The sequence below is a fragment of the Aurantimonas litoralis genome (assembly GCF_026153195.1).
Classification (GTDB): Bacteria; Pseudomonadota; Alphaproteobacteria; order Rhizobiales; family Rhizobiaceae; genus Aurantimonas; species Aurantimonas coralicida.
Window position 1 is genome coordinate 514,782 of the sequence record NZ_JAPFBM010000002.1, and the last position, 55,588, is coordinate 570,369.

Genomic DNA, 55,588 nt, shown 5'->3' on the forward strand with positions numbered 1-55,588 from the left:
GCTGTTCGTCTGCGGCATGAACGCGATCCGCTCGCCCATGGCCGAGGCGCTGGCGCGGTCGCTGCTTCCCCAGTCGGTTTATGTCGCCTCCGCCGGCGTGCGCGACGGCCAGCGTGATCCGTTCGTCGACAGCGTCCTGGCAGAAAAGGGGCTCAGCCTCGGCGACCGGCGGCCGCAGCGGCTGGAGGATCTCGAGGACAGCTATTTCGACCTGATCGTCACCATGGCGCCGGAAGCCCACCACGCCGTCCTCGACGCCACCGGCACGGCCTCGGTGGATGTCGAGTTCTGGCCGATGCCCGACCCGTCCGTCGCCACCGGCAGCCGCGAGCAGATCCTGGAAGCCTATCGCGCCGTGTGCAGCCGCATCGACGACCACATCCGCAAGCGCCTGCTGCAGGATCAGGCGACGCCGCCCGCACCGAAAGACTGACGCGGACCGCGGCCGAACGCTGGAACCGCCCTGCCCTATTCGGCCAGAGCGGCGATCTCGGCCTTCAGTTCGTCGAGCCCGACGCCCTTTTCCGACGACGTCGACAGAATCCGCGGAAACGCCGCCGGGTGCCGCTTGATGCCGAGCGCCGTCGCCTCGATCAGCTTCGGCACGCCCGTCGCCTTGATCTTGTCGGTCTTGGTCAGGACGATCTGGTAGGAGACGGCGGCCTTGTCGAGCAGGCCCATGACCTCCTCGTCATTCTTCTTGATCCCGTGCCGGGCATCGATCAGCAGGAAGACCCGCTTCAGGCTGGCACGGCCGCGCAGATACGAGAAGACCAGCTTGGTCCAGGCGTCGACATGGTCCTTCGGGGCCTTGGCATAGCCGTAGCCCGGCATGTCGACCACCGCGATCGGCGGCAGCTCGGCGGTCTCGCCGCCATAGCCGTCCGGCACGAAGAAGTTCAGCTCCTGCGTCCGGCCCGGCGTGTTCGACGTGCGCGCCAGGCCCTTCTGGGCGAGAAGCGCATTGATCAGCGACGACTTGCCGACATTGGAGCGACCGGCGAAGGCGATCTCCGGCGGGCCTTCCGGCGGCAGGAACTTCATTGCCGGGACACCGCGCACGAAGACCCAAGGCTGGCCGAAGAAATGCGCGGCGGCCGGCGGCGGCGGCGTGTTGGCGTCGTCGGTCATGTCCTGATCCATCGTCATTTCGCCTTTTCCAGCGCGTCTGTGTCGCCGCCCCGGATCGCACCGAGATTGCGGCTGATCCTGTCGGCCGGCCAGTTCCACCACGCGATTTCCAGGAGGCGCCGGACGGCGTCGTCGGGAAATCGCACACGGATCGTTCGGGCCGGATTGCCGCCGACCACCGCATAGGCCGGAACGTCCTTCGTAACCACCGCATGGGCCGCGATCACCGCACCGTCGCCGACGGTGACGCCCGGCATGATGGTCGCCTTCTCGCCGATCCACACATCGTTGCCGATCCGCGTATCGCCCTTCACCCCGTCGAGGATGGTCTGGAAATCAAAACCGTTGTCCCAGCCCTTGCCGAAGATCTGGAAGGGATAGGTCGAGATTCCGCCCATCGCGTGATTGGCGCCGTTCATCACGAAGGACACGCCGCAGGCGATGGCGCAGAACCGGCCGATGACCAGCCGGTCGCCGATGAACGGATAGAGATGGCCGACGCAGGCCTCGACGAAGCGCTCCGGACCGTCAGGGTCGTCGTAATAGGTGTAGTCGCCGATCTCGATCTGCGGATGGTCGACCAGCGGCTTCAGGAAGCCGACACGCGGATGCCCGGCCAAGGGGTGCGGATCGGTCGGGTCGGGTCCGTGCATGCTCGGTCCTTTTTGAGGACGGCACCCCCGAACGGCGTCGTCCCGCGCGGCGCGACCCGAAGGCCGCATCGCACGGGACGTCTGCTCAGCCCTCGGAGGGCTTTTCCTTTCGTCGGAACATCCCGCGCAGATTGTCCCAGAGTTCGATCTTGGTGCCGTTGCGCTTCATGATCACCGACTGCTGGATCACCGAAAGCAGGTTGTTCCAGGTCCAGTAGATCACCAGTCCGGCCGGGAAAGAGGCCAGCATGAAGGTGAAGACCACCGGCATCCAGGTGAAGATCATCTGCTGCGTCGGATCCGGCGGCGTCGGGTTGAGGCGCATCTGGATGAACATCGTGATGCCCATCAGGATCGGCCAGACGCCGACGATCAGGAGCTGCGGCAGATCGACGGGGATCAGGCCGAACAGGTTGAAGATGCTCGTCGGATCGGGCGCGGCCAGATCCTGGATCCAGCCGAAGAACGGCGCGTGCCGCATCTCGATCGTCACATACAGCACCTTGTAGAGCGCGAAGAACACCGGGATCTGGATCAGGATCGGCCAGCAGCCTGCGGCCGGGTTGATCTTCTCCTCCCGGTAGATGCGCATCATCTCCTGCTGCTGCTTCTGCTTGTCGTCCTTGAAGCGCTCGCGCATCTCCATGATCTTCGGCTGCATGTTCTTCATACGCGCCATCGACTTGTACGACTTGTTGGCCAGCGGGAAGAAGATGAGCTTCAGCACGACGGTGACCGCGAGAATCGCGACACCGAAATTGCCGATCATGCTGTAGAACCAGTCCAGCGCGTGGAACATCGGCCGGGTGATGAAATAGAACCAGCCCCAGTCGATCAGCTGGCCGAACTGGCGGATGTTGTAGCGCTCTTCATAGCTGTCGATGTCGCTGACGACCTTGGCGCCGGCGAAGGTGCGCGAGACGTTGGTCGCGGTGGCGCCCGGCTCGACCGTCACCGGGTCGGCGACGTATTCGGTCTGATAATGCGCGCGGCCGTCGGTCATGTAGAGGAAGCGCGACTGGAACGGGCGGCCCGCTTCCGGGACCAGCGTCGTCGCCCAGTACTTGTCGGTGATGCCGAGCCAGCCGCTGGAGGATTTCGGCGGCGTGTAGCGCAGGTCGTCCTCGATGGTGGAGTACGAGATCTCCGACAGGCCGTCGTCGCCGAAGACGCCGATCAGGCCTTCGAACAGGACGTAGACCGAGGCGACTTCCGGCTTCGCATAGCGGGTGACCCGGCCGTAGGACGACAGGGTCAGCGGCGCCGAGCCCTCGTTGCGGATCGTGTCCTCGTAGGTGAACATGAACCGGTCGTCGACGGAGATGGTCCGCTCGAAGGTGACGCCCGCGCCGTTCGTGGCGGTCAGCGTGACCGGGCTGTCGGGCGTCAGGGACTGGCCGCCCTCGGCCTGCCAGACCGTGCTCGGCCCGGGAAGCTCGCCGGCATCGCGGCCGAGATAGCCGAATTCCGCAAAATAGCCCGCCGGCAGCCGCTCCGGCGACAGGAGTACGATCGTCGGGGACGAATCGTCGACGGTCTCGTGGTAGTTCTTCAGGCGCAGATCATCGAGCCGCGCACCGGTCAGGTTAATCGAGCCCGACAGGGCCGGCGTGTCGATGGCGATGCGGTTGCCGGCGGCGATGGCCTGCTCGCGGGTCTCGCCGGTCGTCGGCAGAACGCCCTGATCCGGCACGACGCTTTCGCGCCCCGACGGTGCGGCGACATTGTCCTGCGGCGTTCCGGCGGGCGTCTGCGGCGTCTGCAGCGAGCCGTCGTTCTGCGCGACGTTGGACTGCGCGGCCTCGTTCTCGAGCCGCTGGGCTTCCATGCGCGGGCTGACGACCAGAAACTGCCACCCGACCAGCACCCCGATCGACAGGATCATGGCGATCAGGAAGTTGCGGTTGTTTTGCATCAGTCAGACCCCGATGGACGCTTCGACGGGCGCCGTTCCGTTGTGGCCGGCTCTCGCTGCGGCTGCTTCATCCTGGCGACCCGACGCGACAGCTCGTCCTTGAGCTGCTCGAAAGGCAGCGTCAGCACATCGCGGCGGGCGACGACCACATAGTCGATCCCCGGGGCCATGTCAGCCTGCGCATCGAGACGAATCGCCTCGCGCAACCGCCGCCGGATCCGGTTGCGGACCACGGCATTGCCGACTTTCTTGGTCACAGTGAGCCCGACACGAGGTGGAGCCGCGTCGCCGCGGTCCAGCGCCTCGATGAAGAAGGACGGGCCGTTCAGACGACGGCCCCGGCGCGCGGCGAGAAACTCCGCGCGCTTTGTCATGCGGCCGACAGCCTTCGGCATCTCGCCTGGCCGCGACCTGCTCACGTCTGGTGTCAGGCCGACAGCCGCTTGCGGCCGCGTGCGCGGCGAGCGGCGATGACCTTCTGGCCACCCTTGGTCGCCATGCGCGAGCGGAAACCGTGGCGGCGTTTGCGGACGAGCCGGGACGGCTGATAAGTGCGCTTCATCGTTTCACCCCCGCACCTTGCGGCACGGGCCCTTCATGTGTTCCGGAAACTGGGTTCGCGGTACAAGACGCTGCACGCAACTATCCGTCGCGCGGAACGCTGCCCGCTCGTGTGCGCGGCTTATAGGAAGGAAGAGCGGGAAAAGTCAATCACCGACGCGCAGGTCACGGCGAACGGATCGATTCCGGATTTTGCGCAACATGGCGTGATCTGGCTCCGTTTTGCGCCGCCGCCCTTTCGGTTTACCGCGCCGCGCGCGATGTTGCGGGCCACGCAAAACGGCGGCGCGGGCGACCCCGGCCGCGCCTGCAGAAAAATCGGACGCTGCATGAGACCGCATCTCGACACCAAAACCGGGCCGCCGCCGCTGGTGCGCTATCTTCCCGTCGCGGTGATCGTCGCGGGCCTCGCCTTGGCCTACGCGCTCGAACTGCACCTTTATCTCTCCCTCGACGTCTTCCTCGACAGCCGCGAGCGCCTGCGCGACTTCGTCGCCGGCCATATTGTCCTCGCCTCGCTCGGCTTCGTCACGCTCTATGCCCTGCTCGTTGCCTTCGCCTTCCCGGCGGCCTCGGTGGTGACGATCGCCGGCGGCTTCCTGTTCGGCTGGCTTCTGGGCGGCACCCTGACGGTGATCGGCGCGACGATCGGCGCGACGGCACTCTTCCTGGCCGCCCGGCACGCCTTCGGCGACGTCCTTCGGCGACGGGCCGGCGGCGCCATCCGGCGTTTCGCCGAGGGTTTCCGCGATGACGCCTTCGCCTATCTCCTCGTCCTGCGGCTGACGCCGATCCTGCCCTTCCTGGCGGTCAACGTCGCGCCGGCCTTCTTCGAGGTCTCGCTGCGCACCTATGTCGTCACCACCTTCCTCGGCATCATTCCCGGTGCCATGGTCTATGCCTTTCTCGGCAGCGGCCTGAACCAGACGCTGGTCAATGTAGGCAGCGGCGACGTCGAGATCGCCGACCTCGTGACCATGGAAATGACCATCGGCCTTGCGGGACTGGCGGCACTCGCGATCCTCGGCCTGGTCCTGAAGAAGACCTTCTTTCGCCGGCGCACAACGTCGACGGAAGACAAGAACGGCGAGCGCTGAATGGCCGAGATCCTCACACCCGACATCTGCGTCATCGGCGCCGGCTCCGGCGGCCTGACCACGGCGGCGGCCGCGGCGGCCTTCGGCGTGCCCGTCGTCCTGGTGGAACGCGGCAGGATGGGCGGCGACTGTCTCAATTATGGCTGCGTGCCGTCCAAGGCGCTGATCGCCGCCGGCAAGCACGCCGCCGCGATCCGCGAGGCGCCGGCCTTCGGCGTGTCGGCTGGCGACCCGCTGGTCGATTTTCCGGCGGTCAAGGATCATGTCGACGCCGTCATCGCGGCCATCGCACCGAACGATTCGGTCGAGCGCTTCGAGGGCCTCGGCGTGACCGTCATCAAGGCCGATGCGACCTTCGTCGACCCGAGGACGATCTCGGCGGGCGGCCAGATCATCCGCCCCCGGCGCTTCGTCATCGCCACAGGCTCGTCGGCACTGGTGCCGCCGATCGACGGCATCGGCGCGACGCCGTATCTGACCAACGAGACCATCTTCAGCCTGCGCGAGCGGCCCGACCATCTCCTCATCATCGGCGGCGGACCGATCGGCATGGAGATGGCGCAGGCTCATCGCCGGCTCGGATCGCGGGTGACGGTGGTCGAGGGCAGCAAGGCGCTGGGCCGCGACGATCCCGAACTGACCGAAGTGGCGCTCGCCGCGCTGCGCCGCGACGGCGTGACCATCATGGAGAACACCAAGGTGGTGCGCGCCGAAGGTAATGACGGCGCCATCCGCCTGACCATCGACCCCGCCGATGGCGACCGCCGGACGATCGAGGGCAGCCATCTTCTCCTGGCGGTCGGGCGGTCGCCCAATCTCGACGGGCTCGGGCTGGAAGCGGCCGGCATCGCTTATGACAAGCGCGGCATCACGGTCGGCCCCGATCTGCGCACCAGCAACCGGCGCGCCTATGCTATCGGCGACATCGCCGGCGGGCCGCAATTCACCCATGTGGCGAATTATCACGCCGGCCTCGTCATGCGGGCGCTGCTGTTCCGGCTGCCGGTCCGCACGAACCACGACATCCTGCCCCACGTCACCTTCACCGATCCGGAGGTTGGCCAGGTCGGGCTCACCGAAGCGCAGGCGAAGGAGCGCGGCCTTACCGTCGAGATCCTGCGCTGGCCCTATGCCGAAAACGACCGTGCCCAGGCCGAGCGCGAGACCGAAGGTCTCGTCAAGCTCGTGGTCGGCCGGCGCGGCAAGATCCTGGGCGCCGGCGTTGCCGGCGTCCAGGCCGGCGAGATCACCAATCTCCTGTCGCTGGTGGTCGGCAAAGGCCTGACGGTCGCGGCCCTGCGTGACTTCGTTTCGCCCTACCCCACCTTGTCGGAAATTGGCAAACGGGCGGCCACCGCCTACTATCAGCCCTATACGCGGCGTCCCCTGGTGCGCCGCGCCGTTGCCTTCCTGCAGCGGTTCGGCTGACCGGATCGGCAGGGCGCTCCGGCAGCGGACCGCACGGATGGCTGTGGATGGCAGCGAAAGGACAGACTGCGACTTGCCGCTGACGCCCGACAGACCTGCGGACGGCGCGACGACGCGCGCCAGCGTGCCGACCGTGCGGCACCGCATTTCCAACCGCCTCCTGATCATCACCATGCTGGCCGTCATGCTGGCGGAGGTGCTGATCTTCGTGCCGTCCATCGCCAATTTCCGCGAGGAATGGCTGTCCGACAGGATCGCCACCGTGGCGGTGGCGGGCCTTGCCTCGCGCGGGCGCGACAGCGAGGACGCCGCGCCGCTGAGCCCGGACGAGGAAGCCGGCCTGTTGCGGGCGCTCGACGCCCTGCTCGTCGCCATCATCGAGGGCGACGCCTCGCGGTTGCTGGCCCGCGATCCGCGGCTGGATGCCGTCGACCTGCAGATCGATCTGGGCAATCGCGGCCCTTGGAGCGCGGTCACCGGCGCCTTCGACACCCTTTTCTTCGGGGGCGATCGCATCATGCGGATTTCCGGCCCGGTCGGCGACCGCTCCATGCTGGCCGAGATGGTGATGTCGGAAGCGCCGCTGCGCCGCGACATGCTGGTCTATTCGCGCAACATCCTGCTGCTCTCACTGGCCATCGCCAGCTTTGCCGCGCTCCTGGTCTATGCCGCCATCAGCGTCTATCTGGTGCGGCCGATCCAGGCGATGACGACGGCGATGGTGCGCTTTGCCGAGCAGCCGTCGGACCCGCGGCGGATCCTGCGGCCGAGCGGCCGCGACGACGAGATCGGGGTGGCCGAGGCCGAGCTTGCCGACGTCCAGTCGCGGCTGGCCGAAACCCTGCGCGAACAGCGCCATCTGGCCGATCTCGGCCTCGCCGTCTCCAAGATCAATCACGACCTGCGCAACATTCTCGCTTCGGCCCAGATGATCTCCGACCGCCTGTCCACCGTGAACGATCCGCGCGTCCAGCGGGTCGCCCCGATGCTGCTGCGCAGCCTCGACCGGGCGCTGCACTATACCCAGTCGGTGCTGGCCTATGGCCGCGCCGTCGAGACGGTCCCGGTCAAGCGCCGCATCCGCCTCAGACAGCTCGTCGACGACGTCTTTCAGATGCTGACGATCTCGCCGCAATCGCCGATCGAGCTCGTCAACGCGGTAGACGCCGGCATGGAGCTGGATGCCGATCTCGACCAGCTACACCGCGTCCTCCTCAATCTGTGCCGCAACGCCGCGCAGGCGCTGGAGGCCGAGGACGACGATCTGTCCTCGCTGGTGCGCCGCGTCACCGTGTCGGCCACCGGCGGGCCGGCCGAGGGCATCGTCATCGCCGTGGACGACACCGGCCCCGGACTGCCGACCCGCGCCCGCGACAATCTGTTCCGCGCCTTCCGGGGCTCGGCCCGGACCGGCGGAACCGGCCTCGGCCTCGCCATCGCCGCGGAGATCATCGAGGCCCATGGCGGAACGATTCGCCTGGCCGAGACCAACGCCTCGGGAACCCGGTTCGAGATCGCCCTTCCGGGCACCGCCGCCCCGGCCCGCCCGGCCCCCGGGCGCCCGCCGCGCAATGGAGCGGAAGCACCGACGGCGCCCGACGCGCCCTGAAAGGCCGGCAACTCCCGTCACCCGAGCGTCACGAACGCCGGATAGACAGGCCAATCAGCGACGACGAAAAAATGCGTCGGTGGACGGCTTGCATTCCGCGAACCGAGCCGTTAGGAACCCCCTCAAGAGCGGGCGGCAGACGCGGCCCCTTCTGGATGCGCCCGTAGCTCAGCTGGATAGAGCACCAGACTACGAATCTGGGGGTCAGAGGTTCGAATCCTTTCGGGCGCACCATTTTCTTGAAAATCTGCGAATGCCGAACGCGCCAGCCGCTCCGCCTTCTGCAGTGCTTGCTTCCTCTCCATCATCTGCTTGAACGTCGCCGCATCGCCGGCGATGCCGATCATCGCGTTGTCCACCTCGACGCGCTCGATGACGGACCGCAAATCCGCATCGCGGAACCGACGGCACCAGTGCGGATGTTCTCGCGCCTGGGCCTGGCCCTCACCGCCCAGGACATCGCCTCGATCGATGCGGCGGCGAAGGACGCCGGCGTTCCGGGCCTTGGCTGACCAGGTCGTCCGCCGGCCTCGCCGTCGGGCGAGGCCGGAGGGTGATCGGTTCAGTCCGTCGGGGTCACGATGACCCCGGACTGGCGCAGGGCGCCGATCGCCGTGTCGTCATAGCCCAGTTCCGCAAGCAGTGCGTCGGTGTCGGCGCCCATCGCCGGAGGATCGGAGCGGATGCCGAGATCGTGGCCGGCGATCTGAAACGGCAGCCGCGGCAGCCTGGTCTTTGTCCCGTTGGGCATGGTCGTGGGCAGCAGCCCGCCAGTCGCCTCCAGGTGCGGATCGTCGAACAGATCCGCCGGCTCCGCGATCGGGGCGAAGGGAATGCGCGCCGCCTCGCAGAGCGCGATCGCCCCGGCCGAGTCGAGATTGCGGAAGACCTCCTGGACGATCGGGATCAGCCGGCCACGGGCAGCCACCCGCTGGTTGTTGGTCGCCAGTTCCGGATCGTTGCCCAGATCGTCACGCTGCAGCGCCGCGCAAAAACGCTTCCAGTGGGCGTCGGTGGTGATCCCGACGAACATCTGCTCGCCGTCCTTGAGGGTGAACAGCTCGTAGACCGCCCAGGACGACCGGCGCGCCGGCATCGGCGGGACCGGTTCGTCGATCTGCGAGGCATAGGCTAGGTGCTGGCCGACCAGGAACACGCAGGATTCGAACAGGGCCGAGCCGACGGCGGCGCCCTTGCCGGTCTCGCCCCGCTGCATCAGCGCCGCGAGGATGCCGATCACCGCGAACATGCCGCCGGTGATGTCGACGACCGAGGTGCCCGCCCGCAACGGCTGCCCTGGCGGCCCCGTCATATAGGCGAGGCCGGCCATCATCTGCACGACCTCGTCCAGCGCCAGCCGGTTGTCGTAGGGCCCCTTGAGGAAGCCCTTCAGGCTGGCATTGACGAGGCGCGGATTGAGTTCGGCCACCGTCTCGGCCGACAGGCCCAGCCGGTCCATCGTGCCCGGCGCGAAATTCTCCACCAGGACGTCGGCGCTGCGCACCAGGCGATGGGCGATCTCCTGGCCCTCCGCCGTCTTCAGATCGAGCGCGATCGATCGCTTGTTGCGGTTGAAGAAGCCGAAATAGCCCGTCCCGAACCCCTTCAGGGTCCGGGTCGGGTCGCCCCGCGGGGCCGGCTCGATCTTGATCACGTCGGCCCCGAGATCGGCCAGGATGAGCCCGCAGGTCGGGCCCATCACCGTATGTCCGAAGTCGAGGACGCGGATGCCGGCTAGCGGCAGGCGTGCGGCTGGTTCGCTGGGCAAGGCTCAGGTCCGGAAGGACGGGTCGATCCGGTCCAGCTTGCGCAGCAGGCCCGGCCATTCCAGGACGCCGAACGGGCGGCGCGTCTCGGGCCGGTAGAGCGCGTTGGTCTTTTCGATGATCGCCTCCGGCGGCGTGCCGATCTCGGTATTGGCCGACATCGCCATCACCTGCACCTTGCAGGCCAGTTCGGCCCGGTAGATGTTCGAGAAGGCCTGGGCGACGGACGGCGCCACCGTCAGGAGGCCGTGATTGCGCAGGATGAGCAGGTCGGAATCGCCGAGATCGGCGACGATGGATTCCTGCTCGGCGAGATCGACGGCGACCGACTGGTAGTCGTGATAGCCGATCGTTGCGAAGCGCATCGCCGTCTGGGTCAGCGGCAGCAGGCCGCATTTCATCGTCGAGACCGCCATGCCGGCGGGGGTATGGGTGTGGATGACGCAATGCGCGTCCTCGCGCGCCCGATGAATGGCGCTGTGGATGACGAAGCCGGCACGGTTCGGTTCGTAGTCGAAGTCGGGCTTCTGGACGACATTGCCGTCGAGGTCGATCTTGATCAGGCTCGAGGCCGTGATCTCCTCGTAGAAATAGCCATAGGGATTGATGAGGAAGGTGTCCTCCTCGCCCGGCACGCGCACCGAGATGTGGTTGGCGATCATCTCGTCCATGCCCCACAGGGCGACGAGCCGGTAGGCCGCGGCAAGGTTCACCCGCGCTTCCCATTCCGCTTCGCTGACCTTGTCCTTCATCGACGCGATGTCGGTCGTGTAGTTCTTGGTCTTCAGAACCGCCATCGGGTCTTCGGCGACGATGTTCTTGTCATGCTTGGTCATGGCTCTTCCTCCTAGCGAGGCGGGCGCGCGAGGCTGCACCGCCGCTGCGACAGCCGCCCTCGCTCCCGGGCGGCATGGCATTCGATGCCCCAGTCATGCGCCATTGCCCGTTATCTTTCCATGCACTAGTTTCGCCTGAACGGTAACTTTCGGTGTCCAATGGAATTGCGCGACCTCGCCTTCTTCGAATCCGTCGCGACGCGCGCATCCTATGAAGAGGCCGCCGCCGAGGTCGGCCGGACCAAGCCGGCGCTGACCAAGGCCGTGCGCCGGCTAGAACAGCAGATCGGCGCCAAGCTCTTCGACCGCACCGGCCGCGGCAAGCGGCTGACGCCGGTGGGCGCGATCCTTCTGGAAAAGGCCCGTCACCTGCGCCAGGAAGCCGAGGCGGTCTCGCGGGAGGTCGGCGAAGTGGCGCGCGGCGAAGCCGGCACGCTGCGCATCGGTTCGGGCACGACCATCGTCAACCACGTGCTGCCCCGCGCCTGCCGCATGCTGGCGGCGGTGGCGCCGGGCGTCGACATCGCGCTGACCGTGGGCATGAGCGACGTCCTGCAGGCGCATCTGCGGGCCGGCGAATGCGACCTCGTGATCGCCCCGGTCGATCCGCGGGCCCACAGCGAGTTCGACGCCCGCACCATCTACCGCGACCAGATGGTGGTCGCGGCCAGCCCTTCGCACCGGCTGGCGAAAGGCGGGGCGAGCCTTGCCGATCTCGCCGGCGAGAAATGGGTGTTGCCGTCGCGCTCGGTCGGCACCCGCGCCTGGCTCGACCGGATCTTCGTCCAGAACGGCCTGCCTCCGCCCCAGGCGCGGGTGGAGACCAGCTCGATCTCGGCCCTGCCGGAGATGGTGGCCGAACTCGATCTCCTGACCTTCGTGGGGCGCAATTCGCTGGGAATCCTGACCGAGATCGCCCTGCCGGAGACGACCCTGTCGCGCAGTTTCGCGCTGCTTACCCGGCGATCGGGCAATCTGCCGCCGGTCGCCACCCGCTTTGCCGACATCCTCGCAGGGTTACCCGCCGACTGAGAAGCCGGCCACGGCTCGTCTCATCCCGCAGCCGGGCGCGGATCAGTCGTCGCTGCTGCCGCTACCCGTCGAGAGCCGCAGGCGCATCGAATATTCGAAACGACCGGCAGGATAGGTGTTGGTCGAGACCTCCATTGTCTCGCCATCGGCGGTGATGTACTGGCGCACGATGTGCAGGATCGGCGAACCGGCTGCCACATTCAGCAGTTCGGCATCCTCCTCGCCCGCGGCCTCGGCGCGCATCGTCTGGCGGATTTCGCCGATGGCCAGGCCGTAGGTGTCGGCAACGGTCTGGTAGATCGGCGTCGTCAGCGGCGGCCCGCCGAGTGCGATCGACCTGCGGACCTCGCCGAACCGGCCGGCGACATAGGCGCAGGTGCGGCAGAAGGCGCCCTGGCTGTCGCCGGGCACGGCCCGCGTGCCGCAGAACGCCACCCAGCGCTCGCCGATCCGGCCGCCCATCCGGGCGACGAAGCTCTCATCGGCCGTGATTTCGTCGATCGACCGGACCGAGAACTCCGTCTCGGCCGCATATTGCATCACCTTTTCCACCGACTGGGCGGACATGATGTAGGTCGACTTGGCGTGGCGCTGCTCGACGCGGGTGCCGATGCCCTGGGTCCGGGAGACGAGGCCGAGCGCCGCCAGTCGGCGCAGCGCCTCGCGGATCGTCGACCGGCTGACGCCGTGGAGCACGCAGAGTTCGGCCTCGGTCGGCAGCATGCCGCCGACCGCGTAGCGGCCATCGGCGATGTCGGCGGCCAGCGCCTGCGCGATCCGCAGATAGCGCGGCGGCTGTCCGGCCAGGCCGAGCGGGTCCGTTCCCATCGCCATCCTCATTCCTGCGGCCCGGCTTTGCCATCCGGGCGAAGCGGCATCGTCCATCGGTCGGCGGCGCGCCCTGCCGGCGCGCGCGTCCCGCAAGCCCCTCTTACGTCACGCGACGCGGCAGGCAAAGACGTCGCCGCGCAGCAACCGGTCCAGATTGTCGAGAGCCCGCTCGCACTGGCGGCGCAGGCCAATGGGCGAGCGGCCCGCCATGTGCGGCGTGACGACAAAATTGGGCGCGTCGAGGAGCGCCGCCGGGATCTCGGGCTCCTCCTCGAGCACGTCGACGCCCGCCGCATGGATGCGCCCGTCCTTCAGCGCCGCGGCCAGCGCCTGCGAATCCACCACCGAACCACGGCCGATATTGACCAGGATGCCGTCCGGTCCGAGCGCGTCCAGCACCTCGCGGCCGATGAGATGGCGGGTCTCCTTGCCGCCGGGGATCGCCACGACGAGGAAGTCGCTCTCCTTCGCCAGCGTCAGGACGTCGGGAATGTAGCGATAGGGAACACCGGTCTTCTCGCTGCGGGTGGTGTAGTTGATCGACGCGTTGAAGGCACTGGCGCGCGTTGCGATGGCCTGGCCGATCGCCCCCAGCCCCAGCATGCCGACCCGGGCGCCGTTGAGGGTCGGCCGGTAGCGCTTGCGGGCCTCGTTCCAGCGCCCCTCGCGCGCCGCGCCCATCACCTCCGGCAGCCCCCGCGCCGCGGCCAGCATCAGCATGATCGTATGGTCGGCCACCGTCTCGCCATTGGTCGCCGGCGCGTTGGTCACGGCGATGTCGCGCTCGGTTGCGGCGGCCAGATCGACATTCTCGTAGCCGACGCCGAAACAGGCGATGAGCTTGAGATTCGGCAAGAGATCCATCTGCGCCGCGGTGAAGCCGACAATGCCGCTGGTCACCACCGCGCCGACGGCCTCCCGCTCGGCCTGCGGCATGAAGTCGGCGTCGAACTCGCCGATCCGGTCGCGGAGGTCCCTTGCCTCGCAACCGGCAGCCAGAAATCCGTAGGACGCATCGACCAGCGGCGCGAAGACGAGGGTGCGGACGGGAAGTTTCGTGTCCGGGCTGCCGAGCATGATGGGCGTCTCCAAGGGATCGAGGGGCTCCGGTCGGCTGGACATCCCGACCGCGATTGGTATGATTGATAATAACATCCGTACAAATGGGCAAGCATGCCCCGCAATGCGCGAAGGGTTCGCCTTGTCTGCCATGTCCTCGATGCCGATCGCCGCCGCCATCGCACCGGCCGGATCGTTCCCCGGCCGGCGCTGCCGCCCGCGTTCATCGTGACGGGCGGCCCGCGGTGAAAGGTCTGGCTCCCAATCTCGTCGGCGCGCTGTGGATGCTGGGCAGCGCCCTCGTGCTGACCGTGCAGGGGTCGCTGGTCAAGCATCTCGGCCAGGACCTTCCGGTGGTGATGATCCTGTTCCTGCGGGTGATCCTGATCCTGTCGATCGCCGCGCCGCTCGCCATGCATCGCATTGGCCTGTCCGGTCTGCGCACCCAGCGGCCCGGCGCCCATATCGGCCGCACCGTCTTCGGCCTCGGCATGATGGCCTGCACCTTCTACGCCATCACTGTCCTGCCATTGGCCGATGCCACGGCGCTGTCCTTCACCCGGCCGCTCTGGTCGATGCTGACCTCCTATCTCGCCTTCGGCGAGGTCGTCGGCTGGCTGGGCGGCTTTGCCACCGTGTCCGGCTTCGGCGGGGTGCTCGTCGTGGTGCAACCGCAATCGGGCATCCATCACGGCATGATCATTGCGCTGGCCGGCGCCGCCTCGTCGAGCCTGGCGCTGGTCTTCATCAAGAAGCTGACCCGGACCGAGCCGGTGGCGCGGATCCTGTTCTATTTCTCCGCCATCTGCGCGGTGATCCTGGTGGGCCCGGCGATCCTGTGGTGGCAGACGCCGACGCTGACCCAGCTGGCCTGGCTCTGCCTCATGGCAATCTGCGGCTCGGCCGGCCAGTTGATGTCCTCGCTCGCCGTCAAATACGGCGACATGACCGTCGTCACGCCGATCGATTTCATCCGCGTGCCGGCCGCGGCGGCCATCGGCTTCGTGGTCTTCGGCGAAAGCCCGACCCTGTGGACCTTCGTCGGCACCGCGATCATCTTCGTGGCGACGATCATCGTCCTCAACATCCGCCGTCGCCGCCCGGCGGCGCTGCCCCTCGACGAACCGACCGCCGTCGGCGGGCACAAGACCGGAACGATCCCAGGAGACTGACGATGAAGATCGCCATACTCGACGACTGGCTGGACACGGCCCGCGACCTGGCGCCCTGGGACCAGCTCGACGCCAAGATCACCTTCGTCACCCGCCACATCCGCGAGGCGGATCTCCCACAGGCGTTGGCCGGCTTCGATGCAGTCTGCCTGATGCGCGAGCGCACCGCCCTACCCCGCAGCGTCATCGCGGCACTGCCGGATCTCCGCCTCATCGTGACCGCCGGACGCCGCAACATGCGGATCGATCTCGACGCGGCTGCCGAGCGCGGCATCATCGTCTGCGGCACCGAGAGCCATGGTGGCGGCACGGTGGAACTTACCTGGGCACTGATCCTCGCCCTTGCCCAGCGCATCCCGCAGAACGACGCGGCAATGAAGGCCGGCGGCTGGCAGACCGGGCTCGGCACGCTTCTGGCCGGCCGGCGGCTCGGCGTGGTGGGCCTCGGGCGCCTCGGCAGCCGCGTTGCGGCGATCGCGCCGGCCTTCGGCATGGAGGTCGTCGCCTGGAGCCAGAACCTGACCGATGAAGCGGCCGCGGCCGGCGGCGCCCGCCGCGTCTCCAAGCACGAACTCTTCGCGACCGCGGACGTGGTGACGGTGCATCTGACCCTGTCGGAGCGAACCCGGCACATCGTGGACGCGGCGGCGATCGGCGCGATGCGGCCCTCGGCCTTTCTGGTCAACGCCGCCCGGGCCGGGCTGGTCGAGACGCCGGCGCTGGTCGCCGCGCTCCAGAGCAACCGGATCGCCGGGGCCGCCATCGATGTCTATGACGAAGAGCCGCTGCCGGCGGACGATCCGCTGCGCGGTGTGCCGAACCTCGTCCTGACGCCCCATGTCGGCTATGTCTCGCGCGAGAACATGGGCGTGTTCTACCGGCAGATGGTCGAGAACATCGCCGCCTTCCAGGCCGGAGCGCCCATCCGTCGACTGACGCCGGACGCCCCGTCGCTGGGCTGATCGCGCCGCTTCGCCCGGTTCAGGCGAAAGCCGCCGCGCCGCTCGAAGCCAAAGCGGCGATCTCGGCCTCGTCGAAGCCGGCCTCGGCCAGTGCCGCACGGCCGCCTTCCCCCACCCTCGGCGGGGTGGCGAGCGCGGCATCGCGCTCCGACGGCTTCGCCAGGCCAGGGAGCCGGGTGGCCGGCAGACGGCCGAGGCCGTTCAGTTCGGCCCAGCCGATCGCCTCCATCTCGACGACCTGCGGGTCCTCCATCAGCTCGCGGTAATCGTGCACCTTGGCGTGCAGGATGTCAGCCTCGGACAGTTTCTCCTGCCACCAGCGCGTCGGATGCGCGGCGACATACGGCGCGACCAGCGCGTTGAGGTCGGCCGCATTGGCGACGCGCTGCTGTTCGGACGCAAAGCGCGCATCCTCCAGCCATTCCGGCGTGCCGGTAATGGTCACCAGCTTGGCGAAATGCGCATCGCGCCGGGCATTGAGGCTCAGATAGCCGTCCGCCGTCGGGAAGGTGCCGACCGGCGCCCCGACCGGCTTGACCGCCGCGCCATCGAAGATCTCGGCGACGATCCGCGCCTCCTGAAAGGCCATGGCGCATTCCAGGAGGCTGGTGCGCAGATGCGTGCCCTCGCCCTTGACGGCCTTGCGGTAGAGCGCCGCCGACACGGCCTGGGCGAGATACAGCCCGGTGGAGATGTCGATCGCCAGCATGTTGAGCCGGCGCGGCACGCCGGCGAGATCGCGGTTGATCGACATGAAGCCGGTATAGCCCTGCATCACCGTGTCGGTGGCCGGCAGGTCCCTGTTCGGGCCGGTCTCGCCGAAGCCGGTGACGGTGGCATAGACGACGGACGGGTTGCGGGCCGCCACGCTGGCATAGTCCAGTCCGAGCCGGCTGGTGACGCCGGGCCGGTAATTCTCGATCACCACATCCGCCTGCTCCAAGAGCCGCAGGGCGGTCTCGCGTCCCTCCGGCGCCTTCAGATTGAGGGCCAGCGAGCGCTTGCCGCGATTGAGGACGATCGCCTCGGCGGAAAAGTCGTCCACCCGCTTGCCGAGGCCGCGGCTCCAGTCGCCATAGCCGATGGGCTCGATTTTGGTGACGCTGGCGCCGTTCTGGGCCAGCATCATGCCGCAATAGGGCGCGGCGACGCCCTGCGCGAGCTCGACGACCTTCAGCCCCTCGAATGGCGGGCTCGCCAGGCCGGCGCCGGTCACTTGACGCTCTTCTTGTCGAGGAAGGCGCGCACCGCGTCGCGGTGCTCGTCGGAGGCGTAGCAGATCGACTGGGCCTCCGAGCCGAGCGCGAAGATCTGCTCTGCCGGCAGGTCGAGGGCGCGGTTGAGGATCGATTTCGACAACGCCATGGCGATCATCGAGCCGCGGGTCAGTTCCCCGGCCCAGGCGCGCGCCTCGTCCAGAAGCGCGCCCGCCGCCTGCCGGTCGGCCAGCCCGATGGCCAGCGCTTCCTCCGCCGCGACCGTGCGGGCGGAATAGATCAGCTCCTTGGCGCGCGGCAGGCCGACCCGCCGCGGCAGGAAATACAGGCCGCCGCCATCCGGGATCAGGCCGCGCTTGCGATAGGCCATGGCGAAGCTCGCCTCTGCCGAAACCATGACGAAGTCGCAGGCCAGCGCCAGGTCGCAGCCGAGGCCCGATGCGGGTCCGTTGACCGCCGCTATCGTCGGCTTGTCGATGTTGTTCACCGTCGAGATGGCCCGGTGCGTCGATTTCTGCCGCTTCCAGCCATTGATGCCGACCTGCCCGATCGGGGCGTCGAGCCGCGCCTTCATGCCGGCAATGTCGCCGCCGGCACAGAACGCGCTGCCGGCCCCCGTCAGGACGATGGCCCGGACCTCCTCCTGGACGTTCAGCCGTTCGAGAATGTCGATCAACAGGACGCGCGTCGCGTCGTCGATGGCGTTGCGCTTGTCCGGCCGGTTGAGGGTGACGGTCGCGATGCCGTCCGCCACGTCGCAGAGAATGGCTGCGTTACTGTCCTGCATGGTCGTCGTCCTGATCCGTTGACGCAAACGGCCCCCCGCGGACGGGGGGCCGTGCTTGGTTGGCAATCTGGTCTCGAATTACTGGATCCAGGGCGCCTTTTCCCAGAGCGCCTGCATCTGCTCCTTGGTGGAGCGCATGTGCTCGCCATATTCCTTCGGCGGCAGGAAGTTCAGCGGCAGGTCCTGCTTCTTGGCGGCCGCCTGGAACTCCTCGTCCTGCATCATCTTGTCGACGGCCGTGACCAGCGCGTCGCGGGCTTCGTCGGGAATGCCGGCCGGAGCGGCGAGGCCGCGATCGGAACCGGCGACCACGTCATAGCCCAGCTCCTTGAAGGTCGGCACGTCCGGAAGCTGGTCCCAGCGTTCCGCACGCATCGTCGCCAGCGCCCGCAGCGTGCCGTCGGTCACGTAAGGCGCGGCTTCGCCGATCCCCATCACCGAGGCGGCGACGTGACCGCCTAGCAGCGCCGTGCGGCTCGGCGCTGCGCCCGGGAACGGCACATGGGTGACTTCCAGATCGTTCGGCGTCAGAACCCTCAGCAGCGAAGTATGGGTCGCGCCGCCGAGCGATGAATTGCCGACCGGCATCACGCCCGGATTCTCCTTCACATAGGAGATGAAGTCATCCAGCGTCTTGAACTGGCTGTCCTCGCGCACGACCAGCGTGGTGCCGTCGGAGACGATGTTGGCCACCGGCTCGAAGGAATCGATCGTGTAATCGGGCTCGCGCTCGATGATCGGGTTGATGAAGGACGGGATGTTCAGCATCCCGATCGTGTAGCCATCGGGCTTGGCATTGGCGATCGCGGTGAAGCCCAGCTCGCCGCCGGCGCCCGGCTTGTTCTCCACGACCACGGACACGCCATTGCCGAGATATTTCTCGAGGAACGGCGCCACCGTGCGCGCCATCACATCGGTGCCGCCGCCGGCGGAGTAGCCGACGATGACGGTGATGTCCCGTTCGGGATAACCCTGGGCATGGGCCGCGCCGGCCAGCAGCAGCGTGCCTGCCAGCGCCGCCGCGATCTTGGTACGTAAGCTCATTGTCGTCTCCTCCACTCGGAAAATCGTGCCGTCGATGCGCTCCCGAAAGCGACGGCAGCCGGTGCCGGCTGCCTGTCGCCCTGCATGGACCTCCCGCATCGCGTCGTGGCAACATAGACAAAGCGCACGACAGAACACAATAGGATACAATCATCCGCATGACGGCTCGGTACGCCGATCCCGCCACCGTTGCACGGCCTGTCGCCGGACCCGCATGTCTGCCGCGCCACCCGTCGAACCCGCAGTGAAGGACTGACCAGACGATGCAACAGGACCCGCTGGACCACGCGGCTGCGATGCTCGCCGGCCGCCGGCAACAGGACCCGGATGCGGTGATCGCCGCCGTGGAAGCGGCGGGCACGCGGACCGAGACACCTTGCGGCGCCGGCACGATGGCTTGGCGGGTCTTCGGCGACGGGCCGCCGCTGGCGCTGCTGCACGGCGGGCATGGTTCCTGGCTGCACTGGCTGCTGGCGATCCCGGCCCTGGCGCGGCATCACCGGCTCCTGGTGCCGGATCTGCCGGGCTTCGGGGAATCCGCCGGCCTCGACGACTCTCCGGCGGCCGGTACCGCCGCGGCCGAAGCCGTCGCCGCACCGGTGCTGGCCGGGCTGAACAGGATCTGCGGGGAACGGCCGGTTGCTCTCGCCGGCTTCTCCTTCGGCGGCGTCATCGCGGCGACCATGGCGGCGCAGCTCGGCCCCTCGGCCACCGCCCTGGTGATCGTCGGCGCGCCGGGCCTCGGCCTGCTGCCGACCGGGCCCCTGGCCACGCGGTCGGTCCGCAATCACCCGACCGAGGCGTCGCTCATGGCGGCCCATCGGGACAATCTCGCCGCCATGATGATCCACGATGCCGCGCTGATCGACGATCTGGCGGTTCGCATCCAGGCGCTGAACGTCCCGCGGGCGCGCACGCCCAGCCGTCTCGTCTCCCGCAGCACCGCGCTCGGCGATGCCCTCGCCCGCATCGCCTGCCCGCTGACCGCCATCTACGGCGAGCACGACGTCGTCTCCCCGCAACATGGGGAACGCCTCGCGATCCTGCGCGACATGCTGCCCTCCGCGAGTCAGATCGTGCTGCCGGGTGTCGGGCACTGGGCCCCGTACGAAGCGCCGGAGGCCGTCACCACGCTGATCGCGCGCGCGAGCAGTCCCGGCTGACCGCGGCTGTACGCCGGATCGCCTCTTGTAGACTTCTGTATACCGTCGTAGTCTGGAGCCGGGAAACGGTCGCAGACCGGCGTTCAGCCGGCTGGCCATGGGAGGAGTGTACGGTTGCTCGAGGCCGGCAGAGACATGCGCATGACAACGTCCGGCAACGCCGGCGCGTCCGCGCTGCGGGCCCGCCGGCCTTCGCAGTGGTCCGGACCGTTCCCCCGCCGCAGCGAATGCGGCAGGGGTGTTCCTGTTAGAAGCTCACTTGCCCCAGGGCGTGCGCTCCCAGACCTCTTCCATCTTGGTCAGGGTCTCGGCGAGATGCTCCCGGTGCTCCTTCGGCGGAAGGTAGTTCAGCGGCAGGAGTTGCTTGCGTGCCTCCTCCTGGAACTCCGGATCGGCGACCGCCTGGCGCACGGCCTCGGCCAGCGCCGTGGCCGCATCCTCGGGAATGCCCGCCGGCGCAACGAGGCCGCGATCGGAGCCGGCCACGATGTCATAGCCCAGTTCCTTGAAGGTCGGGGCCTCCGGCACTTCGTCCCAGCGCTCGGACGCCATGGTGCCGAGGATCCGCAGCTTGCCTTCCTGGTGATACGGGCCGGCCTCGCCGAGCCCCATGATCGACGCGGCCACATGCCCGCCCAGAAGCGCGGTGCGGCTCGGCGCGGAGCCCGGGAACGGCACATGGGTCACTTCCAGATCGGCCATGCCGAGGAAGCGCAGCAGCGCCGTATGGGTCGAGCCGCCGATGGCGGAATTGCCGATCGGAAGCGAGCCGGGATTCTCGCGGACATAGGTCACGAGATCGTCCAGCGTCTGGAATTCGGAATCCTCGCGCACGACGATGGTGCCGGGATCGGAAACGACATTGCCCAGGGTTTCGAAGCTGTCGAGGTCGTAGCCGGGCGTGCGCTGGATCAGCGGCGTGACGACGGCCGGCACGTTGATCATGCCGATGCTGTAGCCGTCATTCTCCGCGGTCGCGATGGCGGTGAAGCCGATCTCGCCACCGGCGCCCGGCTTGTTCTCGACGACGATGGAGCCGTCGCCCGGCAGATATTTCTCCAGATAGGGAATGAGGGTGCGCGCCATGACGTCGGTGCCGCCGCCGGGCGAGTAGGCCACATACATGGTGACGTTGCGCTCGGGATATTCGGCCGCGGCGCTGCTAGACGCGCCCATGGCCAGCGCCGACACCGCCAGGCCCGCTGCCGCGATTGCCCTGAATATTCGCATGGTTTCCTCCACTGCTTCTGGTCTGAACTTCCCGGCACCGTGCCGAGAATCGCAATAGCGTGGAATAATCCTATGAAGATGTAAACATTGAAATCACGAAAAATGCGTTTTATGGAAGACAATTCGCCAGACCGCGAAGCACACAACGCGCATGCCAGAGAATTCATGCCGGAATCTAATAACGGATACTTAGGATGACTTACATCAAGGACAGAATTGGCGCGGTGGCCCTGCTGCTGCTGGCGGTCAGCGTGTTCGTCGCCTCGGGTTCGCTGCCCTTCAAGTCGATGATCTTCCCGCGAATGATCAGCACCGTCATGGCCCTGTGCGCGGTCCTGATGCTCCTGCGCACGGTGTCGCTGCGGTCCGGCCGGGCCCCCGCGGCGGCCACCGACCCCAAGCTGAACCAGCCCTTCTTCCGCAATTCGCGGAACTTCCTGATCACCTTCGGGGCGTTCATCGCCTACGTCGTGGCCATCAGCACCCTCGGCTATTCCGTGGCGACGGCCATCCTCATCGTCGCCCTCGCCCTCGCTCTCGGCTTCCGGGACTATCGCCTTCTGGCCGCCGCCACGGTGAGCTTCCTGGTGCTGGTCTACGTGGTCTTCATCCTCGTGTTCGAGCGGCCGCTGCCGCACGGCATGTTCTACTGACACCAGCGGCCATTCGGAGTTCCTGACGTGTTCGAACCGCTCCTTCACGCCCTTCCCTATGTCTTCCAGCCAGCGAATCTCTTCGCCATGGTGGCGGGCGTGGTGCTGGGCATCGCCATCGGCGCCCTGCCCGGCCTGTCCGCGACCATGGGCATCGCCGTTCTCATTCCGCTGACCTTCGGGCTCGATCCGCTGGTCGGGCTCGGCATGATGGCCGGCATCTACAACGGCGCCATGTATGGCGGCGCGATCCCGGCCGTGCTGCTGCGCATTCCCGGCACCCCGGCCTCGATCGTCACCACCTTCGACGGCTACCCCATGGCCCAGAAGGGCGAGGCCGGACGCGCCCTGCAGATCGCGGTGGTCTCCTCGGCCATCGGCGGCATGGTCAGCGCCGTCGTCCTGATGACGCTGGCGCCGCCTTTGGCCCGCGTTACCCTGGCCTTCGGCCCGGCGGAGTATTTCTGGGTCGGCATCTTCGGCCTGTCGGCCATCGCCGTCTTCGTCGGCAAGAACCCAATCAAGGGCGTCCTGTCCGCCTGCATCGGCCTCCTGATCGGCTGCATCGGCATCGACACGATCACCGGCGCGCAGCGTTTCACCTTCGGCAACATCAATCTCTATGACGGCTTCAACATCGTCGTGCTGCTGACCGGCCTCTACGCCATCCCCCCGGCCATCGCGATGGCCGAGGAGGCGGTGAAGACGGGCATCAGCCGTGACAAGCTGCGGGTGAAATCCAGCCACGGCATGTTCGACGACTGGCGGCGGCTGTGGAAGACCTGGACGCGCTCGTCGATCATCGGCGTCATCGTCGGCCTGCTGCCGGGCGCCGGCGGCAACATCGCCGCCTTCCTCTCCTACAACGAGGCCAAGCGCGCCTCCAAGACGCCGGATGAGTTCGGCGAGGGCTCGCCCGAAGGCGTCGCCGCCGGCGAATGCGGCAACAATGCCGACAATTCCGCAGCCCTCGTCCCGGCCCTGACCCTCGGCGTGCCGGGCAGTTCGGTCGCCGCCGTCATCCTCGGCGGCCTCCTGATCCACGGCCTGCGGCCCGGCCCGGCGCTGTTCCGCGACTATCCCGACGTCGTCTACGGCTTCATGATCCAGATGTTCGTGACCTCGGCGCTGCTGATGTTCATCGGCGGCATCATCGGCACGCGTGTGTTCATCCATGTGCTGCGCCTGCCGCGGGTGCTGCTGGTGCCGCTCATCGCCGGCCTGACGGCCGTCGGCGTCTACTCGATCAACAATTCCATGTTCGATCTCTACATGATGCTGGGCTTCGGCCTTCTGGGCTACGCCATGGAGCGGCTGGACTTCCCGCTTGCCCCGGCGGTGCTCGGCCTGATCCTCGGGCCCATGGCGGAGGAGAACATGCGGCTGGCCCTGCTCATCTCGCAGAACGACTGGCTGGTCTTCATCACCCGGCCGATCTCGGTCACCATCGCGGTGCTGACGCTGCTGGTCCTGGCCTTCCCGATCATCCGCGACATGCTCGCCAGGCGCCGAACGGCGCCTGCCTGACGCCGGCACGCCGGACATGAAAAAGGCCGGACCCGCGAGGGTCCGGCCTTTTTCGTTGTATCGGAAAGTGGTCAGGCCACGCTGGCGCGCGCCGGCTTCGCCTGAAGACCCGGCAGGTCGAGGGAGCTCCGCTTTTCCAGCCCCCAGAGCGCCGCCAGCAGCGCCTCGGCTTCGGCATCCGCCAGCACGGAGCCGGCCAGCTCGGTGAACTTGTCGGACAGTTCCGCGTCGCTCAGCGGCATGTCCGGATCGCCCTTGCGGGTCGGCTGCAGGAAGCTGAAGCGCTCGCCATTCGTCATGGCGATCGTCACCCGCGCCGCGCGCTGGCCGGGAAAGCGGGAATCGATGTCCTCGTCGAGCTCCAGCGTGATCTTCGGCAGGAGATCGCGCACCGCCGGGTCCGCCATGCGCTCGGGCTCGAAGGCTGCGAGGCGCACCGAGCCGTGGACCAGCGCATGTGCGACGACGTAATGGAGGCTGAACCGGCAATTGACCGGCGTCTGCGGGTCGGGCCGGTTGCAGATGTCGACGCTCGGCCGGTAGGTGCCGACATGGATGCTGTCGATGTCCGCCGCGTCGATGCCGTGCTGCTGCTTCAGCACCAGCGCCCCGTCGATGGCTGCGAAGGTATGGCCGCAGCAGCCGTGGTTCTTGAAGGTCATGACCTCGATATTATAGGCGCTGCCGAGCCCGGCGGTTGCCTTCGACCAGTCGGCCCGCCCGCTCATCGCGGCCCCCATGCCGACCGGCCCGTCGAGGACGTCGAGCGCCCCGGTGACGCCCTTGCCGGCCGCCATCGCGCTGGTCACGCCGGCTTCCGCGGCATGGCCGGCATGGATCGGCTTGCTCATCGCGTCGGACCGGAAGGCCTGCTGCAGCCCCGCCGCCATCGTCGCGGCGGTCGCCAGCGCATGGGCCGTCTCGTCCTCGTCGAGGCCGAGGATCAGCGCCGCGGCGGCCGATGCGCCGAAGGTCGAGATCGTCGCGGTCGCGTGCCAGAACTTGTAATGCTCGCGGGTCATCGCAAGGCCGATGCGCGTCGACACCTCGAAGCCGGCGATCACGCCGCGCAGGAAGGTTTCGCCGTCGCAGCCCGTGGTCTGGGCGCAGGCGAGCGCCGCCGCGATGGTCGCGCAGCCGGGATGAACGGCCGAGTCGCGGTGGATGTCGTCGAACTCGGCGGTGTGGGCAGCCGTGCCGTTGAGAAAGGCGGCCGTGCGGGTCAGCGCCGACGCACCGCCCGGCAGCACGACGGCGCGGCCATGGCCGATCTCCTCGGCGAGCGCGGCGCGCAGCATCGGCCCGGGGTCCTGCGCGGTCCCCGGCATGGTCGCCGCGAACCAGTCGATGACCGCGCGCTTGGCGTGGTGGATCGTCTTGTCCGACAGCTGCGAGCTGCGCTCGCGCGCGACATAGGCCCCGATCTCTTTCAGAAGCACGGCTGGTTTCCTCCCATTCTGGTCCGGTGATGGCGTTGGAGGCGACCCGTATGCCGCAAGGCTTGCCGCCCGCCTTCATTCCGTGCGAATGAACCCCAAACCAATTGTCCGGTCAACCGAACATTTGCCGGACAACAGCATGGGGAGGCATGTCATGGCGATCGATCTGGCGGTTCTGAGGGGTGACGGCATCGGCCCGGAGATCGCCGAGGCGACCCTCGCCGTGCTCGCAGCGGCGGACCGGCGTTTCGGGCTCGACCTCTCCTTCAGCGAGATCCCGGTCGGGCTGGCGGCCTTCGCGGCGGAGGGCACGACCTTTTCCGATGCCAGCGAAGCGCGGATCCGCGCCGCCGACGGCGTCATCCTCGCGCCGCTCGCCACCTACGAATATGCCGAGGGGCAACCCAACCCCTCGGCCCGCATTCGCCGCGGGCTCGACCTCTACGCCAATATCCGGCCCAGCGTGTCGCGCCTGCCGGGCGCCGCCCGGCGGATGGACCTGGTGATCTACCGGGAAAACACCGAAGGCTTCTACGCCGACCGCTCGATGTTCGCCGGCAGCGGCGAGTTCATGCCGAGCCCCGACATGGCACTGGCCGTGCGCAAGATCACCCGAAGCGCCTGCGAGCGGATCGCCCGGGCCGCCTTCGAGGCCGCCCTGCATCGTCGCCGCAAGGTGACCGCGGTCCACAAGGCCAATGTGCTGCGCCAGACGGACGGCCTGTTCCTGGAGGCCGTGCGCCATGTGGCCGGAGACTATCCGACTGTGTCGCTCGAAGAGGTGATTGTCGACGCGATGGCGGCGCATCTGGTGCGCGATGCCTCCGTCTACGATGTCGTCGTCACCACCAACATGTACGGCGACATTCTCTCCGACGAGGCCGGCGAACTGGCCGGCGGGCTGGGTCTCGCCCCGGCGCTGAATGTCGGTGCCGACCACGCCGTGGCCCAGGCCGTCCACGGCTCGGCGCCCGACATCGCCGGCCGGGGTATCGCCAATCCGGTGGCGCTCATCCTCTCGGCCGCTCTCCTCCTCGAATGGCTCGGCGCGCGGCGGGGCGAGCCGCTCCTCACCGATGCCGCAAGGGCGATCGAGGCGGCGGTGACCGCCGCCCTTGCCGATCCGGCCACCCATACGCCCGATCTCGGCGGCGACGGAACGACGGCCGGTTTCGCCGACGCGGTCGTTCGCGCCCTGTCGCGCTGAGACCCCGCTGAAAGGACGATCCATGGACAGCCTCTACACGCCGGAGCAGATCATGTTCCGCGACGCGGTCGCGAAATTCGCCCGGGCCGAACTGGCCGAGGGCCGGGTCGCCCGCGCCAATGCCGATGGTCTCGATCCGGCCACGACCCAGAAGCTCGTCGACATGGGGCTGATGGGCATCATGATGGACGAGGCCGATGGCGGCCAGGGCGGCACGCTGATGGACGCGGTCATCGCCATCCGCGAGATCGCGCAGGTCTGCCCCCGCTCCGCCGATGTCGTGCAGGCCGGCAATTTCGGCGCGATCCGTACCCTGTCGGAATTCGCCACCGCCGAGCAGCGGGCACGCTGGCTGCCGGGCCTGCTGGCCGGCCGGACGGTGATCTCGGTCGGCATGAGCGAACCGGAGGCCGGTTCCGCCGTGACCGAACTGGCAACCACCGCCACGCCCGACGGCGAGGGCTACCGCCTGAACGGGACCAAGGTCTTCGGCACCCATTCGGGCTCCGCCGACCTGATCCTCTGCTACTGCCGCTTTGGGCCTGGCGTCTCCGGCATCGGCTCGGTCATTCTCGAGCGCGGCATGGAGGGCTTCAGCGTCGGCCAGCCGGTCCGCTACATGAACGGCGAGAGTTGGAGCCAGCTCTATTTCGACAATCTCTACGTGCCGCCCGAAAACGTCCTGCTCGGCCCCGGCGGCTTCAAGAAGCAGATCTCCGGCTTCAATGTCGAGCGCCTGGGCAATGCCTCGCGGGCCGTCGCCGTCGGCCGCCTCGCCTTCGAGGTCGCCCGTGACCACGCGCTGGAGCGACGCCAGTTCGGCCGCCGTCTCGCCGAGTTCCAGGGCATCCAGTGGAAGTTCGCCGACATGGCGGTGAAGCTCGATGCGGCCGAGCTTCTGCTGGCCCGGGCCGTGATCAATGCCGGTGACGGCCTGCCCTCCGCCATGGAGACCGCGATGGCCAAGCTCGCCTGCAACGAGGCCGGCCATTTCGCCGCGAACGAGGCGCTGCAGGTGATGGGCGCGCTGGGCTTCGGCGAGGACCATATCGTCCAGTACTGCCTGCGCCGCACCCGCGGCTGGATGATCGCCGGCGGCAGTACCGAGATCCTGAAGAACCGCATCGCCGAGGAGATCTTCGGCGAGAAGTTCTCGCAACGCCCGCCCCGGACGGCACCGTCGGACGCCCGGCCATGACCGGCAGCGCACGCGGCCCGGCCTTCGTCGATGCCCTCCTGCGCCCGCGCAGCGTCGCCATCATCGGCGCCTCCGACACCGCCGGCCGACTGACCGCAAGGCCGCAGGCGTTTCTCGCCCGCCACGGCTATGACGGCACGGTCTATCCGGTCAATCCGCGCCGCGACACCGTGCAGGGGGCACGGGCCTGGCCCAGCCTCGCCGCCCTGCCGCAGGTGCCGGACCACGCCTACATCCTGCTCGATACGGAGCGGGCGATCGGCGCCGTTGCCGATTGCGCCGCCGCAGGCGTCAAGGTCGCCACCGTCCTGGCCGACGGCTTTGCCGAATCCGGCGGCGAGGGCATCGCCCGGCAGGCCCGGCTCGTCGCGGCCGCGCGCGAGGCCGGCGTCGCGCTGATCGGGCCGAACTCCACCGGCGTCGTCGGGTCGGCCGCGGGCTTTTCCGCCACCACCAACGCCGCCTTCGCCATCGACGCCCTGCCCCAGGGGCGCACCGCGGTGCTGTCGCAATCGGGTTCGGTGATCGGCGCCATCCTGTCGCGCGGCGCCGCCACGGGGCGCGGCTTCGGCGCTTTCGTGTCCGTCGGCAACGAGGCGATGCTGGGCGTCGGCGAACTCGGCGAGGCGCTGGTCGAGGATGAGGCCTTCGACTCCTTCGCGCTGTTCGTCGAGACCCTGCGCCGGCCCGAACGGGTCGCCGCCTTTGCGGCGCACGCCCGCGCCCTCGGCAAGCCGATCACCGCCTTCCTCGTCGGCCGTTCGGAAGCCGGCCGGACGCTGGCCCAGTCCCATACCGGCGCAATGATCGGCGGGCCGCGGGCCCTGGCGAGCTTCCTCGCCCATCACGGCATCGTCGTCGCCGACAGTTTCGAGGGCATGATCGAGACCGCCGGCGCCCTGTCCCTGCGCACCCGCCTCGCGTCGCGCCCGAAGCGCGCCACCGTGCTGACGACGACGGGCGGCGGCGGCGGCATGGTCTATGACGGCATCGCCCTCAAGGGCTCGGCGCTGGCCGGCCTCTCGCCACAGGCCAATGCCGCCCTTCGCGCCGAGGGGATCGCCATCAAGCCCGGGCCGATCGTCGACGTCACCTTCGCCGGGGCCCGCTACGAGACGATGAAGGCCGTCGTCGCGGCCCTGGCGAGCGATCCGGAGACCGGCCTGATCGTCGCCGCCATCGGCTCCTCGGCCCAGTTCAATCCCGAGATCGCCGTCCGGCCCATCGTCGACACGGTCGCCGAGCTTGGACCGGAGGCCGCACCGGTGATCGCCATGCCGGTCCCGCACGCGCCCGAAAGCCTGGCGCTGTTCAACGATGGCGGCGTGCCCGCCTTCCGGACGGTGGAGAGCTGCGCCCAGGCCGTTGCGGCGCTTCTGGCCGATCCCGCGCCGCCGCCGCCGAGCCCCGCCCGCCTGCCCGACGCCGTCACGGAGCGGCTCACGGCGCTGCCCGAAGGGCTGGCCGACGAGATCGCTGCGGCAGACATCTTCGCGGCGCTCGGCATTGCCGGACCGCAAAGCCTGCATGTGGGGGCCGATGAGCCTCTGCCCGACCTGCCCTTTGCCGGGCCCTATGTCCTGAAAGCGGTCTCGGCCGACTTGCCCCACAAATCGGAGGCGGGCGCCGTTCGGCTGAACCTTGCCGGTTGCAGCGACGTCGCCGCCGCCCTCACCGACATGCGCGCCCATCTTGCCCGGCAGGTGCCGGAGGCCCGGATCGGCGGTTACATGGTGGCGCAGATGGCGCGCGGCCTGGGAGAAGCCATTCTCGGCTTTACCCGCGACCCGGTCACCGGCCCGATGGTCAGCGTCGGGCTCGGCGGCGTGATGACGGAAATCTTCGCCGACCTCGCCGTCAGCCCGGCCCCGGTCTCGCGTGACGGCGCGCGCGCCATGATCGCATCGGTGAAGAGTTTTGCACTGCTGCGGGGCTATCGCGGGGCGCCGGAAGGCGATCTCGACGCCCTTGCCGACGGTCTCGTCGCCCTGTCGCAGCTCGCCGCGGAGCCGCGCGTGATCGAGGCCGAGATCAATCCCGTGCTGGTCCGCGAACATGCGCGCGGCATCCTCGCCCTCGACGCGGTCATCCGCATGGGCCCCGGCCGCGACCCGGCGCTGGACACCCGCGACTGAGGGGTGCCCCTTCAGCCACGCGTGTCCCGTCCGTCACAGAAGCGCGTCGATCTCCGCCAGTACCTTGGCCGGGATGGACAGCCCGCTCTCGCGGTTCGCGGCGCTGCGCCGCTCCTCGATCTCGCCGGGCAGAAGCACTTCGCCCGGCTCGCCCGATGCCCGGATCATGCCGGTGATCGCCGCAAGCCGCGCGTCGGGCTCTCCCAGATGGTCGGTACGGGCGGCGATCAGCGTGAAGCAGGTTCCGGCCGTACGGGAGAAATCGCTGGATTCGCCGAGCTCGGTCGCGGCCGAGCCGCCGGCGAAGAAACCGGTCAGCAATTCGATCATCAGCGCCAGACCGTATCCCTTCGGTCCACCGATCGGGGCGAGCGTCCCGGCCAGCGCGGCATGGGCGTCGGTCGTCGGCCGGCCGTCGGCATCGAGGGCGAGCCCTTCGGCGATCGGCTCGTCCTCGGCGGCGGCCCGGCGGATCTTGCCGCGCGCCACCACGGTCGTCGCCATGTCCAGCGTGACCGGCGGCTCGGCGCCCGGCACCGCGATCGACACCGGGTTGGTACCCAGCACCGGTCGCTTGCCCCCGATCGCCGCCATGGCCGGCGGCGCGTTGGAGACCACGATCGCCGCGCAGCCCTCCCGCGCCAGCCGCTGGGTATAGGCCGAGGCGAGGCCGAAATGGTTGGAGCCCCGCACCGAGATCCAGGCGACACCGTGCGCCGCCGACCGCTCGACCGCCAGCTCCACGGCCCGCATGGCGGCCGTTGGTCCGTAGCCATTGTTGCCGTCGAGGATCACCAGACCGCCGGCGTCGCTGACGATCGTCGCTTCGGCGGCCGGATCGATCAGGCCTTTCCTCGCCCGCGCCACGTAATTGGGCAGGCGGGCCACGCCATGGGACGCGACCCCGCGCAGATCGGCTTCCACCAGCACATCGGCGACCGTCTCGGCGATCTTGCGCGGAGCGCCGTTCGCCGCGATCGCCCGGGTGGCGAGGGCGCGCAGTTCGTCTGCAGTCATGTCGTTCGTCTCATGCAGGCTTGGGGTTGGTCGGGCGCAGCAGATAGAGCGGCGCGAGGATCACCGGGATCGCTAAAAGATCGGTCCACAGGCCGGGCATCATCATCAGCACCGACCCCGCCCCGACGACGACGCGCCGCCACGGGGCGAGCGGTCCGCCCCACCAGCCGGTGGTGGCGATGGACAGCGCATAGACGCCGACGAAGGCCGAGGTGATCGCGACCACGATGTCGCCCGTCGTGCCGATCAAGAGGATTTCCGGGCCATAGACGAAGACGAAGGGCACGACGATCTTGGCGAGCCCCATCAGGAATGCCTCGACGGAGGTTTCCAGCGGTTTCGACTTGGCAATGGCCGCCGCCGCATAGGCCGCCAGCGCCACGGGCGGCGTGATCGCCGAGACGAGGCCGTAGTAGAAGATGAAGAGATGCGCGGCGATCAGCGGCACGCCCATCTGGGTCAGCGCCGGCGCGACGAGCACCGCCAAAAGCAGATAGACGCCCACCGTCGGCAGTCCCATGCCCAGCACGATCGAGGCGACTGCGGTCAGGCAGAGCGCGATGAAGAGCGAGCCGCCGCTGGCATCGACGATGAGGCCGGAAAGCTTCAGTCCGAGCCCGGTGAGGGTCAACATGCCGATGACGATGCCGGCGCAGGCGCAGGCCGTCGCCACAGGCAGCAGCCCCGCCACCGCGGCCCGGCAGGTCGCCATCAGCCGCGCCGGGGTCGGCCGCGACGATCTGGCGAACATCGCCAGCACCAGCGCCGCCACGATGGCGTAGAAGCCGGCGCGATAGGGCGTGTAGCCGTCGAGCAGGAAGTAGAGGAGGATCGGGATCGGCAGGAGCATGTAGCCCCGCGTCAGGAGAAGATGCCGGAAATTCGGCAAGTCCGAGGCAGCGACCGCCTTCACGTCGTATCGGGCTGCATGGAGCTGCACCGCCGCGAACACCGCGCCGAAATACAATAGCGCCGGGAACAGCGCGTGGCTGATGATCTCGACATAGGGAATGCCCGTGAAGGAGACCATCAGGAAGGCCGCCGCGCCCATGATCGGCGGCATGATCTGCCCGCCCGACGAGGCGGCCGCCTCGATCGCCGCCGCCGTCTGCGGCTTGTACCCGGTGCGGATCATCAGCGGGATGGTGAAGGTGCCGGTGCTGGCGACGTTGGCGACGGCGCTGCCGTTGATCGAGCCGAACAGCGCCGAGGAAATCACGGCGACATAGGCCGGCCCGCCCTTCTTGCGGCCGGTCAGCGCATGGCCGAAGCCGATGAAGACGTCGCCCATGCCGGTGGTCTGCAACAGCGCGCCGAACAGGACGAAGACGGCGATATAGGTCGCCGAGGCGCCGACCGGGGTGCCGAGGACGCCTTCGGTGGTCAGGTAGAGATGCGAAACGATGCGGTCGATGCCGTAGCCGGTATGGCCGATCGGCGGCGGCAGGAGGTTGCCGAAGGCGGCATAGGCCAGCGCGACGAGAGCGATGATGACCAGCGGCCAGCCGATGACCATGCGGGTGGCGATCAGCACCACAGAAATCAGGATCGCGCCGAGCCAGATCTGCTGCTCGGTGACGATGCCCGCCGTCTCGATGATCTCGCGATAGTCGAGGCAGACATAGAGCGCCGGCAGGGCTGTCACCAGCGCCAGGACGATCAGCGCGGTGCGCAGCCAGCGACCGCTCACCGCCGCCGTCGACAGGAACAGGATCGCGGCGATGCCGCAGACATGGACGACGCGCTGCTGCAGCGCGGTGAAGGGCCCGTAATAGGCGGTGTAGAGGTGGAACAGCGTGAAGGCGACGACGCCGATGCCGACGATCAGCCGCAGCATCCAGTGCCCGTTGCCGCCGATCGCGGCACCGGCGGCCAGGGCCGGGTCCTCTGCGGGCAGGAGGTCGCGCTCAAGCAGCACGCCGGCGGCGGGAGTTGACTTGTCGGACATCGCAACATCGCTGGCTGGAGCAGGATGGGCGCGACCGGCCCGGCCGGTCGCGCCCCGCTGATCGGTCGAAACCGTGGCTCAGTCGAGCGCGCCGATTTCGCGATAGTAGCGCTGGGCTCCCGGCGCCAGATCGATCGGCGTCTTCACCGCCGATTCCGGCGTGATCTGGTTGGCCGCCGGATGGATCGCCTGCAGTTCGCCGATATTCTCGAACAGCGCCTTGGTCATGGAATAGACCAGTTCCTCGTCGGTCTTCTCGTTGACGAAGAGGATGTTCCAGATGTCCATCGTCGGGATGTCCGCGGTCTGGCCTTCATAGGTCCCGGCCGGAATCACGCCCTCGATGTAATAGGGATATTTCTCGTGCGTGGCGGCAATGGCCGCCTCGTCCAGCGGCAGGATCTTGATCTCGGCCGCGGTGGCCAGATCGATCACCGTCGGCGTCGGGAAGCCGGCCAGCACGACGGACGCGTCGAGATTGCGGTCCTTGAGGGCCTCGGTCGCCTCGGTGAAGTCGAGATATTCGCGCTGCACGTCGATGCCGGCCCCCTCGAACACCGCGTCAGCCATCACCCGGGTGGAGCCGCCCGGAGGGCCGACCGCGACGCGCTTTCCTTCCAGATCGGCGATGCTCTCCATGCCGGAATCGGTCCGCACGATGATCTGGATGGTGCTCGGATAGAGCGCGGCGACCGCCTGCAGCGGCCAGGACTGCCGGAACGGCTCCTCCCCGTTCCGGGCGAAGAACACCGTGTTGGCGTTGCCGATCCCCAGCGTCATCTCGCCGGCGCCGACGCGGCGCGAATTCTCGATCGAGGCGCCGGTCACTTCCGCCGCCGCCGACACGCCATCGATGGTCTTGGAGAAGATGTCGGCCATGCCGCCGCCGAGCGGATAATACACCCCGCCCGTGGAGCCGGTTCCGATGGTGATGCGCTCCTGCGCGACGGCGGTGATCGGCGTGGCGGCAACGGCGACGATGCCGAGCGCGCCGATCAGACGCGTGAGCGTTCCTGTCGTGAATGCCATGCTTACCTCCCAGTATAATGGCGACAATTCCGATGCGGCGGCGTCGTCTTGCGCGCAACAGGATGCAAATGTATACCAGCGCTCAGGACAACTTCAACGAAAATCGCGACCGCCCATGGCTTCCGCCAGCTCCAACGCCCCCACCGTTCCGCCACGGCTGGTCCACGGCAAGCCTCTCTGCGCGCCGCCGCTGAGCAGCGACCGGCGGCCCCGCGCCACGATCCCGGCGGGGGCCTGGGACAGCCACTGCCATCTCTTCGGCGCCCATGATCGCTATCTGCCGGCCGACACCGCAACCCACATGGCGCCCGAAGCGACCCTTGCGGACTATCGCGGCCTGCTCGACCGGCTCGGCCTCGCCAAAGGCGTCTTCGTCACCTCCACCGTCTACGGCACCGACAACCGCCTTCTGATCGAAGCGCTTGCGGAAGCCAATGGCAACGCCGCCGCCGATGGCTGGCTGCGCGGCATCGCGGTCATCGACTCCACCATTTCGGATGCCGAACTGGAGGCGATGCACCGGGCCGGCGTGCGCGGTTTCCGGATCAATCTCATGCAGCAGACCGGCGGCCCGCATTTTCGCGGCGGCGTCGGCCAGGAACACCTCTTCCCCCTTGCCGAGCGGGTGAAGCAGTTCGGCTGGCACGCCCAGCTCTGGGTGGATTCGGCCCTTTTGCCAGAATTGCGGAGCGAGCTGCGGCGCCTGCCGATCCCCTTCGTGATCGACCATTTCGGACGCACCCAGGCTTCCCGCAGCGCCGACGATCCGGGCTTTGTTCTCCTGTGCGACATGCTGGCGGCGGGCGAGGCCTATGCCAAGATCTCCGGCGCCTACCGGATCTCCAACCATGCGCCCGACTATCCGGACGTCGCCCCAATGGCCGCCCGCATCATCGCCGCCGCGCCCGACCGGCTGGTCTGGGGCACCGACTGGCCGCATCCCAACCATGCCGGCATCATGCCCGACGACGCCGACCTTCTCGAAGTCCTCGCCGGCTGGTGCGAGGGCGACGCGGCGGCGCTGCGGGCTATCCTCGTCGACACCCCTTCCCTCCTCTACGCCTGAGATGACATGACCGACGCCACCACGCGTTTCGACCTTGCCGAGCTGACCCCGCGCGAGCGTTACAAGCTCCTGTCGAGCGCCATCGTGCCGCGCCCGATCGCGCTGGTCGTGACGCGCTCGCCCCAGGGCCATCACAACGCCGCGCCTTATTCCTTCTTCAACGTCCTGTCGGAAGACCCGGCCATCGTCGCCCTCGGCCTGCAGGTGAATGCGGCCGGTGAGCACAAGGACACGGCCAACAACATCGCGCGGGAAAAGGAGTTCGTCATCAACCTCGTCGACGACGCCCTGGCCGACCGGATGAACATCTGTGCCGTCGACCTGCCGCCGGAGGAAAGCGAGATCGACGCGGCGGGCCTGACCATCGCCGCTTCGTCCATGGTCGGGCCGGGTCGGATCGTGGAAAGCCCGATCGCGCTCGAATGCCGCGAGGTGCAGACGCTGAAATTCTCGCCCCGCCGCAACATCGTTCTGGGCGAGGTGCTCTGCGTCCATGTGCGCGAAGGCCTCGTCGATCCGCAGACGCTGAATGTCGACATCGACAATTACGAGCCGCTCGGCCGCCTGTTCGCCAGCCTCTATTCGCGCCAGAGCACGCGGTTTTCCATGCCGCGCATGTCGCTGGAGGAATGGCGCGACCGGGCCGGAACGGACTGACCGCCCGCCCCGGACGCACTTGATGCCTCAGGCGGCGCGGCGATAGGCGTTGAGGCGACCGGCCTTCATCACGCTGCCGGGCAGCGCATGGCCCACGACCTGTTCGGCAAGCCGCGCCGCTTCCGACAGGGCTTCCAGATCGACACCGGTCTCGATGCCCATCTCCTCGCAGAGAAACGCCAGATCCTCGCTGCAGACATTGCCGGCCGCGGCCTTGTGCCCGGCGAACGGACAACCGCCGAGACCGGCCACCGAGGCATCGAAGGTGTCGACGCCCATTTGCAGACCGGCAAAGGCGTTGGCGATGCCCATGCCGCGCGTGTCGTGCAGATGCAGCGCGACCTTCAGATCCGGCCAGCGCTCGCGCACCGCGCCGACGACCCGCTGCACCGCGGCAGGCGTAGCCCAGGCCATGGTGTCGGCCAGCGAATAGGTCTTGATCGTGACGCCGCATTCCGCGGCGATCTCGAAGGTCTCGGCCATCACCGCGAGGACGCGCGCGACCGGCACCTCGCCCTCGAAATTGCAGCCGAAGGCCGCCATCATCGAGGCCCGCTCGACGGTCAGCCCCGCCTCCAGATAGCGCCCCACCATGCGCGTCTGGACCCGGCGGTTCTCCGCGAAATCCCGGTTCTGGTTGCGCAGCATGAAGCTTTCCGACGCGACCATCGAGATCGAGCCCTTGAGGTCGAGCTGGCCGCGATGGGCGAGCGCGCGGTCGAAGCCCTTCTCGTTCAGCCACAGCGCGGTGTAGGCGGTGCCCGGCGCGCGGGTGATGCCGGCGACCACGGCGTCGGCATCCGCCATGCCCGGCACCCGGGCCGGATTGACGAAGGACGCCACCTGGATCTGCGGCAGCCGCGCCTGCGACAGCGCATCGATCAGCGCGATCTTGTCGGCCGTCGCGATCGGTCCCTTCTCGAACTGGAAGCCCTCGCGCGGTCCTTCCTCGTTGATCCTCACGCGTTTCGGATAGTCGGCCATGCTGCTCTCCCTGGTGTTGAACGGGCGTCGCGCCGAACGGCCCCAAGCCCACGCCGGCGCGAGCGTCCGACGCCATACCGGCCGTGGGGCGCCACGGCGCCGGTCGGGGTCAGTCGTCGGTGATGCCCGGCTCGTCCTCGTCGCTGGAGCGCGACAGATATTCCTGGCGCATGAGCTTGAGGCGGCTGCGCTGGGCGTTGCGGATATGGATCTGCGCCGCCTCGTTCGCCGTCTTGGGATCGCGCCCCTTGATGGCGGCGAGAATGGCGAGATGCTCGTTATGGGCGCTCTCGTCCCGCCCGGGCAGGCGCAGCGTCGTGCCGCCGAGCAGCGCCATGGAGTCCCGCAGGCCGATCAGCGACCGCTTGAGAAAGCGATTATGGGCCGCATGGTAGATCGCCGAATGGATCAGCCGGTTGAGGTCGGCCATGGATTTCGACTGGCCGAAATGGTCGACCTCCGAGGCGATCAGCTCCTCCAGTTCCTCGATCTCGGCGACCGAGGCGTGACGGGCGGCAAAGCCGGCCGCCGCGCCCTCCAGAACCTCGCGAATGTCATAGAGCTCGATGGTCTCCTGGTGATCGAGCTTGGAGACCACGGCGCCGAATCGCGGGGTGAAGGAGATCAGTCCTTCCGCCTCGAGCCGGCGGATCGCCTCGCGGGCCGGCGTGCGGCTGAGGCCGAGACGCTCGGCGATCTCCAGTTCCCTGACCCGCGATCCGGGCGGCATCTCGCCGGCCTGGATGGCGGCTTTCAACTGCTGGTAAGCGGTCTCGCCGCGCGAGACATCCGATTTGCTCATGTCTGTCCATATCCGGTTGGAAACGGCACCCATTTCGAAATGCCGGGCGTGCGACCGGAACCATAGCACAGGCCCACCCGTCGGCGCCGCCCCCGCAGGCTCGCGATCACGACGCTAAACCGGACCGGACCGTCCTCAGGCCTGCGATTGGCCGGCCACAGGCAGCAACGTGCGCTTGCGATCGCCAGCCGGCGGCGCGTTCACCGCGACGTCGCCATGGGCCAGCCGCTGTTCATGGGCATGGCGCACGAGAGCCGTGAAGCGGTAGATGCCGTGGACGAACTTGCCATAGGGAAATGTCAGGAACAGCGCGAAGACGACGCCGAGATGGACGGCGAGCAGGATGCCCATGGCCGGCGTGGCGCGGAACACGAGCAGCGCCAGGCCGGTGACGCTGGTCAGGAGCAGCATCCACAGGAAGGCCGCGCCCATGCCGGTGCGGTCGTCGCGGCGGATGGCGACGTCGCGGCGCTCGCGCTGGCGGAACAGTCCGATCGGCCCGATGACAAGGCCGATCCCGCCGAGAACCCCGAGGATCACGGTCGGATGCCAGACCGGATAGGGCGCTTCCCAGCCGAAATAGTGAAACAGCGTGCCCGAGGAGGTCGAGGCGAAGCAGAGCAGGAAGCCATAATAGGTGAAATGGTGGTAGAGGCGCCGGCGATCGTTGGGCCGCTCGCTCTCGTCCATGCAGCCCATGCCGCCGCCGTCGAGATAGCGCAGCCGGCTGGTGTCCTTGACCGCCTGCCACAGCGACGACAGGCGCAGGTCCTGGACCGGGCCGCTGGCCCGCCAGAAGGACCGCACGCCCATCCCCAGCGCCACCATGGCGTAGAGGAAGACGCCGCCGAAGATGGCGACCATCGTGTTGTGGGGCATCAGCCGGTAGAAGGCGCCCTCGCCGGTATGGACGCCGAACAGCACCGAGGCGTCCTGCCAGGCGGCAAAACCGATCAGGAAGGCGGCGACCGATCCCGCCGCGGCCAGGGCCACCCAGAGGCCGTTGCGCTGAAAGACGCCGGAGAAGACCGGCGGCCAGGCATAGCGGGCATAGGTTTCGTCGCGCAATTCCGCCATGGCGACCGGCACGTTGATGGCGAATTCGTGCGGCGGGGCGTACTGGCAATCGTAGTAGCAGGCCCCGCAATTGTGGCAGAGATTGGCGAGGAAATCGACGTCGCCGCCGGCGAAGTCACGGCGCAGTTCCATGGCCGGAAACACCGCGCACAGGCCCTCGCAATAGCGGCAGGCATTGCACACGCTCATCTGGCGCGCGGCTTCCTCCTGCGAGGCCGAGGCGAGGGACGCCAGATCAATTCCGGACATAGCGAGCCGCTCCTTCTCCCGCCAGCCGCCCGAAGACGCTGCCGATGGTCATTCCGATTCCGGCCAGATAGCCCTCGCCCAGGACGTTGCCGGCCATGATCTCGCCGGCCGCGAACATGTTCGGCGACACCGTGCCGTCCGCCATGACCATGCGGGCCTCGCGGTTCACCTTGACCCCGAGATAGGTGAAGGTGATGCCCGGCCGCAGCGTGTAGGCGTAGAAGGGCGGCTGATCGATGGTGCGGGCCCAGTGCGATTTCGGCGGCTCCAGCCCCACGGTCCGGCAGTCGTCATGGATGGTGTGGTCGAAATGGCCGGGCTGGCAGGCGGCATTGAAACGGTCGATCGTCGCACGCGTCCTGGCGGGATCGAGTCCCATCTTGGTCGCGAGCTCCTCCAGCGTATCGGCCCGCTCGGGCGGAAACACCGAGGGCATGAAGGAGCGGATCGACTTCTCGTCGATGATCACATAGCCGATCTGATCGGGCTGGGCGGCGACCAGCCGGCCCCAGATCGCGTAGCGTTTCGGCCAGAAATCCTCGCCCTCGTCGTAGAAGCGCTCGGCATTGGCGTTGAGGACGACGCCGAAGGGGACGCAGTCGAGCCGGGTGACGATGCCGCCGTCGAATTTCGGCGCCCGCCCGTCGATGGCCACCGCGTGGCCCTGGGTCGGATCGCCGACCTGCTCGACGCCGCGATCGAGCAGCATGCGCAGGACCTCGCCGCGATTGTAGGGCGTGCCGCGGATAAGGAAGTTCTTGGCACCCGGGCCCCAGGCCTCGGTCAGCCATTCGATGTTGGATTCGAAGCCGCCCGAGGCGGCGACGAAGGAGCGCGCCGCAACCTCTTCCATGCGCCCCTCGACCTCGAGCGTGGCGCCGACGAAGAAGCCGTTGTCGATCTCCATGTCGACAAGACGCGTGTCGTAGCGGATCTGGACGCCGAGATCCTCGGCCGTGCGATAAAGGGCGTTCAGCATCGAGCGACCGCCGCCGAGGAAGAAGGCGTTGGTACGCCCGAGCGACAGGGTGCCGCCCAGCGAGGGCTGGAACCGCACCCCCTGCTCCCACATGAAGTCCCACAATTCCTTGGACCGTTCCAGGGTCAGGAGGGCGAGTTCCTCGTCGGTCCGGCCCTTGGTCACCCGCATCAGGTCGTCGAGATACTCCTCAACCGGATAGGGACCGGTCAGGGTGCCGTTCGCCGCATCGTGGGCAACGCGCATGTTGCGCGTGTGCCGGGTGTTGCCGCCGCGATAGGATTTCGGCGCCCGCTCCACGACCATGACCCTAGCGCCCGTACAGGCCGCCGAGATGGCGGCGCAGAGGGCGGCGTTGCCGCCTCCCGCAACGAGTACGTCGAGTTGGTCTCCCTCGCCTGCCATCGTCGACATCGGTCCCTTCGGATGAATTCAGATCGGGCGTCGGCCCGGCCCGACTTATGTCAAAGTATCCACCGGGATACAAGCGTGCGAAACCGCATCGGACGTAACGCCGCACGCCGACATCGGGCAGGCGGAGCGCGCGCAGGAAGCCGTTCCCAGAGGTTCGGTAGCGACGATGGAAGTGCAGCGGGGATTAAGCGGGGCGGGGCGAGGCGGCGCCGGGCCCGACGACGGTCAGTTGTGCAGTATCGCCATACGGAACGACTCTGCCGAGCTGTTCCCGGGCTGCGGTCCGACTGGGCGAAGGAGCGGCGATACCCTCGCACGCTCCAGCGACGCGATTCAAAGCTCCGATTGTCAACAATCTATTTGACAATTTGCCATGGGCGTTTATGCAAGGGGTGACCAAACGGGAGATGACCATGGCAAGACCGTCGACGATCCGGACCGTCGAGGCGCGGACGATCCGGGTTCCGCTGGATTCTCCGACCTCCTTCTCGACCCGGCAGGTGCATCACCGCGACTATGCCGTCACCCGCGTCACCACCGACGACGGCGTCCGTGGCATCGGCTTCTGCTATGGCGGCAGCGATGCCGGCAGTCTCGTCACCCAGGGCGTGCGCGAGCTTTTCGCGCCGCTCCTGATCGGCGAGGACGCCACCCGCGTCGAAGGCCTGTGGGACAAGATGTATGCGTCGGGCCTGCTGCAGGGCCGCGCCGGATCGCTGATGCGCTCGCTGTCGATCCTCGACATTGCGCTATGGGACCGCAACGCCCGCGCCGTCGCCATGCCGCTGCACCGCTATCTCGGCGGCTATCACGACGAGAGCGTGCCGGCCTATGCCTCCGGCGGCTATTATCTCGACGGCAAGTCGCCCGAGGCTCTGGGCGAGGAACTCGCCGGCTATGTCGCGCTGGGCTTTCAGGCGGTGAAGATGAAGGTCGGACGGCTCGACCCCGCCGGCGAGGAGGCCCGCATCCGGGCCGCCCGCGAGGCGATCGGCCCCGACGTTCTCCTAATGCTCGACGCCAACAATGCGTGGAGCGACCTGCCGACCTGCCTGCGCTTCATGGATCGCTACGAGCCCTATGATCCCTACTGGATCGAGGAGCCGTTCTCGCCGGACGACATCGCCAACCATGCGCGCCTCGCCCAGAACACCCGTGTCCCGGTCGCCACCGGCGAGATCGAGGCCGGCCGCTGGCGGTTCAAGGAACTGCTCGACCAGGATGCCGCCGCGATCTTGCAGACCGACGCGGCCGTGTGCGGCGGCATCAGCGAATATCGCCGCATCGGCGCGACCGCGGCGAGCTACGGCGTCAAACTGTGCCCGCACTGGTTCCACGATCTGCATGTCCATCTCGTCGGCTCGGCCGCCAACGGCCAGTTCGTCGAATATTTCCCGGACGATCAGGTGCTGAATTTCCGCCGGCTGATCGATCGCCAGCTCGAGACGAAGGGCGGACGGCTCATCCTGCCGACCGAGCCCGGCCTCGGTTTCGATTTCGACGACAAGGCGCTCGACGCCTTCGCCCTCGACGACTGGGCTTAAGCAGCCGTTTTCGCGAGGGGGCGACGACGGGGGTGACCGCGGCGCCGACGCCGCATCTTGAGGGGGAGACGACCATGCCGGCCGATGCGATGAGGGGCGTTCTGTCGCCCGTGGTGACACCGTTCGACGCGGAGCTGCGCCCGGACAAGGCGGCCTGGCTTGCCCATTGCCGCTGGCTCCTGTCGCAGGAATGCGGCCTGGCGATCTTCGGCACCAACAGCGAGGCCAACTCGCTGGCCGTCGCCGAGCGCCGGGCGCTTTTGGACGCTGCCTTCGAGGCCGGTCTCGATCCGGCCCGCATGATGCCCGGCACGGCGTCCTCGGCATTTCCAGAGACGGTGGAACTGACCAAGGCCGCCGTCGACGGCGGGGCCGCCGGCGTCCTGATGCTGCCGCCCTTCTACTACAAGAACGTCTCCGACGACGGCCTCTTCGCCTATTACAGCGAGGTGATCCAGCGCGTCGGCGATGCCCGGTTGCGGGTCTATCTCTACCATATCCCGCCGGTCGCCCAGGTCCCGATCTCGCTGCCGCTGATCGAGCGGCTGCTGAAGGCCTATCCGGGCACGGTCGCCGGCATCAAGGATTCCTCCGGCGACTGGGAGAACACCCGGGCGATGATCGCGGGCTTCGACGATTTCGCCGTCTTCGCAGGCTCGGAGGCCTTCCTTCTGGACACGATGCGGGCCGGCGGCGCCGGCTGCATCAGCGCCACGGCCAACATCAATCCGGCCGCCATTCACGACGTCTACGCCAATGGGCAGGCCGCCGATGCCGACCAGCGCCAGGCGGCGATCACCGACTTCCGCAAGGCCGTCGCCGCCTACCCGATGATCCCGGCGCTGAAGGCGACGATTGGCCTGGCCACCGGCGAGCGCGGCTGGGAGCGCGTGCGCCCGCCGCTGACCCCGCTGGGCGAGGCCGATCTGGCGTCGCTGTCGCAGATGCTGGACGGTCGCGGCTTTGCCATGCCGGGCCGCCGGGACATCGCCTGATGAGCGGTGTCGCCATTGTCGGCGCCGGCACGATGGGCCGGGCGATCGCCGCGGGCTTTGCCCGCTCGGGGAAGCGAACCCTTCTCGTCTCCCGCGATCCGGCCGGTGCCGGTCCCGCCCCGGCGGGCGTCGATCTCGTCGGCGCCCTGCCCGACGAACCGCCGGCCATGGTCGTGGAGGCGATCCCAGAGGATCTGGCGCTGAAGACCGCCTTCTTCCGCTCGGTCGAGGTGCGCTACGGGCCGGATTCGGCCCCCCTGATGGCGTCCAACACCTCCGGCCTGCCGCTGCAGGACATCGCCGACCGGCTCGCCCGGCCCGATCTGTTTCTCGGCATTCACTGGTTCCATCCCGCCGACGAGCTGCCGATGGTGGAAAGCGTGCGCGTCGCCCAGACGGCGCCGGCGACGGTCGACACCGCGCTCGCGCTGCTGCGCGCGGCCGGCTGGGACAGCATCGTCGTGCCGCGGCCGGTTCCCGGCGCGGTCGTCAATCGCCTGCAGCATGCGATCCTGCACGAGGCCTATCATCTCATGGCCGAGGGACTGGCGAGCGTCGAGGACATCGACCGGGCGGCGCGCTGGCTGCTGGGGCCCCGCATGTGCATCGCCGGGCTTCTGAAACAGAAGGATCTCGCCGGCCTCACCGGCCATATCCTGGCCCAGCGCAGCATCGTGCCGGACCTCTGCCATGATGCCGAACCCAATGAAGCGGTCCAGGCGATGCTGGAGCGCGGCGAGACCGGCGCGCTGGCCGGCCGCGGCTTCTACGACTGGGACGGGCGCGACGCCAGGGCGGAGATCGCCGCGGCCGCCGCGCGGCTGCGCCGCCTGATCGCCCATCTGGACGAGCCGGCGTAGAACGCCGCGCTCAGGTGAAGCGGGTGCGGAACATCTCGATGTAATGGTTCTTCGCCGGTGCGAGATGTGCCCGGCACAGCGCGATCAGCTCGGCGCGGTTCTGCGAACGGATCGCCGCGATCATCTCCCGATGCGCGTTGGCGGCCCAAAGCAGATAGCCCCTGTCGTTGACGAAGATCGAGCGATAGGCATGCGACTTCTGGGCGAAGCTGTTGATCGCCTCGATCAGCGCCGCATTGCCGCAATGGGCGAACAGCGCCTGGTGGAATTCGATGTTGGAGCGGAACACGCCGCGCCGGTCTTCCGCCTCGATCGCCGCGGAGTGCCGGTCCTGGATCGCCTCGAGCTCGGCAATCGCCGCGTCGGACATCGGCAGTTCGATCAGCGATGCCGCATGGGATTCCAGGAGCTCGCGTACCGCGTTGATGTCCTCGACCTCGGCCTCGCTGTAGAGCCGCACGACCGCGCCGCGATTGCGGACCCGGTTGACCAGCCCGAGCCGCTCCAGCTCGATCAGTGCCTGGCGCACCACGTGGCGCTTGGCCTGGAACCGGCTGGAGATGTCCTCCTCGATCAGCCGTTCGCGGGGATGCAGGCGCCCGAAGACAATGTCTTCCTCCAGCTGCCCGGCGATCTCCAGCGACGCCTCCTCGCCGCTCTGGCGGCCCGTGGCCGTCGCATAGGTTTCGTCAGCATCGCCGGGTGCGGCCGTTCTGGACATGGATTGGCAACTCCTGCGATCGAACGGCCCCGCATAGCGGCGCCGGAAGGTTTGCTCAACTGACGATGGTGTCAGTCGCGGCTCCCCGCAATGTCCCCCTCCACCGAGGAAACGGTCCTGGCCGCCGCCGGCTTGCGGAACAGCCGGGCCAGCGATCCGAAGAAGGGTGTTGCCTGCAGGATCGACAGGAAGGCCACGGCCAGCAGGGTCGCCGAAATCGGGTTCTGCAAGAAGATCATCCAGTCGTTGCGCCCGATCAGCATCGATTGCTGCAGCGTCGTGTCGAGGATCGGTCCGAGGATCAGTCCGATCACCAGCGGTGGCGTCGGGATGCGGAACTGGTCAAAGACGAAGCCGACCATGCCGAAGGCGATCATCAGCCCGACGTCGAACACCGAATTGTTGATGGCGAAGGAGCCGATCACCGACAGGACGACGATGATCGGGCCGACGACGCGGTTGGGGATCCGGGTCACGGTGATGCAGGCGCGGGTGAACAGGAGGCCGACGACGAACAGCGCGATATTGGCGAACATCACCGCCCAGAGCAGCGTGTAAGTGACGTCGCCATGCTCGGTCATCAGCGACGGTCCGGGCAGGATGCCATGCACCATCAACCCGCCCAGAAGCACCGCCGTGGAGGACGAGCCGGGAATGCCGAGCGAGATGGTCGGGATCAGCGCGCCGCCGACGACCGCGTTGTTGGCCGCTTCCGGCGCCACGACGCCAGCCGGATAGCCGGTGCCGAACTCCGCCTTGTCCCGGGAGAACCGCTTGGCCTCGTTATAGGCGAACCAGGAGGCGGTATCGCCGCCGGTCCCCGGGATGAGGCCGACGAAGACGCCGATGAAGCCCGAACGAATGCTGTTGGGCAGCATCTTGAGGAACTCCGCGCCGGTCGGCAGCATTCGGTCCCGCACGCTGGAGACGCGCTCGTCCTGGTTGGAATTGCCCTGCACGATCAGCCGGATCGCCTGGGGAATGGAGAACAGGCCGATCAGCGCGACGGTGAAGTTGACGCCGCCGAACAGGTCCAGCACCCCGAAGGTGAAACGCGGGGTGCCGGTCGTCGGGTCCATGCCGACGGTGGCGATCAGAAGCCCGATCGCGCCGGACATCAGGCCGAGGATCGCCGATCCCTGGGACAGCGAGCCGATGATGGTGATGCCGAGGACGGCGACCGCGAAGATCTCCACCGGGCCGAAATTGAGCACCACCCGGCCGAGCAGCGGCGCGACGGTGAGAAGCACGATCGAGGAGATGACGCCGCCGATCAACGATGCCGTCAGCGACAGGCCCAGCGCCTTGCCGGCAAGCCCCTTCTGCGCCATCGGATAACCGTCGAGGACGGTGGCCGCCGCCGCCGGCGTGCCCGGCGTGCGCAAGAGGATCGCCGCAACGGAGCCGCCATACATCGCCGCCAGATACAGCGAGGCGAGCATGGCCAGCCCGGTTTCGGGCCGCATCGAATAGGTCAGCGGCAACAAGAGCGCGATGGCCATCGTCGCAGAGAGGCCGGGCATCGCGCCGACGAACATGCCGATGAGGGCACCGGCGAAGATCGCCAGGAGATTGATCGGGTCGACCACATTGGCCAGGCCGATCCAGAGGAAGGATTCAGGCATGACGGGTCTCCTCAGACGGCCGGGTAGAGGGGGATCGACAGGTTCAGGAAATAGACGAAGACGGCCCAGATGAACCCGGTCACCACGAGGGTGGTCAGAACGGTCGCGGTCCATCCGATCGGCCGCAGCACGGCCAGCGGGATCAGCAGGAACAGCGGCGTCGCGACGAGGTAGCCGACATGGTTGATGCTCCAGGCATAGAGCACGATCAGGCCTGCGAAGCCGGCCCCGACGGCGATGTCGCGCCATGCGAAGGACGGGATGAGCACCAGCGTGCCGGCGGCTTTCTCCCGGCGCCATGCCAGAAGCGTCTGCGCGATCGCCGCGAGCGCCAGGATCAGGACGATCCAGCCCAAAAGGTTCGGCAGGCGGGCGGCTGTTCGGGGATAGGCAGCGGCCTCGCTCCAGAAGAAGAAGACGAGCGCGATGGCCGCGAGCGCAACCAGGATTCGACCCATGACATGGTCTCCGGACGGAGTCTGTGGCGGGGGCGGCGGGTCGCCGCCCCCAAGGGTGCTACTTGGCCTGGACTTCGTCCTTGATGTCGGCCCAGATCTCCCGGTACTCGCCTTCCTGCTTCTTCAGGAACGCGGTGTAGTCGTCACCGCCGATGAAATCGATGTTCATCGCCGATGCCTTGGCCTTCTCGAGGAACTCCGGATTCTCCGTCACCCGGCGCAGCGCCTCCACGAACTGCGTGCGGGCTTCCTCCGGGAAACCGCCGGGGCCGCTGTAGCCGCGCGACGAACCGGCGACGAGATCGTAGCCGAGCTCCCTGGCGGTCGGCACGTCCGGCAGTTCCGGCAGGCGCTCTTCGGTGAACACGGCGAGGGCACGCAGATTGCCCTCCTTCACCTGCGGATAGGCGACGCCGACATTGGTGAAGCTGGCGTCGATCTTGCCGCCCATCGCGGCAGTCCATGACGGGCCGTCACCCTGGAACGGCACCTTCTGGAGCTGTACGCCGGCCGCCTTCTCGAACATCAGCGAGGTGAAGAAGTCGTCGCCGCCAACGCCGGAATTGCCGACGGTCACGGTGCTCGGATTGTCCTTCGCCGCCTTGACGAAATCCTCGAAGGTCTGGAACGGGCTGTCCTTGGCGACGACCGCGATGCCCGGATCGGTGACCACGTTGGCCAGCGGCGTGATCTCGTCGACGGTGTAGGTGATCGACGGGTTCATGATGTAGTTCGTCGTCAGCATCGGGGTGTTGGTGATGCTGACCGTGGCACCGTCCGGCTTGGTCTGCTTGGCGAGCTGCGTCCACGCGATCGCGCCGGTCGCGCCGGGAATGTACTGGTTGACGAAATTGACGCCGAGCTCTTCGGCGAGGAACGGCTGGACGAGCTGCGCCAGGGCGTCGGAACCGCCGCCGGCCTTGAAGCCCTGCATGACGTTGATCTCGTCGGATGCGGAGTATTTGGCGTCCTGTGCAAATGCGGGCGCGACGATGGCGGTGGTAACGGCGAGAGCCGCGACAATGGTCATTCTCATGGGTGGATCCTCCCTTTTGGATTGACGCACTCCTCCAAGCGCGTCGATGGACCTTATCGACACCTGAGCAGGTGTCAAACATATTGTTGACAATCTTGGCAATCGTCTGTCAGGTCAACCCAGAGCAGCAGGCGTAAAAGGGTAAGGAGCGTATCGCATGTCGGAAGAGAACGGACGGGGGCTGAAGAAGGGACTGACGAGCTACGGCGATGCCGGTTTCTCGCTGTTCCTGCGCAAGGCCTTCATCAAGGGCATGGGCTATTCCGACGATGCGCTCGATCGGCCGATCGTCGGCATCGTCGACACGGCGAGCGGCTACAATGCCTGCCATGCCAACGTCCCGGACCTGATCGAGGCGGTGAAGCGCGGCGTCATGCTGGCCGGGGCCTTGCCGGTCCCCTTCCCCACCATCTCGATCCATGAATCCTTCTCCCATCCGACCTCGATGTATCTGCGCAATCTGATGGCGATGGATACCGAGGAGATGATCCGCGCCCAGCCGATGGACGCGGTCGTCCTGATCGGCGGCTGCGACAAGACCGTGCCGGCCCAGCTGATGGGCGCGGCCAGCGCGAAGGTCCCCGCGATCCAGCTCGTCACCGGGCCGATGCTGACCGGCAGCCATCGCGGCGAGAAGGTCGGCGCCTGCACCGATTGCCGCCGCTTCTGGGCCCGCCACCGCGCCGGCGAGGTCGATGCGGAGGAGATCTCTGACGTCAATTCGCAGCTCGTGCCGGGCGCCGGCACCTGCGGCGTGATGGGCACCGCTTCGACCATGGCCCTCGTCGTCGAGGCGCTTGGCATGATGGCGCCCGGCGGCGCGACGCCGCCGGCGGTCTCGGCCGACCGTCGCCGCATCGCCGAGACCACCGGCGCGCTGGCCGTGCAGATGGCCGCCAGCAACCTGACGCCCGACAAGATCATGACCGTGAGGGCCTTCGAGAACGCCCTGACGGTGCTGCTCGCCACCGGCGGCTCGACCAATGGCATCGTGCATCTGGCCGCCATGGCCGGCCGCCTCGGTCTGACCCTCGATCTCGACGCCTTCGACCGGATCGGCCGCAAGGTGCCGGTGCTGGTCGACCTGAAGCCGTCCGGCCAGCACTACATGCAGGACCTGCACGCCGCCGGCGGCCTGACGACCATCCTGCGCGAGCTGAAGGACCTTCTGCATCTCGACTGCCTGACGGTCACCGGGCGCACGCTCGGCGAGGAGATCGATGCCGCGCCCGCCGGCTGGCAACAGTCGATCGTCGCGCCGGTCTCGGCGCCGCTCTACCCGGAAGGCGGCATGGCCGTCGTCCGCGGCAATCTGGCGCCCGGCGGCGCCATCGTGAAGCAGTCCGCCGCGACCCCGGCGCTGATGAGCCACACCGGCCGGGCCGTGGTGTTCTCCTCCATCGCCGACATGGCCGAGCGGGTCGACGACCCCGATCTCGACGTGACCGCCGAGGACATCCTCGTTCTCCAGAATGCCGGACCGAAGGGCGCGCCGGGCATGCCGGAGGCCGGCTACATGCCGATCCCGCGCAAGCTCGCCGCCGCCGGCGTCAAGGACATGGTGCGCATTTCCGACGCCCGCATGAGCGGTACGGCGTCCGGCACCATCGTCCTGCACGTGACGCCGGAAAGCGCCGAGGGCGGTCCGCTGGGGCTGGTGCGCACCGGCGACCGGATCACGCTCGACGTACCGAACCGCGCGATTTCGCTGGATGTCAGCGAGGCCGAACTGGCCGAACGGCGCAAGAGCTTCGTCGCCCCGGTCCACGCCGGTTCCGACCGCGGCTACAAGCGGCTGTTCCTCGAAACGGTGACCCAGGCCGACAAGGGCTGCGACTTCGACTTCCTCGTTCCGCCCGCCAGTGGCAGCGTGCCGGAAACCCGGGGATGAGCCGGCGCTACGATTATCGCGCGCTGATCGGCTACGCCCAGGACGCCCTTGTCGCCAGCGGCCTGGACGCGGGTTACGCCGAGATCGTCGCGGAGACGCTTGTCGAAGGCGATCTCCTCGGCCATTCCACCCACGGCCTTGCGCTCCTGCCGCGCTATCTCAGGGAGCTCGCGGCCGGGCACATGACCCAGGCAGGCGAACCCTCGGTCGTTCGCGACCACGGCGCTTCCGCGGCCTGGGACGGCAAGTATCTGCCGGGCCCGGTGCTGGTGCGCCGGGCCCTCGCTCAATGCACGCAGCGGGCTCGCGACGCCGGCGTCGCCACCGTGGCGATCGGCCAGAGCCACCACGTCGCCTGCCTCGCCGCCTATCTGAAGGCGGTGACCGACGATGGGATGGCGGCGATCATCGCCTCGTCCTCGCCGGCCACCGCCTCGGTGGCGCCCTTCGGCGCCGTCGAGGGCATCTATTCGCCCAACCCCATCGCGGCAGGCTGGCCGACGGGCAGCGATCCCGTGCTGGTCGACATCTCCGCCTCGATCACCACCAACAGCCTCGTCGGCGAACGCGTCGAAGAAGGTCGGTCGCTCCCCGGCGCCTGGATGATCGGCCCCGACGGCACGGCCAGCAACGATCCGGCCCTCCTGACAGCAAAGCCCGCCGGCGCGCTGCTGCCGCTGGGCGGCACCGAATACGGCCACAAGGGCTTCGCCCTCGGCCTGATCGTCGAGATGCTGACGGCGGGACTGGCCGGCCATGGCCGGGCCGACGCGCCCGACCAATGGGGCGCCTCCGTCTTCGTGATGGTCGTCGATCCGGAGCACCATGGCGGCCGCGCCGCCTTCGAGCGGCAAACCGGCTTCATGGCCGGAGCCGCACGGGACGCGAAGGTGCCCGACGGCGCCAGTGCCGTGCGTCTGCCGGGCGAACGCGCGCTGCGCCTGCGCCGTCAGCAGATCGCGGACGGGGTCGTCCTGTCGGATGAGCTTCTCGCGCGGCTGCGCAAGGCCCTGCCGGACCGCCCGCTGGACGCCAGCCGATAGGGCCGACCGAGACGAGACAGCGGACCATCAGGGAGAACACGATGACGGATCAGACCGGCGGCCGGGTGGCTGCGGGCACCCCCACCGGCGTCGCCGAGGCGCGGCGCGAGGAACGGCTTCCGCGCAGACTTCGCAACATCTTCAATATTGGCGAGTTCGAGCCGGCGGCGCGCAAGCGGCTGCCGCGCGGTGTCTTCTCCTACATCTCCGGCTCGGTCGAGACCGGCGCCGCCTTTAAGGCGAACCGCAGCGACTTGGAGGACATCCGCCTCGTCCCGCGCATTCTCGCCGGCCTTGCGGTCCGCGACCAGAGCCGCACCCTGTTCGGCAAGACCTGGCAGCACCCCTTCGGCATCTCGCCCATGGGGCTCAGCGCCCTCACCGCCTATGACGGCGACATCGTTCTCACCCGCAGCGCCCATGAATGCGGCATTCCGGCGGTGCTCAGCGCCACCTCGCTGATCAGCCTCGAGCGGGTCGCGAAGGAAGGCCATGCGCGCTGGTTCCAGGCCTATCTGCCCGGCGACGACGCGCGGGTCACCGGTATGGTCGACCGCCTCACCGCCGCCAATTACGACACGCTGGTCATCACCGCCGACGTCCCCGTGGCCGGCAACCGCGAGGATTCCAGGCGCGACCGCTTCGGCGCGCCGATGAAGCCCAGCCTCGATCTCGCCCTGCAGGGTGTGGTGCGGCCGGGCTGGGTGATGGGCACCATGGCCCGTACCCTGATGAACCACGGCATGCCGCATTTCGAGAATGCCGATGTCGAGCGCGGCCCGGCCATCATTTCCAAGAACGTCGTGCGCTCCTTCGGCGGGCGCGGCACCTTCTCCTGGCGCCACGCGGCGATCGCGCGCGAGCGCTGGAAGGGCAGGCTGGTGATCAAGGGCGTGCTGTCGCCGCAGGATGCGCGCCGGGCCCGCGAACTGGGCGCCGACGGCATCATCGTCTCCAACCATGGCGGCCGGCAGCTCGACTATGCGGTGTCGGCGATCGCGGCGCTGCCGGCGGTGAAGGCTGAGGCCGGCGACATGGCAGTCATGCTCGACGGCGGCGTGCGGCGCGGCTCCGACGTCCTGAAGGCGATCGCGCTGGGCGCGGACTTCGTCTTTGTCGGGCGGCCGTTCTTGTTCGCAGCCGCCGTGGCGGGCGACGCCGGCGTCAAGCACGCCGTCTCGCTGCTCGCGGCCGAGATCGACCGCGACATGGCGATGATCGGGGCGCCATCGCTCGATGCGATCACCCCGGACATCCTCGCCGAGAATGCACTGGCGCGCCCCTAAGGCTGCGCCAGGCTATTCGGTCTCAGTCCATCAGATGCGGATAGCGGTTGCGGAACTCGGCCCGCATCCGGCGTGCTTCGCGCAGGCTGCCGGTGGCGCCGCGCAGATAGTCGATCATGCGGGAGTAGCTCTTGGGAGCGCGTGCGTCGATCGTCATGTCTCTTCCTCGCCGAGCGAATTGCTGTGCCACTGAATTATGCCGGCGCGGCCGTCCCGGTTAGGGCCTCTGGCGAATAGCTCCCATGCGGAAGCGGCAGGGAAGCGCGTGTTCCAGCAGGGTTGCGACAACGAAAAGGGCCGGTGACACCGGCCCTTTTCGTTGCATGTCGTGCGGGGCGACGCCGCGCTATTTGTAGAAGAAATCCACCAGCGACAGCGAGACGGCCGGCACATAGGTCACCAGAAGCAGGACCACCAGCAGGATCCCGATGAAGGGCAGGTTGGTCCGGGTCGTGCGCCAGATGTCGGTGCGGGCGATCGAGCAGGCCGTGACCAGCACGCTGGCGACCGGCGGGGTCTGCTGGCCGAGCGCGATGTTCAGTGTCAGGAGGATGCCGAACTGCACCGGGTCGATGCCGATCTGATGGACCAGCGGCATGAAGATCGGCACCGTCAGGATGATCGCCGCGGCTCCGTGCAGCACCATGCCGACGAACAGCAGGAAGACGTTGATGATCATCAGGACGAGGAACTTGTCCGTCGTCAGCGTGGTGATGCTCGCCGCCAGCCGCTGCGGCATCTCGGTCTCGGTCAGATAGAGGCCGAGAACCGCGGAACTGGCCACCAGCAACATCACGACGGCGGTCTGGATCACCCCGTCGGTCAGCGCATGGTAGAACAGGCGGATGTCGATCTCGCGATAGACGAAGCCGCCGATCACCAGCGCCGCGATGACCGCGAGGCCCGCGCCCTCGGTGGCGGTGACGAAGCCGCCGAAGATGCCGCCGAGAATGATCACCGGCAGGATCAGCGCCCAGCCGGCGTCCTTCGCCGCCTTCCAGAGCCGGGTCAGGCTGAAGGCCTCCTCGCGCGGCAGGTCGTAGCGCACCGCGAAATAGTAGCACAGCGCCATCATGCCGAAGCCGCCGAGCAGGCCCGGCACGATGCCGGCCACGAAGAGCTGCACGATCGAGGTATCGGAGAGAGCGCCATAGAGGATCATCGGGATCGACGGCGGAATGATGATCGCCAGCGATGCCGAGGACGAGGTGACCGCCGCGGCCATGCGGGGCGAATAGCCCTTCTTCTTCATCGCCGGGATCAGCACCGAACCGATCGCCGCGACGTCGGCGACGGCCGAGCCGGAGATCTCGGCGAAGAACAGCGACACGCCGACATTCACCATGGCGAGGCCGCCGCGCATGAAGCCGATCAGCGCCGAGACGAAATTGATCAGCCGGCGCGAGATGCCGCCGGTGTTCATCAGCGCACCGGCGAGGATGAACAGCGGAATGGCGATCAGCGGGAAGCTCGTGGCGCCGTCGAACACCGACAATGCCGCGTTCAGGAAGCCGAGATGGCCGTTGAGGATGTAGACGCCAACGAGCGCGCTGGCGAGGATCGCGACGGCGATCGGCAGGCCGATGGCGATCATCACGAACAGGGACAGAAGGATCAACGCCTCGGTCATTTGGATTCTCCAGCGCGCGAAGCTTCGAGCTCGGCCTGGGCGCGAGCGATTTCGGCGGCGATCTCACGCTCCTCGGGATCGAGCCCGATCCTGGCGTCCTCGTAGCGTTCGGGCAGCGTCAGGAGACGCGCCAGGATCACCAGGCCCGCACTCACCGGCAGGATGCTCTGCACGAAGCTGCGGGACACGAAGCGCACCGAGATCAGCGTCTCGTTGCCGAAGATGTCGAGAATGGCCCAGCCGGCCCAGCCGATGACGGCGAAGGTGGCCAGGAAGATCAGTTCCACGCCGGAGAACAGCAGCAGGCGGCCTTTCGGCGGCAGGGAATAGAGCAGGCCGCTGAAGCTCAGATGCGCATTGCGCATGGTCGCGAGGGCGGCGCCGGAAAAGGTGATCCAGGCGAGGAGCACCGAGGCGACCTCGTCGTACCAGATCAGCGAATTGCCGGAATAGCGGTAGCCGACGCCGAGCAGCACCACGAGTGCGAGGACGACGAGCAGGAAGATCGTCACGGCCTGAAGTGAGACGTCAAGCCAGCGGGCGAGCCGGGACATGGGTGGGTTCCCCCGATGAAGAGTTCTTGTGGGCAGGGCCCGGACCGTCGGCGGGGAGAGGCGTTGCCCCTCCCCGCCGGTCATGGATCGCGTTCGATCAGTCGGCGAGCGACATCGCCTTGTCGATCATCTCCTGCCCGCCATCGACTTCCGCGGCGAACTTTTCATAGAGCGGCTTGGAGGCGTCGACGAAGGCCTGGCGATCGGCCTGGTTGACCTTCATGCCGGACTCCTCGAGCTCCTTCAGCAGCTTGTCGTCATCGGCGGCGCCCTGCTCGCGGGCCCACAGCGCCACTTCCTCGGCGGTGGTCTTCAGGACTTCCTGGATCTCCGGGTCGAGCTTCTCGAAGGCGGTGACGCCGACGGTCGGATAGGCCGGCGAATAGACGTGGCCGGACATCGACAGATATTCCTGCACCTCGTTCAGCTTGCCTGCCGAGATGTTGGTCAGCGGGTTCTCCTGGCCGTCGATGACGCCGGTCTGCAGCGCGACGAAGACTTCCGAGAACGACATCGGCGTCGGGTTGGCGCCGTAGGTCTTGAACATCTCGACGCGCCAGGACGAGTTCGGCGTGCGGATCTTCAGGCCTTCCAGATCGGCCGGGGTGTTGATCGGCCGCTCGTTGTTGGTGATCTGGCGGAAGCCGTTCTCCCAGATGGCGAGAGGGCGATAGCCCTGCTCCTCGGCGGCCGGAACCAGCACGTCGCGGAACAGCGTCTCGTCGATGCGCGCCAGGTGATCGCGATCCTTCACCATGAAGGGCAGGTCGAACAGCGCGTATTCGGCGGCGATCTCCGGCATGGTCGAAGACGGCAGGGTCATGTGCATGGTGCCCAGCTTGATCTTCTGGAGCATGTCCTTGTCCTTGCCGAGCTGCGAGGAGTCGAACACCTTCACCACGGCCGTGTCGCCGAGCTTCTCGTTGGCGCGGCGCGCGAACTCGCTGGCGGTGCGCTCCTGCAGCGAACCGTTGGCGGCGCTCAGGCCGAAGATGATTTCTTCCTGCGCCTGGGCGAAGCCGCTGGCGGCCAGAAGTGCAGCGGCGGCAACGGCCGATTTCAGCGTGAAGTGGATCATGTGGGTCCTCCCGTCAGATCGTTGGGGTTGGGTGGTGGCTGGTGTCTGCGCGACGCGACCTTGGCGGCCGTCTTGGATGTATTGGAGGGGCATTCGCCCCTCAGGCGGCCCGGGGTCCCTGCAGCCCCTTGGCGAACAGTGCCGACAGCGGCGTTTCCGGCGCCGGCAAGACGTCCCCCTCGGCAGCCTTGCGGGCCGCCAGCATCAGGCCGAGTTCGATCGCCTTCTGCCCGGCGCCCAGATTGGCGATGCCCTGTCCGGCGATGTCGAAGGCCGTCCCGTGGGCCGGCGTGACGATCGGGAACGGATAGCCGGCGATCAGCGTGACGCCGCGATCGAAGCCGATCAGCTTCATGGCGATCTGGCCCTGGTCGTGGAACATGGTCAGGACGGCGTCGAACTCGCCCTTCATGGCACGCACGAAGACCGTGTCGGACGGCACCGGACCGGTGACGGCCATCTGGTGGGCCTGGGCGCGCTGGACGGCCGGCAGGATGATCGCGTCGTCCTCGGTGCCGAAATTGCCGCCGTCGCCGGCATGCGGGTTGAGCGCGGCGACGCCGATGCGCGGCCGCTCGTAGCCGGCGCCCTGCATTGTCTCGATGGTCAGCCGCAGGCTCTCGAAGACGCGGTCCTCGGTGATCGACTCGGCGACCTTCGACAGCGGGATATGCGAGGTGCAGCGGGCATTCCAGACCTCGTCGAGGACGTTGAACTCGCTGCCGTTCTTGGTGACCTCGATGGTCCGGTTCACGAAGCCGATCTCGTCGACATAGTCGCTCTCCGACAGGCGCATCGAGTGCTTGTTGAAGGGCGTGAAGAACACCGCGTCGGCATAGCCGTTCTTGGCCGCAAGCAACGCGCAGCGGAAATTCGCCAGCGCCGAGGCGCCGCCCTCCGGGCTCGAAGCGCCCAGCGTGATCGCCGCCGGATCGCAGTTCTTCAGATCGACGAAGCAGCTGCGCTGCGGCCGTTCGCTGCCGAGTTCCTCGG

The 55,588-nt window shown here is 68.0% G+C and carries 52 protein-coding genes and 1 tRNA gene (2 of these 53 only partly in view); 23 read left to right on the forward strand and 30 right to left on the reverse strand.

What is annotated here, in order from left to right:
- Window positions 1-433, forward strand: the 3' portion of a protein-coding gene (locus N7I30_RS07170; protein WP_498637741.1) for an arsenate-mycothiol transferase ArsC. Its footprint begins 47 nt before the window's first position; 433 of the gene's 480 nt are visible here — the last part of the coding sequence; the start codon falls outside the window, past its left edge; the stop codon is at window positions 431-433.
- Between the two features lie 35 nt (window positions 434-468).
- Here the strand turns inward: N7I30_RS07170 and yihA are convergent, their stop codons facing one another.
- The 5 genes from yihA to rpmH all read right to left on the reverse strand — a co-directional run bounded on the left by yihA (window position 469) and on the right by rpmH (window position 4,261).
- Complete coding sequence (yihA, locus tag N7I30_RS07175; protein ID WP_024349334.1) at window positions 469-1,131, reverse strand: ribosome biogenesis GTP-binding protein YihA/YsxC; 663 nt, start codon at window positions 1,129-1,131, stop codon at window positions 469-471.
- A 14-nt stretch (window positions 1,132-1,145) separates the two neighbouring features.
- Entirely contained in the window at window positions 1,146-1,784 is a 639-nt protein-coding gene (locus tag N7I30_RS07180) for a CatB-related O-acetyltransferase (RefSeq protein ID WP_498637743.1), read from the reverse strand.
- Between the two features lie 85 nt (window positions 1,785-1,869).
- Window positions 1,870-3,699 (reverse strand): membrane protein insertase YidC, encoded by a 1,830-nt coding sequence (yidC, locus tag N7I30_RS07185; RefSeq protein ID WP_498637745.1) that lies wholly within the window; start codon window positions 3,697-3,699, stop codon window positions 1,870-1,872.
- Entirely contained in the window at window positions 3,699-4,094 is a 396-nt protein-coding gene (rnpA, locus tag N7I30_RS07190) for a ribonuclease P protein component (RefSeq protein WP_187392040.1), read from the reverse strand. The genes yidC and rnpA overlap by 1 nt, the downstream gene beginning before the upstream one ends.
- 32 nt (window positions 4,095-4,126) lie before the next feature.
- Window positions 4,127-4,261: a 50S ribosomal protein L34 gene (rpmH, locus tag N7I30_RS07195; RefSeq protein ID WP_024349338.1), complete on the reverse strand. Its 135-nt coding sequence runs from the start codon at window positions 4,259-4,261 to the stop codon at window positions 4,127-4,129.
- Between rpmH and N7I30_RS07200 the strand changes: the two genes are divergently transcribed.
- The 5 genes from N7I30_RS07200 (at window position 4,251) to N7I30_RS07220 (ending at window position 8,906) form a co-directional block, all read left to right on the forward strand.
- Window positions 4,251-5,357: a TVP38/TMEM64 family protein gene (locus tag N7I30_RS07200; RefSeq protein WP_498637748.1), complete on the forward strand. Its 1,107-nt coding sequence runs from the start codon at window positions 4,251-4,253 to the stop codon at window positions 5,355-5,357. The two genes, rpmH and N7I30_RS07200, sit on opposite strands and share 11 nt — an antisense overlap.
- A complete protein-coding gene (locus N7I30_RS07205) occupies window positions 5,358-6,785 on the forward strand; it encodes a dihydrolipoyl dehydrogenase family protein (protein ID WP_498637750.1) in 1,428 nt (475 codons plus the stop codon).
- A 37-nt stretch (window positions 6,786-6,822) separates the two neighbouring features.
- Window positions 6,823-8,394, forward strand: a complete 1,572-nt coding sequence (locus N7I30_RS07210; protein ID WP_498637752.1) for a sensor histidine kinase — start codon at window positions 6,823-6,825, stop codon at window positions 8,392-8,394.
- 157 nt (window positions 8,395-8,551) lie between these two features.
- Window positions 8,552-8,628, forward strand: a tRNA-Arg gene (locus N7I30_RS07215).
- Between the two features lie 5 nt (window positions 8,629-8,633).
- The gene (locus N7I30_RS07220) at window positions 8,634-8,906 is read left to right on the forward strand and encodes a hypothetical protein (RefSeq protein WP_498637754.1); all 273 of its coding nucleotides are present in this window, start codon (window positions 8,634-8,636) and stop codon (window positions 8,904-8,906) included.
- 50 nt (window positions 8,907-8,956) lie between these two features.
- Here the strand turns inward: N7I30_RS07220 and N7I30_RS07225 are convergent, their stop codons facing one another.
- On the reverse strand, window positions 8,957-10,162 hold the full coding sequence (locus tag N7I30_RS07225) for a CaiB/BaiF CoA transferase family protein (RefSeq protein WP_024352122.1): 1,206 nt from the start codon (window positions 10,160-10,162) through the stop codon (window positions 8,957-8,959).
- A 3-nt stretch (window positions 10,163-10,165) separates the two neighbouring features.
- Entirely contained in the window at window positions 10,166-10,957 is a 792-nt protein-coding gene (locus N7I30_RS07230; RefSeq protein WP_024352121.1) for a class II aldolase/adducin family protein, read from the reverse strand.
- Window positions 10,958-11,155: 198 nt separating this feature from the next.
- On the opposite strand from N7I30_RS07230, the gene N7I30_RS07235 reads away from it, so the two are divergent.
- Window positions 11,156-12,028 (forward strand): LysR family transcriptional regulator, encoded by an 873-nt coding sequence (locus N7I30_RS07235; protein WP_498637756.1) that lies wholly within the window; start codon window positions 11,156-11,158, stop codon window positions 12,026-12,028.
- Window positions 12,029-12,070: 42 nt separating this feature from the next.
- On the opposite strand, the gene N7I30_RS07240 is transcribed toward N7I30_RS07235, so the two are convergent.
- Together N7I30_RS07240 and N7I30_RS07245 are read right to left on the reverse strand one after the other, a co-directional pair.
- Window positions 12,071-12,862 carry a GntR family transcriptional regulator gene (locus tag N7I30_RS07240; protein WP_498637758.1) on the reverse strand — a complete coding sequence of 264 codons (792 nt, stop codon included), beginning with the start codon at window positions 12,860-12,862 and terminating at the stop codon, window positions 12,071-12,073.
- Window positions 12,863-12,964: 102 nt separating this feature from the next.
- On the reverse strand, window positions 12,965-13,936 hold the full coding sequence (locus N7I30_RS07245; protein ID WP_498637760.1) for a 2-hydroxyacid dehydrogenase: 972 nt from the start codon (window positions 13,934-13,936) through the stop codon (window positions 12,965-12,967).
- Between the two features lie 227 nt (window positions 13,937-14,163).
- On the opposite strand from N7I30_RS07245, the gene N7I30_RS07250 reads away from it, so the two are divergent.
- The gene (locus N7I30_RS07250; RefSeq protein ID WP_498637762.1) at window positions 14,164-15,090 is read left to right on the forward strand and encodes a DMT family transporter; all 927 of its coding nucleotides are present in this window, start codon (window positions 14,164-14,166) and stop codon (window positions 15,088-15,090) included.
- Window positions 15,091-15,092: 2 nt separating this feature from the next.
- Window positions 15,093-16,052, forward strand: a complete 960-nt coding sequence (locus N7I30_RS07255; RefSeq protein ID WP_498637764.1) for a D-2-hydroxyacid dehydrogenase family protein — start codon at window positions 15,093-15,095, stop codon at window positions 16,050-16,052.
- A gap of 19 nt (window positions 16,053-16,071) precedes the next feature.
- Here N7I30_RS07255 and N7I30_RS07260 read toward each other — a convergent pair whose 3' ends face one another.
- The 3 genes from N7I30_RS07260 to N7I30_RS07270 all read right to left on the reverse strand — a co-directional run bounded on the left by N7I30_RS07260 (window position 16,072) and on the right by N7I30_RS07270 (window position 19,100).
- Complete coding sequence (locus N7I30_RS07260; protein WP_498637766.1) at window positions 16,072-17,268, reverse strand: CaiB/BaiF CoA transferase family protein; 1,197 nt, start codon at window positions 17,266-17,268, stop codon at window positions 16,072-16,074.
- Window positions 17,265-18,056, reverse strand: coding sequence for an enoyl-CoA hydratase/isomerase family protein (locus N7I30_RS07265; RefSeq protein ID WP_498637768.1), 792 nt, complete (start codon window positions 18,054-18,056; stop codon window positions 17,265-17,267). The genes N7I30_RS07260 and N7I30_RS07265 overlap by 4 nt, the downstream gene beginning before the upstream one ends.
- A gap of 78 nt (window positions 18,057-18,134) precedes the next feature.
- Window positions 18,135-19,100: a tripartite tricarboxylate transporter substrate binding protein gene (locus N7I30_RS07270; protein WP_498637770.1), complete on the reverse strand. Its 966-nt coding sequence runs from the start codon at window positions 19,098-19,100 to the stop codon at window positions 18,135-18,137.
- Between the two features lie 263 nt (window positions 19,101-19,363).
- On the opposite strand from N7I30_RS07270, the gene N7I30_RS07275 reads away from it, so the two are divergent.
- Window positions 19,364-20,263 (forward strand): alpha/beta fold hydrolase, encoded by a 900-nt coding sequence (locus tag N7I30_RS07275; RefSeq protein ID WP_498637772.1) that lies wholly within the window; start codon window positions 19,364-19,366, stop codon window positions 20,261-20,263.
- A 255-nt stretch (window positions 20,264-20,518) separates the two neighbouring features.
- On the opposite strand, the gene N7I30_RS07280 is transcribed toward N7I30_RS07275, so the two are convergent.
- Entirely contained in the window at window positions 20,519-21,493 is a 975-nt protein-coding gene (locus N7I30_RS07280; RefSeq protein WP_230788349.1) for a tripartite tricarboxylate transporter substrate binding protein, read from the reverse strand.
- Between the two features lie 194 nt (window positions 21,494-21,687).
- Between N7I30_RS07280 and N7I30_RS07285 the strand changes: the two genes are divergently transcribed.
- Both N7I30_RS07285 and N7I30_RS07290 read left to right on the forward strand, forming a co-directional pair.
- On the forward strand, window positions 21,688-22,146 hold the full coding sequence (locus tag N7I30_RS07285; RefSeq protein WP_498637774.1) for a tripartite tricarboxylate transporter TctB family protein: 459 nt from the start codon (window positions 21,688-21,690) through the stop codon (window positions 22,144-22,146).
- Between the two features lie 27 nt (window positions 22,147-22,173).
- A complete protein-coding gene (locus N7I30_RS07290) occupies window positions 22,174-23,673 on the forward strand; it encodes a tripartite tricarboxylate transporter permease (RefSeq protein WP_498637777.1) in 1,500 nt (499 codons plus the stop codon).
- 71 nt (window positions 23,674-23,744) lie between these two features.
- Here the strand turns inward: N7I30_RS07290 and N7I30_RS07295 are convergent, their stop codons facing one another.
- Window positions 23,745-25,112, reverse strand: coding sequence for an MmgE/PrpD family protein (locus tag N7I30_RS07295; protein WP_498637778.1), 1,368 nt, complete (start codon window positions 25,110-25,112; stop codon window positions 23,745-23,747).
- A gap of 154 nt (window positions 25,113-25,266) precedes the next feature.
- On the opposite strand from N7I30_RS07295, the gene N7I30_RS07300 reads away from it, so the two are divergent.
- Genes N7I30_RS07300 through N7I30_RS07310 form a run of 3 tightly spaced genes read left to right on the forward strand, consistent with a single transcriptional unit; the run spans window position 25,267 to window position 29,652 of the window.
- Window positions 25,267-26,319 carry an isocitrate/isopropylmalate dehydrogenase family protein gene (locus N7I30_RS07300; RefSeq protein ID WP_498637780.1) on the forward strand — a complete coding sequence of 351 codons (1,053 nt, stop codon included), beginning with the start codon at window positions 25,267-25,269 and terminating at the stop codon, window positions 26,317-26,319.
- A gap of 22 nt (window positions 26,320-26,341) precedes the next feature.
- Entirely contained in the window at window positions 26,342-27,517 is a 1,176-nt protein-coding gene (locus N7I30_RS07305; RefSeq protein WP_498637782.1) for an acyl-CoA dehydrogenase family protein, read from the forward strand.
- Entirely contained in the window at window positions 27,514-29,652 is a 2,139-nt protein-coding gene (locus N7I30_RS07310) for an acetate--CoA ligase family protein (protein WP_498637784.1), read from the forward strand. The genes N7I30_RS07305 and N7I30_RS07310 overlap by 4 nt, the downstream gene beginning before the upstream one ends.
- Before the next feature lie 33 nt (window positions 29,653-29,685).
- Here N7I30_RS07310 and N7I30_RS07315 read toward each other — a convergent pair whose 3' ends face one another.
- The 3 genes from N7I30_RS07315 to N7I30_RS07325 form a co-directional block, all read right to left on the reverse strand.
- Complete coding sequence (locus N7I30_RS07315) at window positions 29,686-30,669, reverse strand: Ldh family oxidoreductase (protein ID WP_498637786.1); 984 nt, start codon at window positions 30,667-30,669, stop codon at window positions 29,686-29,688.
- A gap of 10 nt (window positions 30,670-30,679) precedes the next feature.
- On the reverse strand, window positions 30,680-32,617 hold the full coding sequence (locus N7I30_RS07320; RefSeq protein ID WP_498637790.1) for a TRAP transporter permease: 1,938 nt from the start codon (window positions 32,615-32,617) through the stop codon (window positions 30,680-30,682).
- A gap of 78 nt (window positions 32,618-32,695) precedes the next feature.
- Complete coding sequence (locus tag N7I30_RS07325) at window positions 32,696-33,646, reverse strand: TAXI family TRAP transporter solute-binding subunit (protein ID WP_277024733.1); 951 nt, start codon at window positions 33,644-33,646, stop codon at window positions 32,696-32,698.
- 115 nt (window positions 33,647-33,761) lie between these two features.
- Here N7I30_RS07325 and N7I30_RS07330 point away from each other — a divergent pair, with 115 nt between their 5' ends.
- Window positions 33,762-34,712 carry an amidohydrolase family protein gene (locus tag N7I30_RS07330; RefSeq protein WP_491390292.1) on the forward strand — a complete coding sequence of 317 codons (951 nt, stop codon included), beginning with the start codon at window positions 33,762-33,764 and terminating at the stop codon, window positions 34,710-34,712.
- A gap of 6 nt (window positions 34,713-34,718) precedes the next feature.
- Complete coding sequence (locus tag N7I30_RS07335) at window positions 34,719-35,369, forward strand: flavin reductase family protein (RefSeq protein ID WP_230788325.1); 651 nt, start codon at window positions 34,719-34,721, stop codon at window positions 35,367-35,369.
- 27 nt (window positions 35,370-35,396) lie between these two features.
- Here the strand turns inward: N7I30_RS07335 and N7I30_RS07340 are convergent, their stop codons facing one another.
- The 4 genes from N7I30_RS07340 to tcuA all read right to left on the reverse strand — a co-directional run bounded on the left by N7I30_RS07340 (window position 35,397) and on the right by tcuA (window position 39,865).
- A complete protein-coding gene (locus N7I30_RS07340) occupies window positions 35,397-36,353 on the reverse strand; it encodes a hydroxymethylglutaryl-CoA lyase (protein ID WP_498637793.1) in 957 nt (318 codons plus the stop codon).
- Window positions 36,354-36,462: 109 nt separating this feature from the next.
- Window positions 36,463-37,155 carry a GntR family transcriptional regulator gene (locus N7I30_RS07345; RefSeq protein ID WP_051141661.1) on the reverse strand — a complete coding sequence of 231 codons (693 nt, stop codon included), beginning with the start codon at window positions 37,153-37,155 and terminating at the stop codon, window positions 36,463-36,465.
- Between the two features lie 135 nt (window positions 37,156-37,290).
- Complete coding sequence (gene tcuB, locus N7I30_RS07350; protein ID WP_498637794.1) at window positions 37,291-38,481, reverse strand: tricarballylate utilization 4Fe-4S protein TcuB; 1,191 nt, start codon at window positions 38,479-38,481, stop codon at window positions 37,291-37,293.
- Complete coding sequence (tcuA, locus tag N7I30_RS07355) at window positions 38,468-39,865, reverse strand: FAD-dependent tricarballylate dehydrogenase TcuA (protein ID WP_498637845.1); 1,398 nt, start codon at window positions 39,863-39,865, stop codon at window positions 38,468-38,470. The genes tcuB and tcuA overlap by 14 nt, the downstream gene beginning before the upstream one ends.
- A gap of 422 nt (window positions 39,866-40,287) precedes the next feature.
- On the opposite strand from tcuA, the gene N7I30_RS07360 reads away from it, so the two are divergent.
- The 3 genes from N7I30_RS07360 to N7I30_RS07370 all read left to right on the forward strand — a co-directional run bounded on the left by N7I30_RS07360 (window position 40,288) and on the right by N7I30_RS07370 (window position 43,273).
- Window positions 40,288-41,418, forward strand: a complete 1,131-nt coding sequence (locus N7I30_RS07360) for a mandelate racemase/muconate lactonizing enzyme family protein (RefSeq protein ID WP_498637796.1) — start codon at window positions 40,288-40,290, stop codon at window positions 41,416-41,418.
- 74 nt (window positions 41,419-41,492) lie between these two features.
- A complete protein-coding gene (locus N7I30_RS07365; protein ID WP_498637798.1) occupies window positions 41,493-42,413 on the forward strand; it encodes a dihydrodipicolinate synthase family protein in 921 nt (306 codons plus the stop codon).
- Window positions 42,413-43,273 carry a 3-hydroxyacyl-CoA dehydrogenase family protein gene (locus N7I30_RS07370; RefSeq protein ID WP_498637800.1) on the forward strand — a complete coding sequence of 287 codons (861 nt, stop codon included), beginning with the start codon at window positions 42,413-42,415 and terminating at the stop codon, window positions 43,271-43,273. The genes N7I30_RS07365 and N7I30_RS07370 overlap by 1 nt, the downstream gene beginning before the upstream one ends.
- 10 nt (window positions 43,274-43,283) lie before the next feature.
- On the opposite strand, the gene N7I30_RS07375 is transcribed toward N7I30_RS07370, so the two are convergent.
- From N7I30_RS07375 to N7I30_RS07390, 4 genes are all read right to left on the reverse strand, one after another.
- On the reverse strand, window positions 43,284-43,994 hold the full coding sequence (locus N7I30_RS07375) for a GntR family transcriptional regulator (RefSeq protein WP_188077739.1): 711 nt from the start codon (window positions 43,992-43,994) through the stop codon (window positions 43,284-43,286).
- Between the two features lie 71 nt (window positions 43,995-44,065).
- Window positions 44,066-45,619, reverse strand: coding sequence for a tripartite tricarboxylate transporter permease (locus tag N7I30_RS07380; protein ID WP_498637803.1), 1,554 nt, complete (start codon window positions 45,617-45,619; stop codon window positions 44,066-44,068).
- Between the two features lie 11 nt (window positions 45,620-45,630).
- On the reverse strand, window positions 45,631-46,077 hold the full coding sequence (locus N7I30_RS07385; RefSeq protein WP_498637805.1) for a tripartite tricarboxylate transporter TctB family protein: 447 nt from the start codon (window positions 46,075-46,077) through the stop codon (window positions 45,631-45,633).
- A gap of 58 nt (window positions 46,078-46,135) precedes the next feature.
- On the reverse strand, window positions 46,136-47,113 hold the full coding sequence (locus N7I30_RS07390; protein WP_228241227.1) for a tripartite tricarboxylate transporter substrate binding protein: 978 nt from the start codon (window positions 47,111-47,113) through the stop codon (window positions 46,136-46,138).
- Window positions 47,114-47,270: 157 nt separating this feature from the next.
- On the opposite strand from N7I30_RS07390, the gene N7I30_RS07395 reads away from it, so the two are divergent.
- From N7I30_RS07395 to N7I30_RS07405, 3 genes are read left to right on the forward strand one after another with little or no spacing between them, the layout of a single operon-like run.
- Window positions 47,271-49,004, forward strand: coding sequence for an IlvD/Edd family dehydratase (locus tag N7I30_RS07395; RefSeq protein WP_498637807.1), 1,734 nt, complete (start codon window positions 47,271-47,273; stop codon window positions 49,002-49,004).
- Complete coding sequence (locus N7I30_RS07400; RefSeq protein WP_498637809.1) at window positions 49,001-50,047, forward strand: Ldh family oxidoreductase; 1,047 nt, start codon at window positions 49,001-49,003, stop codon at window positions 50,045-50,047. The genes N7I30_RS07395 and N7I30_RS07400 overlap by 4 nt, the downstream gene beginning before the upstream one ends.
- Window positions 50,048-50,088: 41 nt before the next feature.
- Window positions 50,089-51,333, forward strand: coding sequence for an alpha-hydroxy acid oxidase (locus N7I30_RS07405; protein WP_498637811.1), 1,245 nt, complete (start codon window positions 50,089-50,091; stop codon window positions 51,331-51,333).
- A 22-nt stretch (window positions 51,334-51,355) separates the two neighbouring features.
- On the opposite strand, the gene N7I30_RS07410 is transcribed toward N7I30_RS07405, so the two are convergent.
- The 5 genes from N7I30_RS07410 to N7I30_RS07430 form a co-directional block, all read right to left on the reverse strand.
- Entirely contained in the window at window positions 51,356-51,490 is a 135-nt protein-coding gene (locus N7I30_RS07410; protein WP_266102179.1) for a hypothetical protein, read from the reverse strand.
- Window positions 51,491-51,679: 189 nt separating this feature from the next.
- Window positions 51,680-52,963 (reverse strand): TRAP transporter large permease, encoded by a 1,284-nt coding sequence (locus tag N7I30_RS07415; protein ID WP_024352345.1) that lies wholly within the window; start codon window positions 52,961-52,963, stop codon window positions 51,680-51,682.
- Window positions 52,960-53,517, reverse strand: a complete 558-nt coding sequence (locus N7I30_RS07420) for a TRAP transporter small permease (RefSeq protein ID WP_187392004.1) — start codon at window positions 53,515-53,517, stop codon at window positions 52,960-52,962. The genes N7I30_RS07415 and N7I30_RS07420 overlap by 4 nt, the downstream gene beginning before the upstream one ends.
- Before the next feature lie 97 nt (window positions 53,518-53,614).
- Window positions 53,615-54,595 (reverse strand): TRAP transporter substrate-binding protein, encoded by a 981-nt coding sequence (locus tag N7I30_RS07425; protein WP_024352347.1) that lies wholly within the window; start codon window positions 54,593-54,595, stop codon window positions 53,615-53,617.
- 100 nt (window positions 54,596-54,695) lie between these two features.
- Window positions 54,696-55,588 carry the 3' portion of a 4-hydroxythreonine-4-phosphate dehydrogenase PdxA gene (locus N7I30_RS07430; protein ID WP_498637814.1) on the reverse strand. 187 nt of this gene lie beyond the right edge of the window, so the window shows 893 of its 1,080 coding nt (coding positions 188-1,080); its start codon lies beyond the right edge, outside the window — the gene reads right to left on this strand; the stop codon is at window positions 54,696-54,698.

Excerpts from the sequence above, each read along its gene's own strand:
- yihA (WP_024349334.1), bottom strand. The coding sequence starts at position 1,131 with ATGACCGACGACGCCAACACGCCGCCGCCGCCGGCCGCCGCGCATTTC.
- N7I30_RS07180 (WP_498637743.1), bottom strand. The coding sequence starts at position 1,784 with ATGCACGGACCCGACCCGACCGATCCGCACCCCTTGGCCGGGCATCCG.
- yidC (WP_498637745.1), bottom strand. The coding sequence starts at position 3,699 with ATGCAAAACAACCGCAACTTCCTGATCGCCATGATCCTGTCGATCGGG.
- rnpA (WP_187392040.1), bottom strand. The coding sequence starts at position 4,094 with ATGCCGAAGGCTGTCGGCCGCATGACAAAGCGCGCGGAGTTTCTCGCC.
- rpmH (WP_024349338.1), bottom strand. The coding sequence starts at position 4,261 with ATGAAGCGCACTTATCAGCCGTCCCGGCTCGTCCGCAAACGCCGCCAC.
- N7I30_RS07205 (WP_498637750.1), top strand. The coding sequence starts at position 5,358 with ATGGCCGAGATCCTCACACCCGACATCTGCGTCATCGGCGCCGGCTCC.
- N7I30_RS07210 (WP_498637752.1), top strand. The coding sequence starts at position 6,823 with ATGGCTGTGGATGGCAGCGAAAGGACAGACTGCGACTTGCCGCTGACG.
- N7I30_RS07230 (WP_024352121.1), bottom strand. The coding sequence starts at position 10,957 with ATGGCGGTTCTGAAGACCAAGAACTACACGACCGACATCGCGTCGATG.
- N7I30_RS07235 (WP_498637756.1), top strand. The coding sequence starts at position 11,156 with ATGGAATTGCGCGACCTCGCCTTCTTCGAATCCGTCGCGACGCGCGCA.
- N7I30_RS07240 (WP_498637758.1), bottom strand. The coding sequence starts at position 12,862 with ATGGCGATGGGAACGGACCCGCTCGGCCTGGCCGGACAGCCGCCGCGC.
- N7I30_RS07245 (WP_498637760.1), bottom strand. The coding sequence starts at position 13,936 with ATGCTCGGCAGCCCGGACACGAAACTTCCCGTCCGCACCCTCGTCTTC.
- N7I30_RS07255 (WP_498637764.1), top strand. The coding sequence starts at position 15,093 with ATGAAGATCGCCATACTCGACGACTGGCTGGACACGGCCCGCGACCTG.
- N7I30_RS07265 (WP_498637768.1), bottom strand. The coding sequence starts at position 18,056 with ATGCAGGACAGTAACGCAGCCATTCTCTGCGACGTGGCGGACGGCATC.
- N7I30_RS07270 (WP_498637770.1), bottom strand. The coding sequence starts at position 19,100 with ATGAGCTTACGTACCAAGATCGCGGCGGCGCTGGCAGGCACGCTGCTG.
- N7I30_RS07275 (WP_498637772.1), top strand. The coding sequence starts at position 19,364 with ATGCAACAGGACCCGCTGGACCACGCGGCTGCGATGCTCGCCGGCCGC.
- N7I30_RS07280 (WP_230788349.1), bottom strand. The coding sequence starts at position 21,493 with ATGCGAATATTCAGGGCAATCGCGGCAGCGGGCCTGGCGGTGTCGGCG.
- N7I30_RS07285 (WP_498637774.1), top strand. The coding sequence starts at position 21,688 with ATGACTTACATCAAGGACAGAATTGGCGCGGTGGCCCTGCTGCTGCTG.
- N7I30_RS07300 (WP_498637780.1), top strand. The coding sequence starts at position 25,267 with ATGGCGATCGATCTGGCGGTTCTGAGGGGTGACGGCATCGGCCCGGAG.
- N7I30_RS07305 (WP_498637782.1), top strand. The coding sequence starts at position 26,342 with ATGGACAGCCTCTACACGCCGGAGCAGATCATGTTCCGCGACGCGGTC.
- N7I30_RS07310 (WP_498637784.1), top strand. The coding sequence starts at position 27,514 with ATGACCGGCAGCGCACGCGGCCCGGCCTTCGTCGATGCCCTCCTGCGC.
- N7I30_RS07315 (WP_498637786.1), bottom strand. The coding sequence starts at position 30,669 with ATGACTGCAGACGAACTGCGCGCCCTCGCCACCCGGGCGATCGCGGCG.
- N7I30_RS07320 (WP_498637790.1), bottom strand. The coding sequence starts at position 32,617 with ATGTCCGACAAGTCAACTCCCGCCGCCGGCGTGCTGCTTGAGCGCGAC.
- N7I30_RS07325 (WP_277024733.1), bottom strand. The coding sequence starts at position 33,646 with ATGGCATTCACGACAGGAACGCTCACGCGTCTGATCGGCGCGCTCGGC.
- N7I30_RS07330 (WP_491390292.1), top strand. The coding sequence starts at position 33,762 with ATGGCTTCCGCCAGCTCCAACGCCCCCACCGTTCCGCCACGGCTGGTC.
- N7I30_RS07335 (WP_230788325.1), top strand. The coding sequence starts at position 34,719 with ATGACCGACGCCACCACGCGTTTCGACCTTGCCGAGCTGACCCCGCGC.
- N7I30_RS07340 (WP_498637793.1), bottom strand. The coding sequence starts at position 36,353 with ATGGCCGACTATCCGAAACGCGTGAGGATCAACGAGGAAGGACCGCGC.
- N7I30_RS07345 (WP_051141661.1), bottom strand. The coding sequence starts at position 37,155 with ATGAGCAAATCGGATGTCTCGCGCGGCGAGACCGCTTACCAGCAGTTG.
- tcuB (WP_498637794.1), bottom strand. The coding sequence starts at position 38,481 with ATGTCCGGAATTGATCTGGCGTCCCTCGCCTCGGCCTCGCAGGAGGAA.
- tcuA (WP_498637845.1), bottom strand. The coding sequence starts at position 39,865 with ATGGCAGGCGAGGGAGACCAACTCGACGTACTCGTTGCGGGAGGCGGC.
- N7I30_RS07360 (WP_498637796.1), top strand. The coding sequence starts at position 40,288 with ATGGCAAGACCGTCGACGATCCGGACCGTCGAGGCGCGGACGATCCGG.
- N7I30_RS07365 (WP_498637798.1), top strand. The coding sequence starts at position 41,493 with ATGCCGGCCGATGCGATGAGGGGCGTTCTGTCGCCCGTGGTGACACCG.
- N7I30_RS07370 (WP_498637800.1), top strand. The coding sequence starts at position 42,413 with ATGAGCGGTGTCGCCATTGTCGGCGCCGGCACGATGGGCCGGGCGATC.
- N7I30_RS07375 (WP_188077739.1), bottom strand. The coding sequence starts at position 43,994 with ATGTCCAGAACGGCCGCACCCGGCGATGCTGACGAAACCTATGCGACG.
- N7I30_RS07380 (WP_498637803.1), bottom strand. The coding sequence starts at position 45,619 with ATGCCTGAATCCTTCCTCTGGATCGGCCTGGCCAATGTGGTCGACCCG.
- N7I30_RS07385 (WP_498637805.1), bottom strand. The coding sequence starts at position 46,077 with ATGGGTCGAATCCTGGTTGCGCTCGCGGCCATCGCGCTCGTCTTCTTC.
- N7I30_RS07390 (WP_228241227.1), bottom strand. The coding sequence starts at position 47,113 with ATGAGAATGACCATTGTCGCGGCTCTCGCCGTTACCACCGCCATCGTC.
- N7I30_RS07395 (WP_498637807.1), top strand. The coding sequence starts at position 47,271 with ATGTCGGAAGAGAACGGACGGGGGCTGAAGAAGGGACTGACGAGCTAC.
- N7I30_RS07400 (WP_498637809.1), top strand. The coding sequence starts at position 49,001 with ATGAGCCGGCGCTACGATTATCGCGCGCTGATCGGCTACGCCCAGGAC.
- N7I30_RS07405 (WP_498637811.1), top strand. The coding sequence starts at position 50,089 with ATGACGGATCAGACCGGCGGCCGGGTGGCTGCGGGCACCCCCACCGGC.
- N7I30_RS07410 (WP_266102179.1), bottom strand. The coding sequence starts at position 51,490 with ATGACGATCGACGCACGCGCTCCCAAGAGCTACTCCCGCATGATCGAC.
- N7I30_RS07415 (WP_024352345.1), bottom strand. The coding sequence starts at position 52,963 with ATGACCGAGGCGTTGATCCTTCTGTCCCTGTTCGTGATGATCGCCATC.
- N7I30_RS07420 (WP_187392004.1), bottom strand. The coding sequence starts at position 53,517 with ATGTCCCGGCTCGCCCGCTGGCTTGACGTCTCACTTCAGGCCGTGACG.
- N7I30_RS07425 (WP_024352347.1), bottom strand. The coding sequence starts at position 54,595 with ATGATCCACTTCACGCTGAAATCGGCCGTTGCCGCCGCTGCACTTCTG.